This window comes from Paenibacillus sp. MT124, assembly GCF_058792755.1.
In genome coordinates, this window is record NZ_CM179500.1 from 1725518 (window position 1) to 1783188 (window position 57671).

The window sequence follows — 57671 nt, forward strand, 5'->3', positions numbered from 1 at the left end:
GCTGCGTAAACAGATGAAGCTTGATCCTCTTGACGTTATCTTGGTGAGTCCAATGAGGCGTACTATTGAAACAGCACTTCTTCTAACCGCAGAAGAACATCTTACGATATGTCCGCTTGTTGGCCCAAGAATGTATCCTCAGAATCCGGAGTTCACTCCCTTCATCTGTGATCAGATCTATTCCAAGGAGGAGCTTGAGACTCAGTTCCCAGGGCTAAGCGTAATGGATTGTGGATTGGAGTGTTGGGAGGAAGGTATTAACCGGATGGATGAACATCAATTTGAAGTACTTGCTAGGGGGCTTCTCCAATGGTGCAGGGAACAGGATGGCAACATTTATATCATTTCACATGATGGTACGATAACCAACTACAGGATTTTGCTTGGAGAAAAAGGATTATCAAGAAGAGATTTTCTTGGCGAGGCGGGAAAGTACACCATTACGAACTTCTAACGGTAAACAAATTCATAAGACAACCAATTTAAGGAGGAATCCCCAAATGAGGTTATCCGATTATGAGTATTTAGTTTTGGCGCTGGAAGAGGGAGATCAGGCGTTTATTGAAGGGACTTATCCGATCGGTGCAGTAATTGTAGATGAGGATGGGGATGTTGTGAGTAAAGGGAGGAACCGAGTTTTCTCGGAATGTGATCCTACCGCACATGCTGAGGTGGACGCCATTCGCCGAGCGGGGAAGCATTTGCTGGATTTAGACCGGAAGAGGTTCACGAAAAACAACCTGACACTGTACACGACTTGTGAACCTTGTCCTATGTGTTCCTGCACCATATTAATGTCGGGAATCAAAAGAATTGTATGGGCAGCGGACGATGTAGAGTATGGCGGTCTTCGGCGTTTCAAGGAGGGTCCCCATTTCATCCATATGTTTGACACCCTTTCCTGTGTTGCAGCCCCATATCTTGACCTGGAAAATAGACAAAGGGCGATGCTCGCCAAATGGAATATTAGTAGAGGGTTACTTAATACAGAGTGGGAGACTGCAAAGCAATGAAATCCATTCCAGTCTCGATTTTGCTTGCTAGTGTCATCTTAGGCATTTCATTTATGATTGGCTGCTTCTTCCTATCGAATCAAGAGAGCGTAAACCAGCCAACTCAAGTAGCACAGGAGGAAGTTGCTAAGGATAAGGTGTTAATGACGATTCAGGAAACAGCGGAGTATCTAAGTATGACTGAAGAACAGGTGATGAGCATTATTCATGCTGAACAAAGAAGTTTTGCGGCATCGGGCTCCTTTAACGGAGCAATGTTCCCCTTTATTAAGGTTCAAGATGAATTCTTTATAAGCAGGAACGAATTGCTGCTGTGGGCCCAGGATGCTTCTGTTTACCATAGAAGGTACATTAACGGGCAGTTACAATAGTTGTGTTGGTATTATAACTGTAGTCATGAGGAGGATAGAGTGATTTGGAATTGATAGGAAGTAAGGTATCCTTACCATCACTTGCAGAACGGGATCTCGACTATATATGTAAAGGAGGAAGCGCATGGCCAAGTTGGTTTTATTAAGTGATCTACCCTTTCAAACAAATGAAGAATTGAATCAAAGGATATTGGAATTGTTTGGTCGCGACAAGCCTTCAATCGGTTATATCCCTTCTTGTTCCGACCCGGAGCGAAAATATTTTGAGCATACCGTACGTTACTATAATCAACTGGGTATCGAGAACATTCATTATTATGATCTGGACCAGGAATATGACCCAAGCACGTTTGAGCAGATTTTGGAAGCTGATGCAATTCATTTATCCGGTGGAAATACATTTTATTTTCTGCATTTATTACAGAGAAGAAACGTACAGGACTTATTGCGTTCCTATGTGCAGAAAGGCGGTATGCTGATCGGAGTCAGTGCAGGCAGCATTCTAACCACACCAACCATTGAAATAGCTGGATATGGCAAGGATGAAGACGAGAATCATGTGGGTGTTCAGGACAAACGTGCGCTTAGACTCGTTGATTTCGAGTTTGCACCTCATTGGGACGGAGAAGAAGACAATCTCGATTCGCTCGGAAGTTATGCAGATACAATCGGTGCGAAAGTCTATGCCTGCCAAGACGGCGACGGGATCGTAATCGATGGAAAAGTCATTGAGCTATATGGGGATGTGCGTCTTATTGATCCTAGGAGAAGGGGGATTTAAATATGGGTGAGGTTAAGGTATACCATTATGATGCATTTTCAGCAGTTCCGGGCAAAGGTAATCCGGCAGGAGTTGTCTTTGATGCTGATGATCTAAGTGAGACGGTCATGCAGCAGGTTGCGCATAAGGTTGGTTTTAATGAAACGGTGTTTGTGCTTAACTCCAGGACAGCCGATGTGAGATTGCGTTATTTTACGCCGGGCCATGAAATTAATCTGTGCGGTCATGCGACGGTGGCATCGCTGTATGGTTTGAAGACACGTGGACTGCTAGGGGACCAGAAGTCAATCACGATCGAGACCAATGTAGGCCTATTACCAATACGGTTTGAGCAGGATGGCGACACAATCAACATGGAGATGAAACAGGATCAACCGCAGTTTGTACCGTTCAGAGGTGATATTGGTAAGTTGGCAAGCAGTATAAATCTAACCTCGGATGATCTGGATCTATCCATGCCTATCGTGTATGGGAGCACAGGAACCTGGACGTTGTTGATCCCCATTCGTCAACTGGACTCTTTTTCTAAAATGAAACCGGAATCTGCTGAGTTTCCTGAGATTTTGCTTGAAAACCCCAAGGCTTCCTTGCATCCTTTTAGCTTCGAAACGCGTGATTCCGAGGCGATGATGCATGCCAGACACTTTTCTTCTCCTTACTCAGGGACTACGGAAGATCCTGTAACAGGAACGGCCTCCGGGGTGATGGGTGCCTACTATTTAACCTATGTGAACCGTGAAGCAGATCAGGTCCAGTTCGTCGTGGAGCAGGGTCATGAGATCGGAAGAGATGGAAAAGTTGAAGTGAGCGTGACCCGGCAAGGACAGGGCATGGATGTGAGAATTAAAGGGACGGCAGTTTTTGTGCGTGAGATGAACATTGAATTGGATATTTAACAGCGTACCTGAAAGGATGTTTTTCCTTGGATGAACGAATTGTTTTGCAAGACGTTACTCATATTTTAAAAGAAGAATTATCGGATTCGCTCGTGGGAATTTATTTACACGGTTCCATGGCCATGGGGTGCTTCCATCCGAGCCAGAGCGATATTGATATCTTGGTGGTCTGCCGTGACAAACGATCTGCTGATCTATATCGAAGAATTGCACAGAAGCTAATACATATTGAAGACGAGATGCACATGACTAAAGGCTTCGAGCTCAGTATTGTACTTGAGTCCACAATCGCGAACCTGGCATATCCAACTCCGTTCGAATTCCATTACTCCGCTTATCACCGGGAAAAGTATCGAACGGAAGAGCACTATCTCTGCGGAGGGTATGATGATCCGGATCTCGTCGCACACATGGCGGTCATCTATGACAGGGGAATTGTCTTGCATGGCACACCTATTAAGGAGCTCTTCCTTCCTGTGAAACGTGAGCATATGCTTGCATCCATTACGTCAGACGTGGCTTCAGCTTCGCAAGAAATCGTGGATAATCCTGTCTATTATGTATTGAACTTGTCGCGTGTTTTGCTATATGTGAGAGATTCAGTGATCTATTCCAAGCGAGAAGCTGGAGAGTGGGCATTGGAGGGGCTTCCTATGAAGTACAAGAACGTTATCTCGCAATGTCTTGCAAACTATAATGGGGAGCTGGAGAACCTGAATCTCAGTGAGTCTCTGCTGCTGGAATATGCGGAGTTTATGTTGAGAGAGATCCACAGCTATAAGAAATAAATGATTCCATAATTCTACGAATTGTAATACTGATTTGGACATTTCTAGTATAAACAGTTTTTTAAAGGAGAGACATCATGACAATCACGACAGAAGATTTGGAATTACTCCAGGAAGCCAAGAACATCATCAAACGTTTATACTGCGAGGGCAAGCATCACATTGGAGCCGCAGTGCGAACGCAATCTGGAAAGATATATACCGCGGTACATTTGGAAGCCTACATTGGTCGTGTCTCGGTGTGTGCGGAAGCCATTGCGATGGGCAAAGCCATTTCGGAAGGGGAACACGAATTTGCGACCATTGTTGCTGTACGGCATCCGGAGATCAATCCGGATGATCTCACGGAAAATGCTGATCCACAATTGGACGTGGTTTCACCATGCGGTATCTGCCGAGAATTGATCGGTGATTATGGGCAGAGCACACAGGTCATTTTGCAGGGAGAAGAAGGATACACCAAAACAACAATCGGGTAGCTTCTGCCACAGAAATATTCAAGGTCATAAGGAAAGAAAGAAGGTGCAAAGATGTTTGAGATTGTGGATATCCGGCAAAAGCCAGACATGCTTCAGGCAGCTGTTCAATACTTTTGGAAGCAGTGGGGTACAGAAACAAGTTATCAAACTCTATTTGTGCACGGATCTGCAAGGTTATTATGAGAAAAATGATTGGACCTACATTGGCAAAGGATATTTGCTGGATGATGAAGAGACAAGAATTTATGAACTGCAAATTTGACGAAATCATAAGGCACTACTTCAAAAACGCGGAGTATACCTTGGAGGCCGTTCCGTTCGGTTTGACTAATACAACCAAAGTTATTGAAATCAATAAACAGAGGTTTATTGTACGGATTTATAATCGCCACATCAAAACGATTGAAGGGTTAGACCTTGAATCTCAAGTAACAGCATTTCTACATAAGGCACAGGCTTCATTCGAAGTTCCGATCTTCCTTCATACTTGTAATGGTAAGGATTATGTGGTCATGAGAGATGGTTCGCTTGCGGCAATGACTACTTTTTTGGAGGGCAAGCTTCCACAGTTGTCTGACATGGACAAAGCCGAGAAGTTCGGCAGGCTGGTTGGGGAATTTTCGTTTCGAATGAGTGAGTTTCCGATGAAGAAGGTTGCGTATACGGGCATATCATTTCATAAAATGTACAACATTCACCCACTCTCTAATCGTGATTCGGTGAAGTCCTTTTTTGCGGATCTGCCTTTTGAATTAACAGCAGAGCGGTGTACATTTTATCAAGCAATGATTACTGAGATCGACAATTCCCATCTTGATCTAGAAGTGCTGCCGCGACAGCTCGTTCATCATGATGTATTGATTTATAATCTACTGGGTGAATCGGGTGAAATTACAGGGGTATTAGATTTTGATTTTATAGGGATGGACGCTGCTTTCATGGAGCTTACGATTAGCCTGAATCATATTATTCAGGAGTCTAGCGGTTCCCTGGATTTGATTGCGGCATTCCTTCGGGGATATGGAAATGTTCGCAAGCACTCTTCTATTGAATTTTGCTATTTACGGCTGCTAACTCAAATCTATTTTGTTGCTGTGTTGCATTTCTATATCGGTCAGCATTATGCGGGAGCAACGATTGAATCTCCTTTTACGTTTATGATCGATCAGTTTGAGAGGAATATAAGCTGGCTGGCAGAGCATGACGTACAGATTCAACAATTGCTTCATAAGTATGTAATGGAGACAAATGCAACTTGAACGTGTCGGGAGGGGCTGTAATGGATCAACATTTACCTCATAAGAAAGTGGATAACGATGCTCTTACCTCTCACCTAGATTGGGAGATTAATCCATTCCATAGAAGGTTGCATTGCCTGTGATCATTCCAAGTGACTTTGTCCGAAATCCAGAAAGACTGATCAAGTAACCGAGCGGAGGGACTTTTATGGAACAAACCATTCGTTTAGCACAAGAAGTCGCAGAGAGAGTCATACGTGAAGCGGGTCAGATCGCCAGAGTTCATTTTGACCAGATCACCTGTGCAGTGGAAAAGGACAAGTTCGGCGACGTTGTAACTGACGTAGATCATGAAACAGAGCGAATTATATGTGATGCAATCAGCCATACTTTTCCCGAGCATGAGATTCATAGTGAAGAACGGGGACATAACGGACAGAAGAGCGAATGGTTATGGATGATCGATCCGTTAGATGGGACTAATAATTTCGCCATTGGATTTCCCGTATTTTCCGTTTCCATTACATTGATGTACCGTTCAGAACCTGTTCTTGGGATTATTTATGAACCGATGGTAGACCGTTTATTTGTGGCGTCACGGGGGAATGGGGCAAGTTGTAACTTGAATCCGCTGACAGTTAAGAAGAAAGAGAATCTTCTAAAGGGAACGATAGGCTGGATACAGGGCCATCAGGTACAGCATGAGGAGAATGCTGTCCGGCTGCGACAACATCTGGATATACGTTTTAAGAGAGTGATGAGATTATGGGCTCCGACCCTGCAGTGGTGTATGCTGGCCAAGGGAGATATCGATGGTATTGTGCTCTACAATTCAGAGGGGAACGATCTGTACTCAGGAATCCTGATGGTAAAAGAAGCAGGTGCCATGGTTATGGATTTTGATGGGAATTTATTCGTAGGTATGAGTTCAGAGCCTTATCTGATTGCCTGTCATCCGGAGTATCGCGACTATTTCTTGAGTGTAGTTCGGGAGGGATTGGGCGAATGATTAGTGAACTTAATCAACTTGATTTTGATAAGGTGAAGCATCTTATGGACTTATAATGAATTAGGACTACATATGATAGCGGTTGAGGTTTACTGGTATGATCTCATAACATAGAGTTGGTATCGCATTTAAAGGGGGAAATATGATGAGTGAATCACTACAGGATCAGATTCAATTTCTTATCGAGATTGATAAACTGAAAACAATTGAACGGAGAACAAGAATTATCCATGGCGATAGACGTGAAAATGATGCGGAGCATTCATGGCATCTGGCCATGATGGCATTGGTTTTACAGAGTCACGCGAACAAGGATGTGGACATCCTGAAAGTCATTAAGATGCTTCTTATTCATGATCTGGTTGAAATCGATGCAGGAGACACCTTTGCTTACGATACAGCTGGGTACACGGATAAATTCGATCGTGAGATCAAGGCGGCTCATCGGTTATTTGGCATGCTGCCCAAGGAACAGGCTGAAGAAATGCATAATCTCTGGCTAGAGTTTGAGTCAAAGGAAACGAATGAGGCACAATTTGCCTCGGCTCTCGATCGATTACAGCCTCTGATTCACAATTATCAGAATGAAGGAGATACGTGGCTAAAATACAACGTTACAAGTGATCAAGTCATCAACAGAAATCGTGAAATGGCAGAGGCTTCGGATACATTGTGGACGTACGTGCAGCAGTTAATTCAAAACTCCATAGAACAGGGAATCCTGACCAAATCATAGCAACACGGATGGATTGGGCATATTCATTGAGGGAGAAGAGGGAGCACTCATGGGCTACATTATGGAACTTCGAAAACTGGTTGGCTCGCGGCCGCTGATTATGGCAGGTTCTTGTGTATTGGTGTTCAACGAAGAGGGCCATCTGTTGCTGCAAAGACGTACAGACAGTCTCGACTGGGGGACGCTCGGTGGTTCGCTTGAACCTGGTGAGTCGCTGGAAGAGGCGGCAGCACGGGAATTGTATGAGGAAGCGGGTTTAAGGGCAGAGACGTACAAGCTCATTACCGTTTTCTCGGGTCAGGATATGTATTATAAGTATCCCCATGGAGACGAAGTATACAATGTGACGGCTGTTTATGAAGCTACAGGAATCAAGGGTAATCCAGTGGTTATGGACGATGAAGGGTTGGAACTTCGATACTTCGATCTGGCCCAACCGGTCCCGGAGATTAATCCCTTTACAGAGTATGTACTAAAAAAGGCAGGCTATATTAAATCCGACTAAAGAAAGGATCGTTCCATTTGACACAAGATTTTTATTGTGAGGAAGTCCTCAGTGGCAAGACGGAAGTGGAAATTGTTATAGAGACGGATAACGTGTTAGCCTATCACCATACCCCGCCGTTCTATGAACATCATATCGTGGTGATTCCCAAGATGCACATTCAATCCTTCATTTCAGAAGAAGAAACGAATAACGAAGAACTGATCCTTGAAATCATGCAGGTTATTAAAAAGATCGCTGCCGATATGGTGGAGCGTACGGGCGCTTCCAAAATTGTTACGAACCTCGGTAGTTACCAGGATTCCAAGCATATGCATTGGCATGTCATCAGTGGTGAACGAGTGACTTAACTCGTAGAAGGATCAGATGTATTATCCATAAGTTTGAGTAACAAACGTAGTAGGGTGGGATCATGCTTTATTTATTTGTAGTTGTTGTGAACCCTAATAAAATAAGTCTACAGCCGGCTGACTAGTCGATTGTTTGTTTTTGCATTAAGCCATTGGGCAGTTATTCAAAGCAGACCTTTCAAATATATAATTTGATCTCCAGATTTAGAAATTCGAGAAAATTGAAAAAACACTTTACAAACAATTCTTCAACATGATATATTATTTTTCCGGCCGCAAGAGGTATGGGAAACCTCGAAAAATATTTCGAGAAAAGACTTTACAAGTCATAATGAAATGTGATATATTCTAATTCCGGCCTTGAAAGAGTCGGAAACGAAGTTTGATCTTTGAAAACTGAACAACGAGTGAGTAATCATCCTGCTTGCAGGATGAACGTGAAGGTTTTTGGTACATGTCATCTGACTGTATGAAAACTGGAACAACAATGAGATTTTTAATCTCGTCAGATTCAAAATGAGCTAATCGCTCTTCTCAATACCTCAGATGATTTTCATAGCGTCTAACCGCGCTGCTGAAATTCATCTTTATTGGAGAGTTTGATCCTGGCTCAGGACGAACGCTGGCGGCATGCCTAATACATGCAAGTCGAGCGGACTTGATGAGAAGCTTGCTTCTCTGATGGTTAGCGGCGGACGGGTGAGTAACACGTAGGCAACCTGCCCTCAAGCTTGGGACAACTACCGGAAACGGTAGCTAATACCGAATATGTGCTTCCTTCGCCTGAAGGGAGCTGGAAAGACGGAGCAATCTGTCACTTGAGGATGGGCCTGCGGCGCATTAGCTAGTTGGTGAGGTAACGGCTCACCAAGGCGACGATGCGTAGCCGACCTGAGAGGGTGATCGGCCACACTGGGACTGAGACACGGCCCAGACTCCTACGGGAGGCAGCAGTAGGGAATCTTCCGCAATGGGCGAAAGCCTGACGGAGCAATGCCGCGTGAGTGATGAAGGTTTTCGGATCGTAAAGCTCTGTTGCCAGGGAAGAACGTCCTTGAGAGTAACTGCTCAAGGAGTGACGGTACCTGAGAAGAAAGCCCCGGCTAACTACGTGCCAGCAGCCGCGGTAATACGTAGGGGGCAAGCGTTGTCCGGAATTATTGGGCGTAAAGCGCGCGCAGGCGGTCATTTAAGTCTGGTGTTTAATCCCGGGGCTCAACCCCGGATCGCACTGGAAACTGGGTGACTTGAGTGCAGAAGAGGAGAGTGGAATTCCACGTGTAGCGGTGAAATGCGTAGAGATGTGGAGGAACACCAGTGGCGAAGGCGACTCTCTGGGCTGTAACTGACGCTGAGGCGCGAAAGCGTGGGGAGCAAACAGGATTAGATACCCTGGTAGTCCACGCCGTAAACGATGAATGCTAGGTGTTAGGGGTTTCGATACCCTTGGTGCCGAAGTTAACACATTAAGCATTCCGCCTGGGGAGTACGGTCGCAAGACTGAAACTCAAAGGAATTGACGGGGACCCGCACAAGCAGTGGAGTATGTGGTTTAATTCGAAGCAACGCGAAGAACCTTACCAGGTCTTGACATCCCTCTGACCGTCCTAGAGATAGGGCTTTCCTTCGGGACAGAGGAGACAGGTGGTGCATGGTTGTCGTCAGCTCGTGTCGTGAGATGTTGGGTTAAGTCCCGCAACGAGCGCAACCCTTGATCTTAGTTGCCAGCATTTCGGATGGGCACTCTAAGGTGACTGCCGGTGACAAACCGGAGGAAGGTGGGGATGACGTCAAATCATCATGCCCCTTATGACCTGGGCTACACACGTACTACAATGGCCGGTACAACGGGCAGTGAAGCCGCGAGGTGGAACGAATCCTAAAAAGCCGGTCTCAGTTCGGATTGCAGGCTGCAACTCGCCTGCATGAAGTCGGAATTGCTAGTAATCGCGGATCAGCATGCCGCGGTGAATACGTTCCCGGGTCTTGTACACACCGCCCGTCACACCACGAGAGTTTATAACACCCGAAGTCGGTGGGGTAACCGCAAGGAGCCAGCCGCCGAAGGTGGGATAGATGATTGGGGTGAAGTCGTAACAAGGTAGCCGTATCGGAAGGTGCGGCTGGATCACCTCCTTTCTATGGAGAATCGTTTCCCGTAGCGGAAACATTCAAATCTAAAATCTAGCCAGGTCGGCTAGTTACTCACTCGTTGCTCAGTTTTGAGAGCTCAAACTCTCAAACAGCTTGCTTTTGCATGGAGCTTGTTCTTTGAAAACTAGATATCGAAACGAAAATTGCGAATTAGAACATTCCTTTTAGCTGAACTTGTGTAAACAAGTTTAAATAAAACGGTAGATTGCTTTTGCTCATTGAGCATTTGGTTAAGCTACTAAGAGCACACGGAGGATGCCTAGGCGCTAGGAGCCGATGAAGGACGTGGCGAACAACGATACTGCCTCGGGGAGCTGTAAGCAAGCTTTGATCCGGGGATGTCCGAATGGGGAAACCCAGCTGGGGTAATATCCAGTTACTCATAACTGAATACATAGGTTATGCAGAGGCATACCAGGGGAACTGAAACATCTAAGTACCTTGAGGAAGAGAAAACAATAGTGATTCCGTCAGTAGCGGCGAGCGAACGCGGAACAGCCCAAACCAGAGAGCTTGCTCTCTGGGGTTGTGGGACGTCTCACATGGAGTTACAAAGGAACCGGTTAAACGAAGAGGTCTGGAAAGGCCCGCCAAAGAAGGTAAAAGCCCTGTAATTGAAAGTCTGTTCCCTCCGAGACGGATCCCGAGTAGTGCGGGGCACGTGAAACCCCGTATGAATCCGGCAGGACCATCTGCCAAGGCTAAATACTTCCTAGCGACCGATAGTGAAGCAGTACCGTGAGGGAAAGGTGAAAAGCACCCCGGAAGGGGAGTGAAATAGAACCTGAAACCGTGTGCTTACAAGAAGTCAGAGCCCATTTTAGGGGTGATGGCGTGCCTTTTGTAGAATGAACCGGCGAGTTACGTTCCCGTGCAAGGTTAAGGTGAAGAGCCGGAGCCGCAGCGAAAGCGAGTCTGAATAGGGCGAGTTAGTACGTGGACGTAGACCCGAAACCGGGTGATCTACCCCTGTCCAGGGTGAAGGTGCGGTAACACGCACTGGAGGCCCGAACCCACGCACGTTGAAAAGTGCGGGGATGAGGTGGGGGTAGCGGAGAAATTCCAATCGAACTCGGAGATAGCTGGTTCTCCCCGAAATAGCTTTAGGGCTAGCCTCGGAAAACAGAGTCGTGGAGGTAGAGCACTGATTGGGTGCGGGGCCCGCAAGGGTTACCAAGCTCAGTCAAACTCCGAATGCCATAGACTTACTTCCGGGAGTCAGACAGTGAGTGCTAAGATCCATTGTCAAAAGGGAAACAGCCCAGACCATCAGCTAAGGTCCCCAAGTGTGTGTTAAGTGGGAAAGGATGTGGAGTTGCACAGACAACCAGGATGTTGGCTTAGAAGCAGCCACCATTGAAAGAGTGCGTAATAGCTCACTGGTCGAGTGACTCTGCGCCGAAAATGTAACGGGGCTAAACACACCACCGAAGCTATGGCTTGGATCGACTTCACTGCTTCTTTGAGGCGGTGTTTACCACAAGGACATTTTTGTCAGACAAGGTTGTATGATCTTGGATGACCAAATGCTTCCCAGGGGATAAACACAGGGCTTCGAAGCTGGAGTGAAGTCGATCCAGGGGTAGGGGAGCGTTGTATAAGGGTTGAAGGTGTACCGTAAGGAGCGCTGGACATTATACAAGTGAGAATGCCGGTATGAGTAACGAAAAGATCAGTGAGAATCTGATCCGCCGAAAGCCTAAGGGTTCCTGAGGAAGGCTCGTCCGCTCAGGGTAAGTCGGGACCTAAGGCGAGGCCGAAAGGCGTAGTCGAAGGACAACAGGTCGAAATTCCTGTACCACCGTAAATCGTTACGAGCGATGGGGGGACGCAGTAGGGTAGTGACGCAGGCTGATGGATGCCTGTCCAAGCAGTAAGGCTGATGTGTAGGCAAATCCGCACATCATTAAGGCTGAGCTGTGATGGGGAGTGAAAATTACAGTAGCGAAGGTCATGATCTCACACTGCCAAGAAAAGCCTCTAGCCAGATGAAGGTGCCCGTACCGCAAACCGACACAGGTAGGCGAGAAGAGAATTCTAAGGCGCGCGGAAGAACTCTCGTTAAGGAACTCGGCAAAATGACCCCGTAACTTCGGGAGAAGGGGTGCCCCGGTAGTGTGAATAGCACGAGGGGGCCGCAGTGAAAAGGCCCAAGCGACTGTTTAGCAAAAACACAGGTCTGTGCGAAGCCGTAAGGCGAAGTATACGGGCTGACGCCTGCCCGGTGCTGGAAGGTTAAGGGGAGCGGTTAGGGAGTAATCCCGAAGCTGTGAACCGAAGCCCCAGTAAACGGCGGCCGTAACTATAACGGTCCTAAGGTAGCGAAATTCCTTGTCAGGTAAATTCTGACCCGCACGAATGGCGTAACGACTTGGGCGCTGTCTCAACGAGAGATCCGGTGAAATTTTAATACCTGTGAAGATGCAGGTTACCCGCGACAAGACGGAAAGACCCCATGGAGCTTTACTGCAGCTTGATATTGAATTTGGGTACGATCTGTACAGGATAGGTGGGAGCCTTTGAAGCATGAGCGCCAGCTTGTGTGGAGGCACCGTTGGGATACCACCCTGATCGTATCTAGGTTCTAACCTGGTGCCCTTAGCGGGTACGGGGACAGTGTCAGGTGGGCAGTTTGACTGGGGCGGTCGCCTCCTAAAGAGTAACGGAGGCGCCCAAAGGTTCCCTCAGAATGGTTGGAAATCATTCGAAGAGTGCAAAGGCATAAGGGAGCTTGACTGCGAGACCTACAAGTCGAGCAGGGACGAAAGTCGGGCTTAGTGATCCGGTGGTACCGCATGGAAGGGCCATCGCTCAACGGATAAAAGCTACCCTGGGGATAACAGGCTTATCTCCCCCAAGAGTCCACATCGACGGGGAGGTTTGGCACCTCGATGTCGGCTCATCGCATCCTGGGGCTGAAGTAGGTCCCAAGGGTTGGGCTGTTCGCCCATTAAAGCGGTACGCGAGCTGGGTTCAGAACGTCGTGAGACAGTTCGGTCCCTATCTGTCGTGGGCGTAGGAAATTTGAGAGGAGCTGTCCTTAGTACGAGAGGACCGGGATGGACGTACCGCTGGTGTACCAGTTGTTCCGCCAGGAGCACCGCTGGGTAGCTATGTACGGACGGGATAAGCGCTGAAAGCATCTAAGCGTGAAGCCCCCCTCAAGATGAGATTTCCCAGTATGTAAGACCCCTTGAAGACGACGAGGTAGATAGGCTGGGGGTGGAAGTGCAGTAATGCATGGAGCTGACCAGTACTAATCGGTCGAGGGCTTATCCAAATTGCAGGTTCTGATCGCAAGTTTCGTTTCGGATCTAGTTTTCAGAGAATAATCTCTGAAATGAAAATCGGTACAACACTCCAATGTGTGTATGATTTTCAGTTCCACAGACGCTGACCCATTCATCCACACCGATGTGTAGGACCGAATGGAACGCGAACGCATTTGGTAGACAAATGCTCGTTTGGTGGCGATGGCGGAGGGGTTCCACACGTACCCATCCCGAACACGACCGTTAAGCCCTCTAGCGCCGATGGTACTTGGACCGAAGGGTCCTGGGAGAGTAGGACGCTGCCAAGCGAGACCCCACTGGGGTATTTTTTTGGCTCATATAATCCAAAAACCCAGTTGGTAGATTTTACAGCATCTTGTTTGTTGAGAGCTATTAAGGCCCGTTGGTCAAGGGGTTAAGACACCTCCCTTTCACGGAGGTAACAGGGGTTCGAATCCCCTACGGGTCATATATGGAGGCTTAGCTCAGCTGGGAGAGCATCTGCCTTACAAGCAGAGGGTCGGGGGTTCGAGCCCCTCAGCCTCCACCATTTTAGGGGCATAGTTTAAAGGTAGAACAACGGTCTCCAAAACCGTTGGTGTGGGTTCAATTCCTGCTGCCCCTGCCATTTTATTATGAGCCATTAGCTCAGTTGGTAGAGCACCTGACTTTTAATCAGGGTGTCGAAGGTTCGAGCCCTTCATGGCTCATTGTTTTTGTACGTATTGGGGGAGTATTCATCCCGCGTGTAACTTCTATAATCATCAAAATGGACCATAGTTATAAGCTATACTGACGATGGTGCCTACTGAATATCAAAACCCTTGAGTATTCCTCAAGGGTTTTTCGTATTATCTCAAACTCTACGGAGTACTCTAACAAATTAACTGTTCCCTTAGAAAATCGCTATTTTAGCGGCTTTTTAGTTTGTCGGTGCAAGGGTCTAGACCTAATTACAGATTATCTAAAATTAAATGATTAGTGTAGTTAACGACAGCATAAAGATTACAGGGATTATTATTCTTTACTATGCATAATTATACTATTAAACTATTGAAGACTTGCATATTAAGTACAATTATTGAAAGGTTGATAAAATGAATCTAATCTGTGAAACTCAAGTCGTTACGGATTATTTGACCGTGACTGGGGAAGTCAATTATGATCACCCGCTGGTTGCTGGACTTGCTTCGGAAATAGCAGCTTCATCAAAAGATCAAGTAGAATATATCAAACAGTCATATATGTATGTCAGAGATCGAATAGCCCATTCCTGGGATATCAAGAGTTTTAGAGTCACATGTTCCGCTTCAGAAACATTGATTCATAAAGAAGGTATTTGCTATGCCAAAGCAAACCTTCTATGTGCAATATTACGTAGAGAGGGAATACCATCTGGCTTCTGTTATCAACGACTTACGATTGGGGATACTCCAGATACGGGCTATTGTATCCATGCACTAAATGCTGTTTATATTCAACATTTAAATTCATGGATCCGTTTAGATGCACGAGGGAACAAGCCTGGAATCCAAGCAGAGTTTTCATTAGAAGAAGAAAAACTTGCTTTTACAATCCGAAAAGACTACGACGAAGCTGATTATATGACCATATTTAAGTCCCCAAATGTTAAGACTATCGAGGCATTGAAAAATAATACTGACTGCATAAATATGTATTTGTATGGGTTGCCTGCACAACTGTGATTATTGAACTAAGGGGAAACTTAATGTTAGTTTGCTATACATGGGACGGTTGCAGGCGGGCTTGTACTGAGCTTTTTTTCATGGGAGCTGTGGGCAATATCGTACTGTTTAGAACAATGCAACATGGTGATGTATTGAATCCTAAGTCCAATACTTGGAATACTTTGGGTGAAGAACAGATCTTAAATATTAAATAAGTGCTATAAATCTCCCTTCTACTATTATTTAAATGGGAGATTTTATGTTTTATCAGAACCCGTAACTGATAGTGTTACTCATTGGTCTACTCGAAAGTAATTTCAGGAAAAATATGCTAGAATAGGAATGATAACTAAAAAATAACGTACCTGTAGCTTAGACATTTCTGCTTTGATCATGTTGATTAGGAGGGAAAAGTATTGTTTTCAATAGTGTCATCCTTTGCAATTATATTTAACTTGGTATTATACGGGTTGGGCGTATACGCTCTTATCCTGTTTATAAAACTTGCTCAACGTGGAATCCAAACACTGGATATCTATCTAAGTGAAAAACGTGGGGAACGCTTCTGAGTCTCTCATGAATCAATCAACCACAAGATTATCATTTTTCTCTCAGTGTTTTATTTCTACTGGTTTAGTATGATTAACACATCAATTAAGTAAAGAGAGGGCAAATGACATGGTGGATACTTTTTTAGAACAAATTAACGACTTGAACGAGCTTCAAAAAGATTTGGTCAGCATACATCCTTTATTTGCAGAGCATTATCCTGTGGTTGTTGCATTTGATGCCCTATTATATATGTATGATTACTCGGCAGAGAAAGAGCAATATGAATGGGTGAAAACGGTTCCGGATGATCTTAACATCCCTGACGAGTGTCTGGCAGCCATGCCAGTGCACCATATGGACGAACGAATGTGTGCAATTGTGACAGACTCAGCCTTCCAAAATTTTGAGCAGAAAGTGTTTCTGTTTCACGAGTATGTTCATTGTTATGTCCATGAGAAATATGAGGAGATCGGAAATCGTCTTCCAATTAAACATAGGATGGAGAAAATTAAACGTGTGACATGGGAGTTGGATTACGAATTCCCTTATGAGGATGAGAATGTGGTCCAGCGGATCAATTCACTGTTGGTTGCCTTAAAGAGCGGGGATGTAGTCCAGGTACAATCAGCAAGAAAGGCGTTATTCAGCTCTTTAACAGAGGAACAAGGGGAGTACTGGAACTGGTTGGAGTGGAACGAAGGCTATGCGCGATATATTGAGAATCGGATACGAGAAAAATTCGGGCTGGAATTGAATCATTGGGGGGACGCAGCCCCTTATAATCGTCTGGTTTTCTATGAGTGCGGATCGGAGTACATCAGTCTGTTGGTTCGTGAACAGCCGGCTCTTCATACAGATTTGGAACAGTTGTTTAATACAATTCTGTTAGAACGAGTTCAGGGATGAATTTGCTTTTCCTCGGCTAAATGCTGTTAAGTAATGTTTCTTATCGGTTCTATGAGCAGCAGACTCTTGTGTAAAGGAGAATATTCCATGCCACTGCCGATGGTTCACTTACATGTTGCTGTGCTATTTGCTGATGCTAATCCAGAACGTGTTGAACGAGGTTCGTTCTATCTTGGGAATATTGCACCGGATTCCATTCATATGCGTGAAGGTACAACAAGGGAGGACAAGGAATACACTCACTTCAACCCTAAGGGTGATGAGAAATATATCGCACGTTTACAAGAGCTATACTCCGTCTATATTCAACAACGTTCAGATGAGGGCTGGAAGTGGTTTATACGCGGTTATTTCATGCATGTCATGACGGATTATTACTGGTTCCGGAGTGTGTATCCTGAATTCGTGGAACGAGTCACCAGCACAGATGAAACCAACGATGTGAAGCGAACCAAGGATGAACTTGGCCGTTTGTACTACAAGGAGACGGATCAGATTGATTTTAACCTCTACCATTATGCCAGTTGGAGTGGGGACGTGTGGCATATGCTCAAGAGCACGCAGAGTTATGATGTCGAGGGTCGTTTAACCGCAGAAGAGATTCTGCGCTGGAGGGATCGTACAATTTCATTTTTTAACGAGCAGGCCAATGAGCCCGGAATTATGCCCACATATTTGACTGATGATTTGGTACAGGCGTTTGTGACAGATACGGTGCAGCGGTTGAGCTTGTTATTCCAATCTTGGGACCCTGAACTGCGGCATCTGAATGTGAACATGGGAAGCTAGGGAGGGGATTGTCTAATGAAAAAACGAGCAATCCTCTTATGCTTGTTCGCTGTTTTCCTTGCGAGCTGTACACATGCCGATACTTCGGGTTCAGATGAAAATCTTCCTTCGCTCATCAGTTTGACCTGTAACCCCGATTACACATTTGAACCTTGCCAAGATATTCAGTTCGATAAGGCAACCGAAGTTCGGATGATCATGAATGCGATAGAAAATGCAGAACTTTTACCTGGAAATCTTAATTATGCAGCGCAATACAAGATGAGTATAACAAATATGGATCGGTCCGTGACCAAATATGATTTTTCTATAGGAACTGATCCTGAAATGAAGGCCCTGTTGGTAGACGGAATAGACACCACCACGGGATATAGCATATCGCTAGAGGATGCAAATCAACTAAGATCATTAATGCAGAAGCATACCGATTAATCAGACATCATGAAATGGAGAGACCGTTATATATGGATCAACCGACTATTATTCAACCCTTAAATTTAACTGATGTGAAGGGTGCCTACCTGGTTTTTGAACGTTCCATCACGCAGGCGTTTACTCAAGAGGGACTGGGTTCGCTTCAAGATGATATTAAAGATGAAATTGAACACAAAAAGTCCCTGCTTCAATCAACATTGCTTCCGGACAAGTCTAGTGAGTCTACTGATACCGAGTCTTTTTTTCTGCTGGCTAAACGCGGAAATAGAGTAGTTGGAACGATTTCGTATGCACCCTGCGGTGAGGAGATCCGAATTCTCAGTGAGAATCGACTTAATGATGTCGGTGAATTGGGTAGCTTATACATACTGCCGGAAGTTCAAGGTCAGGGACTGGGCTCAATGCTCATTCGGGCGCTCGCAACTGAACTTCAGAAGCGAGGGATTAAGCAATTTTGCCTGGATAGCGGCTACCGGACCGCGCAGAAGAAGTGGAAGCGAAAGTTTGGAGAACCCTATACCGTGGCACGCTATTACTGGGGCGAGGGAACGGACCATATGGTGTGGTTATGCAATGTAAAGGATTTTGCAGCAAATTAGAAGCGCACAAGAGATGACTACCTGGACTCACAGGGGTCATCTCTTTTACGAAGTGGGACATTTCATATTGAGGGGTTATTTTGCTAAGGTATTGTCTATCTCAGTGATTCAATCCAAATTACGCAGAAGAGGGGGAAGAACGTTTGATTCGAATTGTATTCTTCGATGTAGACGGTACATTATTGAGCGAAACAGACCGTGGTTTATCATCAGCTACGGCGGATTCCATTCGCGAATTAATACATAAAGGCATACGGGTGGTGCTTGTTACAGGCAGGCCCTACAGTTTGTGTGAGGAATTCATTGATTTGGGGATCGATACCATTATTTCAGCCAACGGGGCATTGATTAAAATCGGGGAAGAGATTATACATAAGTCCGTGCTCTCTGGACAGACGGTCCGGGAATTAAGTGAATTTGCCGAGCTGAACAATCACTGCATTTCCTATTTTACAGAGTCGTTTGCGATGAATGGTGTACGTGCCACGGATGTTCGTGTCTTAGGTGCCTTGCAGGAAACACTTGGCGTAACGCATTCTCCGCAGAAAATGGATTCTTTGGAGCAGGAAGTGGTTTGCATTTGTTTATATGCGGATGAGACAGAGGCAGAGAAATTTCAAGCCAGATTTTCTTCATTGCGCTTTGTGAGATTTCATCCGTATGTGTCCAATGTGCTGGAAAAAAACGAAGTATCCAAATCTGCAGCTGCAGCAAGAGTCCTTGACTATCTCCATCTGACCAGAGAGGAAGCCATGGCCTTCGGTGATGGGGAGAATGATATTGATCTGCTAGAGTTTGTAAGCCTCGGGATCGCAATGGGAAACGGGGGAGAACGTCTTAAACAAAGCGCAGATTACGTTACTCTAAAAGCGAGTGAGGACGGGGTCACCCATGCATTGAAGAAATTTAAGTTGTTATGAGCAAGAAGGATTTAATGTAAAATATATCCTTAATATGGATTTTAATATAAAATGGTAGATAAAGAGGTGAGGGTGATCGAAGAATTGATTCTTTTGGTGTGTATCTTGATGATGACAGTCACATTACTTAGCATCGAAGTGAAAACCAAAAAAATAATGCAGGAGCAAGCCCGAATAAATCAGAAGCTGGAGCAATTTCTGGAGAAAGACTCCTAACGAGGAACAGATCCACGTAATTTAAGATAAAGTTAAGGGGGCATAAGTAAAATGGAGAAGTTTAAAGCCATTATTTTTGACTTGGATAATACCATTCTGAACAGGACACGAACTTTCGAGGGATTTACTCAAAGTCTGTTGGAGACATACTTCAGTCATTTGGAGACTACCGACGATATTAGCCAACGAATTATTGAACTTGATCAGGATGGTTATAAGGATAAACCGCTTCTATTCAATGAATTGCTGCAGGAACTGCCTTGGTCCGTGTACCCGCCGCATGCAGAGCTTATGGAGTTCTATAACAAGGAGTATGTAAGAAGCGCGGTGCTGATGGAAGAGGCGCGGGAAGTGGTGCAGCAACTCCGAAGCAAATACCAAACGGGATTAATCACCAACGGCAAAACAGACATACAGTATGGCAAAATCGATCAGCTTGGAATTCGGGATGATTTTGACCTGATTATTGTTTCGGAAGAAGCAGGGGTGAAAAAGCCCGATCCGCAGATATTTCGGCTGGCACTCGATCATTTCGGTCTGTCTCCCGAGCAGTGCATTTACATCGGAGATCATCCGACGAACGATGTTGAGGGAGCTGCCAATGTAGGCATGAACACCATCTGGATGAAAGTCAACCAGCCTTGGCAGGATAGCATCACGGCCCGTCCTCTGCATTCCATCACGCATCTGCGTGAATTGCTGCCCTTGCTATAAGGGATGAATAGTTGAAAGAGTGAGGATGTTGGCTGCATCCCCACTTTTTTGTAGTATTACCTAGCTTAACTCAAGCATGTGTCTTTCTAACACGGTTCAGGCAGTTATCATTCGAGACTTCGAGCGTCTGTTGCGGTTTTCAATGGCTTCTTCATAGTCCTTGATCAATCCGTCAAATATATGTTCCCAGGATCGCTGGAGAGCCAGCTTCCTGCCTTCCAGACCCATCATCTGAAGCTGATCCAAGTGATCGCCCCAGAAACATATCTCACGAATCAAGGCTTCGGGATTGCCCGGCTCAAACAAAACACCACTACGGTGATGTACTACCAAATCCTTCACACCTCCAGCATTTGCAGCAAGAACAGGCAATCCGGAAGCCATGGCCTCCAGCACCACATTTCCAAAGGTCTCTGTGCAGGAAGGAAACACAAACCAATCCGACGAAGCATACATAGCAGCAAGCTCTTCGCCATGCACATAACCGGTAAAGGACACATTCGGTGGGCATTGTGAACGCATTTTGGGAAGCAGGGGTCCGTCCCCTACAATGAGCCAATGTACACGGGATTGCATGTGTTCAGGCAGGTTCTGCATGGCAGACGTGAGCGTAGCGATATCCTTTTCTGGGGCAATTCGTCCAACGTAGAGTAAAATAAGAGGGGCTGTTATATTGTAGCGAGTACGAATCGCGTCTCTTCGCTTATCTGGTGAATACAGATCGCAGTCAATTCCGCGTGACCAGAGCTTAAGACGCTGAATACCTTGCGACTGGAGTGTGTTTAGCGTTTCCACGGACGGGGTCAGGGTGGCATCGGCGGATCGATGGAACCATTTGATGTACTTCCAATAGAGAGGAATCATGCTTTTTAATCGGTAATATTCGAGGTAGCGATCGAAGTGGGTATGGTAGGAGACCACATGCGGCAGTCGATGCTTGAGTGCATACTTGAGACCGAGAAGTCCCATATTGAAAGGTGTGGCGATGTGCAGCAGATCTGGCTCAAAGGCTTGCAGCTGTTGATGGATGGAGTTCCGGTTAGGTAAGGCGATCCGACATTCCGGATACAGAAAAAAGGGGATATTGGCGACCGCTCGTACCGAAGCGGAGTCACTGCCATCAATGACAGACATCGGAGTAAACAGCAGATGTTCGATACCTCTGCGGTTCATGTGGTTACTCAGGCGGTGCAGTGTACCGGCAACACCATTGGTTTCGGGAATGTAGGTGTCAGTAAACAAGGCCAGGCGCATCATTACCCCTCCCATGACTCTTGATGTGAAGATCATAACAATGGATCGTTTTCCGCAGGTCAAATGAAGGTTAACTTCAAGACGCTCTATGTAAATTTGAAGATAGCCTGTCCAGGAGAAATGATGAATGTATTCAATTAAAATAGGTTATTCTGCTATGATATAAAAGTTCAAGCGACTGAGAGGTTGTTTTGACCGCAAATGGGTCTAGTGTATATAGGAGGAAATGGATGAATACCTTACAGGAAGAATTACAACAATTATTGCCTTTGGATCAGCTAGAAGCCATGTCTGGGGAAGAAGTGGTGGGGAGTGTGGCCATGGATCTATACCGTGCGGAGTTTGCAACCATTCGTGAATGTGGGCCTGAACTTCCGCAGGTTCTGCGTGACGTGATCCTGATTATTGATCTGGATACAGAGCTGTCCATGAACGGCATGACCGGATTTTTGGAAAATGCAAGCGGAGGATTCCTGCAGGAAACCATAACCGCGATGCAGCGGATCGGGAACGAGGCTGATGCCGAGATCCTGAAGAGTATCCAGCACGAATTATCCGGGAGTGGCGTCACATCCGAGCAACTGAGGCAGAATGTGAATGCATTGTCTGAGCACGACGTAGCCACATCGCTGAAAACACATGGGCCGCGCATTCATGAAGTCCTGCAGCGGGTAGAATTGCAAGCCGGAAGCTTGAGCATGCAGGAAGATAATGAAGAGGTATTCGATCTCTTGTATCAATATGTGGATAATAACAAAGACAGCTTAAGACAGGAAATCGAGCACATCTTGATGGATTAAATTCAGTTCACGGGGAGAGCTACCATGATTGTGATGATTAACGGAGCGTTTGGATCAGGTAAAACATCGGCTGCGCACAAGCTGCAATCATTCTTGCCGGGCAGTATGATTTTCGATCCGGAAGAGGTCGGTTATATGCTGAGAAACGTGATAGTGGACGATGTGAAGCTGGAACATGAGAAAACGGACGATTTTCAGGATCTAGAGCTATGGAAAGTCCTTACCGTGCAAGTCGCCCGTGAAATCAAGCAGAAGTATGGCAAACACCTGATCGTGCCAATGACAATCTATAAAACCGAACCATTCGAGTACATCCATCGTGGCCTGCGAGAGATCGATTCCGAGCTGCTTCACTTTACACTGATGACTTCAATGGACACGTTACACGAGAGATTGCTAAAACGCGGGGATTCGCCCGGCGGTTGGACATTCAGACAAGGGGAGAAGTGTGCTGAAGCTTTTCACGGATCTCGATTTGAAGAATATGTGATGACAGACAGCTTGACCACAGGTGATGTGGTGGATCATATATTATCCAGACTGATTAATGAAAACACCGTGTATAAGGGGGCCAACTGATGAGGATCAATAGGCGTTTGTGCGTTGAATCATTACTGGTTACACTGTTCATGACTTTGGGTATAATCGGTTGGAAGGTAGCTCGAGGAATGTGGATGACAGCGACTTACGTACCTGAAATGACACATAGCTATTCATCTGTTGCTAATTTGCAATCCCAAGTTACATTTGGAGCTGTCGTTCGATGGGATGCCGGGTTGATTTTTCTCTATGGAATTGGTTTTATTCTGTTTGCCGCCGCTTATTATGGAATCCGGTCAGGTCTCATGAAGAGAAAGCAACGTTTTTAGAAATCATGTTACCTCATATTTTTTGTACACCAAAGGGCAGCTCTGCTCGTCAGGTCATGACGGCGCAGGCTGCCCATTTTGCTACACCGGCATTAGCGAGGTCAGATGACTATTCAGTCGCTTCCTCAAGAATGCCGGCTGCTGCCTTCTGCCCGGATAACACGGCACCTTCCATCGTGGTAAACATGGGCTGTTTGGTATAATCACCAGCAAGATAAAGTCCACGGATTGGAGTCACCTGTTCGGGACGCTTGCGTTCATTGCCTGGGGCGATTCGATAAAAGTTTTCATTCCCTCGGACAATACGATACTCGGTTACGGATGAAACCTCTTCATGAAGTCCGATGGCAGCAAGGCCTCTCCGAGCCCGATGCCAGACTTCCTCATCTGGGAGATCAATTAGCTCATCCGGGTTTACCATAATGATAGAAGCTCTGCCAGGTCGTCCACGAAACGTAGTGCGGGATTGTTCTCCGAACGAACCAACATCAGTACCCGGTCCAAATGTTGTCCGATCTTCCGGTAGAAGAGGAAGTGCCGATTCGAATTGTACGGTAACATGCGGCATCGCATCCAGGGTCAGGAAAGGTTGGAACCATTCATGCTCACTGAAATGCTCCTCAAGTAATTGCTGGGAACGACGAATATTGGCCGCAACAACGATACGATTCGCTTTAATTCGTTCTCCATCTTTTAATTCCACACCTTCCAAACCATTCGCTCCGACTAATAATCGCGTTACAGGGGCGTTGGTACGAATGTGTCCTCCTTTTTGCTCGATTGCTGCTGCAAGAGGGGCGCACATCACATCCGTCATGCCCCCGGTGAAGGCACCAATCCGCATTTTATGAATACGCGGTATGCCCGGGAGAAAGAGGCCGAAGAAGGCGTATGCCGAATATTGCTCAAGAGGCATGAAGAAAATGCCGGAAGATAACGGTTCAACGATGCGCTCCAGAGCCTGCTCATTTACTCCGTGCTGCTTAGCATAATCAAGTAGCGATATCTCATCCAGTTCCTCAGGCCTAGAGACACAGTCCTTGAACCCTGCAGCCAGAAACGGGACAAGGGAAGCCTTATCGCCAGGTGTAATAAAATCATTGTTGCCTAGTACGCCTGATAATGTTTTAAGTGGAGCATGGATAATGTCCAGTCCAAATTCGCCGTACTCTTCTGCGTCAGGATGGCGGACTTGCATGGTTGTCTCCCACGCCAGCATCTGATCCAAATCTATGCCTGCCCGTTCAAGTAATTTTGGCAACTCTTTATAATATCCAATGAATTTATGAAATCCCGATTCCACTTCCATCCCGCGCTCTTCCCAATTGCCTGTGCGTCCCCCAACATATGGGGCTGCTTCTAGGATTAGTACAGGCTTTCCGTGGTCCACAAGTTCAAAGGCACAGCTTAAACCAGCCAGGCCTGCGCCAATGATAATCGTTGAATCTTCGTTCTTTTCCTGATTCTTACGTTGTGAACTCAAGTGAAATTCGCCTCCTCTGTTTTATTTAATATACCCATTATTTCCAGCAGCCAAGCTGGTTAAGAAGATCCCGTGAGAGGCTATTAATTAATCAACAAATGAAAAAACAGCCCTCTGACCGCATGAAATGCAGCCTGAGAGCTGTTGATTTACGACAAGAATTGAATTTATAAATGCTTGGAAATGACTTCTTCAAGACCTTGGGCTACAGAGTGAGCTCCTCGCTCCAAATGTCTGTCATACAGATGCAGTCGTACGAAGCTTTCATCCGTACCCATCGCTTCCGCAAAAATGCCGCCAAGACCACGAGCTCTTCGGTCGATCTGCAGCAGCAATTCCATGGAATCGCCCATCGGATAGAACAGCACTTCGAGTTCATCCAGGTATCCTCTGAACTTGTTTGTAGGCACAAACTCGAACTCCTGTACAAATGGCAGATTGCCGCCAAGTTTTGGAGCATAGTCATTGGTCACTTCCCGCAGCCGGAAACCAAGGATGTCGATGGCATCCAGCACGGTACGCATATCCTGAGTAGGCACAACGCGAAGTCTATCCCGATCTGAAGGGTCAACGGCGCTTGAGATATCCAGGCCGGTCTCTACCCAAACCTCTGCGCTATGGAGCGTAATTGGAAGGTTTTCTGGCAGGTCGAACGAGAATTTCTTCTCAAGCTTCGTCCCAGGTTGCAGTGTAAATCCTTCGGTCAGCAAATATTTGGCGACTACAGCTGTTTCCTTTACTTTGCGATCATCATGTTCCCTTATGTAATGCGTGTTGATGGTCAGATAGATCCGGTCCACATTTTGTTCCACATCTCCAGCTTGAATATAGACGGTTCCCGAAAGGACTCCTCCTGGCTCGACCTCTGGTGTATCGAGTTCCGTGTTGACCTTAGCTGCCCCCACACCTACGCTGGCTAACATTTTCTTGAAAAAAGACATCCGCTCAACCTCCAGATCATAATGGTTTATACATGGAAAAAAATATGACTTCGACCTTAATACGGAATCGATGAGATAGTCGTTTCAAATTTGTTGTAAATGGTTGTTGAGAACGAACATAGCCTGTGCTTAGCCAAAAAAGATGGGGAAAAAGACAGGAGAAATAAACTCCAGTTGTCGAATATTGTTTAATTAGGAATTTCCTTCTGGAAGGAGATGTAACGATGGGAATGGATTGGTACAATATGATCGCCCTGCGAAACGGAGGATATAAGGGGAGATCTACATATACCTGGGAAGGTCAATCGGCGGAGGACATTTTCGAAGAACGATTGATCCGGTTGCTCTCTCAGCATCAATCCGTGCTCGATGCGGGCTGTGGTGATGGTGATTTTACACTGAGAATGTCTGCACATACCCGTCATATTACGGGTTTTGATAATTCTAAGGAGCTGCTGCGTATCGCGCAAGCTGCACTTGAAGCGGCAAGCGAAGTGAACAATGTTGAGTTTGTGTATGCCACAACGAAGACCGAAGTCCCTTTTGAAAATGAACAGTTTGATCTGATCTATGACCGCAGAGGGCCTACTTCCATCATTGAACATGGAAGAGTGCTGCGAAGTGGTGGCATGATTTTCGGCATACATACAGACATAAGGAAGGTGAAGGAACGATTGCTTCGCAACCGATATGAGCAGATCGAGATTGAGGAGTTCAATGAGGCGTTCATGATTTTCCCGAATGAACAGGAATTTGCACTTTTTCTCTCCGATGTTCCAGGCAATCCAGATTACACACTGCCTGAGTATCGGGAACAATTACAGGTGAAAATCCAGGAGCATCACATGAACGGGAAAATTGCTGTGCGAGAGCACAAGTACATCTGGAAGGCGGTAAAAACCGCCATATAACAACAATTTATCAGTTTGAGGTGCAACGATATGCAAAGAGGCAGCAGGGGGTTGGACCAATGCGAAAACGAACCATATTTTGGATCACGGGGATCGCTATTGTAGTTGTTGTGGTGCTGCTTACCTACAATAACTTGGTCCCCAGTCTGAAGGAGCAGGATGTCAGCATGAAAGGCACCATTCGTCAGGTCGATACGGATAAGTATGAGGTGGATATGCAGATCACCCGTAGCAAGGAAGACAATGGTATTCACATGGTATACCCTTTGATTTTCGGTTGGGGCAATCTGTCATTCAATGAGGAACTGGACGATTCATATTTAAGGCCTTCTTCTGTGGGTACATCAGGCGAATTGGAACAGCTCGTTCATCAAGCGTTGCAGGATGAGGATATTAATACGACTAACGAAAATGGGGATTTCACGGGATTCTCCATACCTAATGAAGCAGGTACATATAGAGTGCGCTTCACGATCTCTCCATTGAGTGAGAATGTTCATTCAATAAATGATCCCCAGATCTATTATGTGCATCAAGAGAAGGTACTCGGAAAAACTCTAAATTGGGTCAAGAAAGAGCACATGGTGATGATTAAGGAGAGTGTGGAGTGAAGTCAATATACCGATCCAATGAGATGACTGTACGATTGTTGGAAAAAGCAGACGAACTTCATCTGGTTCAGTGGCTGTCTGACCCGGCAGTACTGCAATATTACGAGGGACGAGATCAGCCGCATGATCTGGAGCGGGTAAGAGAACATTTTTACAGACAGGAGGATGCCACGAGTCGTTGCCTGATTGAGGTGGATGGTAAGCCTATAGGCTATATTCAATTCTATGAGCTTGAGGAAGATGAACGAAAGGAATATGGCTATGGAGATACGGATGAGATAATCTATGGAACAGATCAATTCATAGGCGATGTAGCGTACTGGAATAAAGGTATGGGCACAAAACTTGTGCAATCTATGGTAGCCTATTTAACAGATGAGAAGCAGGCTGAGAAAGTGGTCATGGATCCCCAGACATGGAACGTACGGGCCATCGCTTGTTATGAGAAATGTGGGTTCAGAAAAATCAAGCTGTTGAGGGAACATGAGCTGCACGAGGGCCAGATGAGAGACTGCTGGTTGATGGAATATGACAAGGAGGAATGGAGAATGGATTTGCGTTACCCGATAGGCACATTTGAACATACCGGCGAGATTACAGCCGCACAGAGGGGACAGTGGATTCGGGATATTGCCGAGCTTCCAGGGCAAGCGAGAGAAGCTGTAAAAGGATTGAACGACGAGCAATTGAGCCTGCCCTACCGGGAAGGTGGATGGATGATCAAGCAGGTTATACACCATATGGCAGACAGTCACATGAACAGTATGATCCGTTTCAAATTGGCTCTCACCGAGGATACACCAACGATAAGACCTTATTATGAAGAGCGATGGGCAGAGCTAAACGATTCAAGGGATTTGGATATTGAGTTCTCCCTGCAAATACTGGATGCGCTTCATCGACGCTGGGTTGCACTGCTGCATACATTATCCGATGAGGATTATGCTAAACAATTCTATCATCCGGGTTCGCAGGAAACGACAAGCCTGGATTACAACCTGGGGGTTTACTCCTGGCATGGCAGACACCATGTTGCCCATATCACTTCGCTCAGAAAAAGGCTGGGGATCTAACAGAGAGGTGCAGCTATTGTGAAAGAGCCGAAATGGTTTTATTTGAATGAAATGGAGCAGCCTGAACGAGGAATTGCATTCGTGATTATGGTTACACAGTTTCAGGAGAAATACGTCGTTGTTTACAACAATAAACGCAAAGGATGGGAGTTTCCGGGGGGCACTTGTGAACCAGGTGAAACTCCGCTGAACGCTGCAGGCAGGGAACTCTACGAAGAGACAGGAGCAATAAGGTTCAATCTTGAGCCTTTTGGTATTTACAAAATGAATGGGAATCTCGGCATGGTTTATTATGCCTCTGTTGACGAGTTCAACTCTATGTCATTTGAGCTTCCGAATCATGAAATTGGAGGGCTTAAATTGGTAGATGCCTTGCCTTCGGGCATGAGCTTTGGAGAAATGTTCTATATTTTTTTGGAGCAATGGACAGCGTATCCCTCTAAGGGAACTATCCAGTATGATATGGATTTAACGGGTTTTACTAAAATCTAAACGATGTTGTAAGGGAGAGACAAGATGAACATACATATTCGAACGTTGAATGAGCATGATCCAGCCTTAATCTCTCGGGTATTTCAGGAACAAGGCTGGGTCAAACCTGTGGAACAGTACCTTCACTACCTGGCAGAACAGGAAAAGGGTGAACGCGTCACATTGGTCGCCGAGCTGGACGGAGCATTTGCGGGATACGTCAACATTCTATGGAGTTCACCCTACCCATCGTTCAAGGAGCAGGGAATCCCTGAAATTAATGATTTCAATGTGCTGATCCAATATCAGCGTCAAGGCACAGGTTCACGATTAATGGATCGCGCGGAGGAATTGATTCAAGAACGCACGGATACTGCAGGGATTGGGGTTGGCGTATACAGCGATTATGGCAAAGCCCAGATTCTGTATGCACGCCGCGGATATATCCCGGATGGCAAGGGAATTCACAAGCATGATCGCTACCTTATGCCAGGGGATGAAACCATCATTGATGATGACGTCGTACTTTATTTAACGAAGAAATTGAGGACGGTTTAAAATTAATAATATACATTTGAGCGTGGCAGTAAAACAGGGCTTGAGCAGAGGTTAATCTCCTGCGATAAGTCCTTTTTTTGATCCTTATTGAACTAGGTTTTATCTATGGAAACGTACAAGAAAAATAGAGATATATTCGGCAAAAATGGTATAATATAGTGTGGGTTTTTGAAGCAATATGGCGAGCTAAAACGGCTAGATATCAAGGAGTTTGCAGGGATAACTAACGATTAGTTTCATACATAAGAGAGATTAGGCAGGAGCACCTTTTTGGCGGAATTTAAGGAGGGGTATTGCGTTGGAGAAGACGATTAAAAATGTACAGGATCTGTATGATATGCTGGATGCAGAGTTTAGATCAGCGAAGCAATTCTGGGAGCCATTCTATGAAGATCGGGATCGTCCGATTCCCTTTTTCCCTAACAAGCCTGATGAGAATCTGGTTGAGCAAGTGAATTCGGGTTTACTTACGGGCGGAAAAGCAATGGAGCTTGGGTGTGGACCCGGGCGGAATGCACTCTATTTGACACAAGCAGGGTACAGCGTGGATGCGTATGACCTTTCCGAAACAGCGATTGCATGGGCCAAGGAACGAGCTGCCGAAATGCAGCTGGATGTGAACTTTGAATGCCGATCCGTATTTGAACTTGAACCGGAGCAGGCGTATGACTTTGTCTATGATTCCGGCTGCTTGCACCACTTGCTGCCACATCAGCGTATCCCGTATATTCAGATGATTACCAATGCACTCAAGCCTGGGGGTTATTTTGGCATGACGTGTTTTGCTCCCGGTTTTGGAGGGTTGGGCGGACCAGAGACTGTGATGAACGACTGGGAAGTGTATCAAGAGAGATCCATGAAGGGCGGACTGGCTTTTACAGAGGAGAAGCTTCGTTATTTGCTGGAAGATCCGTTTGAATGCGTGGAGCTGCGCCCGATGCAGGCGATGGGTAAGGAAGATCATCGATTCGGCCTTCCGATCCTGTGGGTGACGCTATGGAGAAAACCGCTTACTGATAAAAAAGGGGGGGCTAAGCATGGGGAATAGGGGGTTTATTATTACTGGTACGTCCAAGGGGATTGGCTTGCAACTGGCTCAGTTGCTACTGGAACAGGGAGACCGGGTCTATGGCGTTTCACGGGAGACTGCTGAGCTTCTGCATGGCCATGACCTATATAAGCATTTTAAGTATGATCTGAGTGATCTGATGGGTATAGAAATGTTGGTGACACGAATACTGGAGCATATTCCTTTGCAGGAAACGGAGTTCATAGGACTTATTAATAATGCAGCAATGCTGGAACCCTTGAAGCCGATAGATCAGTGCAGCACAGAAGAGATAAGCAAAAATTTGAATATTAGTTTAGGAGCCCCAATGATGTTGAGTTCTTCTTTTATACGGCAAACTAATCATCTTGCTGCACGTCGAAAAATTGTGAATATGACCTCGGGTTCAGGTAGTTATCCGGCACCCTCGATGGCCGCATACTGTACCTCAAAAGCTGGAATTAACATGTTTTCGGCGTGTGTGGCGATGGAACAGTCTGAGAGGATGAACCCTGTAGAGGTCATAGCGTTTGATCCTGGCATGGTAGATACAGAACTGCAGGCTGTGGCAAGAGGCAAGAGTACAGATGAATTTGTGCTATCTGGTCTATTTAATCAAGTATATGAAGCCAAGCAATTAAGATCGCCACGGGAGGTAGCCAAGCAGCTCATTGAACGGATCGAAGAGATCAGTGTTACAAACAAAGTCATACATACCATGGAGAGCTAACATTATTCATTACGATTTCTCGATTTTACTGCTCCATGTTAAGTTCCCTTTGATCTAACTTCAACTTCGCTGTAAACTGACAACATACTGAGATGGGATTAGTTCATTTGTAATTTAACGTATTCCAGCCTTAGAAGAACGGAAATGTGGTGAAGGACCTTGTTTAAAATTATGCTTATTGAAGACGATGAATCCTTATTCAGCGAAATTAAGGAAAGGCTGTCCCAATGGTCTTATGACATATATGGCATACAGGATTTCGGGAAAGTCATGCAGGAGTATAGTGACGTTCAGCCGCAGCTGGTCATCATTGATATACAATTGCCCAAGTATGACGGTTTCCACTGGTGCCGGATGATTCGAGCTCACTCGAACGTGCCCATTATCTTTTTGTCCTCACGGGATCATCCTACGGATATGGTCATGTCCATGCACCTGGGAGCGGATGATTTTATCCAGAAGCCCTTCCATTTCGACGTCTTGATCGCGAAAATCCAGGCCACATTGCGGAGGGTGTATAACTACAACACGGAACGCATCGAACTTCGAACCTGGCGCGGGGCAGCGATAGAATATGTGAAAAATACACTGACGCTGGGTTCAGAAGCAGTTCTTTTGACCAAAAACGAAATGTTTATTCTCAAAGTGCTGATAGAGCACAAAAATCAGATTGTCACCCGTGAGGAAATGATTCGAAGCTTGTGGGATCATGAACACTTTGTGAGTGATAACACGCTGACGGTCAACGTCAACCGGCTTCGCAAGAAGCTTGAGCCACTTGGACTGGATGCGTATATTGAAACCAAAGTGGGACAAGGATATATGGCAACGGAAGAGGCCGAAGCATGATCGGTAAATACATCAGAGAAAAGCTCAGCTGGATCTTGCTGCTGGTAGCCATGCAGCTCATCATTTTGTTTGTTGCCTATATGGACTCTTCCATACCCCTTCAATCCTTGGCATACGTTGTTATCCTGAATGTGATGATTTGCATGGTGTTTATCTGGGCGAGATATCCAAGGGAAACCCGTTTTTATAAAAAACTAACGACCTGGGACCATACCTATGATTTGGCAGATCTGGATACAGCCGAAAGTCCCTACGAGCTTATCGTGCAGGATGCCGTAACCTCACAGACCGAGCGCTATCGGAAGGAATCCTCAACTAGTCTGATTCTGCTCGAGCAGGAGAAGGACCAGATGTTATCCTGGATCCATGAGGTGAAGACACCGCTCACAGCGCTGCAGTTAATGATCGAACGTACCCCGGATGAGAAACTGCGGAATCAGATGACGTACGAATGGCTGCGAATTCATCAACTGCTCGATCAGCAGCTGCATCAGAAGCGAATTCCATTTATGCATAACGATCTGTTTATCGAAGAGACGGAGCTTGAACCGATTTTGAATGCGGAGATTCGAGCCTTGAAATCCTGGTGCATTTCCAAAGGCATCGGTTTCGATGTGTCTCTAGGTGTCACGCGTGTTTTGACCGACAGCAAATGGCTGAGTTTTATGATCCGGCAGCTGCTGAGCAATGCGGTGAAATACAGTGAATCCTCGGATATTATCATCGGAAGCTGGGAGCAGGAAGGACATCACGTTCTCTCAATTCAGGATCATGGGCGAGGAATTGAAGCGCAGGATTTACCCCGTATCTTCGATAAAGGCTTCACGTCAACCCGAGGCAGGCTGGAAGGTGCAGCAACCGGAATGGGGCTGTACCTGACCCGGCAGGTGGCACAGACGCTTCATATGGACATTCACGTCGAGTCTGCTCCCGGCGAAGGCACAACCGTCAAACTAACCTTCCCCCGGAAAAACGACATGGTGCATCTTGCGGGCGTGTGACAACAATGTCACATGCTTTTTCGTTTTGTTCGGTGAATCGCACGATAAGTTGGCAGATCCCGCCTATGATAGAGACATACCAAAGGAGAGTGTGTGGGATATGTGGATACTGGAAGCCAAAAAAATTAGCAAAGTATATGGCAATAAACTCAATAAGCAGGAAGTGCTGAAAGGGATAGATCTCGGGGTTGGCAGAGGAGAATTTGTAGGCATCATGGGACCGTCGGGTTCAGGAAAAACAACATTACTTAATGTGCTCTCTTCGATAGACCGGGTAAGTCAGGGGTCCATTGAGATCGAAGGCAAGGAGTTCACCGGGATGAAGGAGAAGCAGCTTGCTGAATTTCGCAAACATCATCTTGGTTTTATTTTTCAGGAATATAATTTGCTTGATACGCTTACCGTGAAGGAAAATGTGCTGCTGCCGCTTTCCATCACGAGCGTGCCGAAGCAGGAAGCACATCGGAAGTTCGAACAAATTGCCCGTGAACTGGGCATCTATGAACTAAAAGACAAATACCCATCCGAAATTTCGGGTGGTCAGAAACAGCGGACCTCGGCTGCGAGAGCCTTTGTTCATGATCCGAGCATCATATTTGCCGATGAGCCGACAGGCGCACTGGACTCCAAATCAGCTTCGGATCTGCTCGGCAAATTAAGCGAAATGAATGTCAAGCATCAGGCTACCATTGTAATGGTCACTCACGATCCGGTTGCCGCGAGTTATTGCAGCAGGGTGATTTTCATCCGGGACGGGCAGATCTATACTCAATTGAATAAAGGAGACGAGTCCCGTCAGTCCTTCTTCAACGACATTATCAAAACCCAAGGCGTGTTGGGTGGTGTGCAGCAATGAGCTTGCGTTACATCATCTTCCGCAATCTGAGAAAGAACCTGAAAAGCTATTATTTATATGTATTTGCGCTTATTTTTAGCGTAGCCTTATATTTTTCATTTGTGACGCTGCAGTATGATCCTTCCATGGATGAAGTGGCGGCCTCGACCAAAGGAGCAGCGGCGATCGGTACGTCTTCCGTATTATTGATCGTCATTGTGGGCATTTTCCTGCTCTACGCCAACACCATCTTTATTAAGAGACGCAGCAAGGAGATTGGTTCATTTCAGTTAATTGGGCTGACGAAAGGGAAAATTTTTGGCATTCTGAGTACGGAAAATTTCGTTCTCTATTTTGGCTCCATGGCGGTAGGTGTTCTGATCGGTTTCCTTGGTTCCAAGCTGGTGCTGATGATTTTGTTCAAGATCCTTGGCATTGATGCGATGACGAAACTGTATTTCTCTGCGATGGCCTTGGTCCAGACCCTGATTGTGTTTGCGGTGCTGTATTTGCTTATCATGCTGATGAATTATACCTTTATCAAGGCACAGAGTATTCTCTCGCTTTTCCGGGTAACGGCTAAGGCTGAGCAGCAGGTGCAGAAGATGTCTATCGCACAGATTATCATCGGCATCCTGGGTATTGTCCTGATTGTGTTCGGATACGTATTATCCGCAAGGATGTTCAGCGGCCAAGCACTGGATATGCAGCAGCTGATGTATATGATGCTCCTGATCCTATTTTCGGTCATCCTGGGGACGTATCTGTTCTACAAGGGTTCAGTCAGTTTTATATTTAATCTGATTCGCAAAAGCAAAAACGGCTATCTTTCCATCCATGAAGTCTTGTCGCTATCCTCCATCATGTTCCGTATGAAGTCGAATGCTCTGCTGCTTACGATTATTACGACGGTGTCCGCACTTGCCATCGGCATGCTGTCACTGAGTTACATTTCATACTATTCGGCTGAAGCCCAAGCCAAAGAAAGCTTGCCGGAAGATTTCTCTTTTGCTCAGGCAAGTGTAAAAAATCGGTTTGTAGCGGAGCTTGAAGAGAAACAGATTCCGTATGAGGTGAAGCACAGACAGCCCATTTATATTGAAATCGATGCCAGCGAAGTAATGGACGATTCATTGAACGGAGAGCTTCTATTCAGCAGCGTGGTCAGTGACAGCATGGTCGATGATATGGATCTGAAGCCTGGTGAAGTGATCTTTATGGGTTATGGAAATGTTGTTAAGCAGATGATTTCCATTCAGGAAAAGGGTTCAATCGTTCTGCATGGCTTGAAGCAAACCATCGATCAACAGTTGGTCGGTACAACCAAACAGGGAGTTCTTCCCGTATACTATACCAAGGGTACACCCGTAGCTGTGGTGGATGAAACGGTCTATCAGCAGCTTCAGAAGGATCTTGATCCTTCATTGCAAGAAGGCGAGCCGACGGACTATTATGGTGTGCGCATTGTGAACGATAAACAAGCAGAAGAGGCTTATGGCGTTTTCCAAGAAGAACAGCTTACCGCCCCAAGCTTCTCGCAGATCGAGTTCAAAAATAACCAGCGCACCAGTATGGGACTAATTATGTTCATTGTCGGTTTCCTTGGTCTGACCTTCCTGATTACTTCTGGATGTATCTTATACTTTAAACAAATGAATGAAAGTGAAGAAGAAAAACCGAGCTATACCATCCTGCGCAAACTCGGATTCACACAGGGCAATCTGCTGCACGGCATTCAACTCAAGCAGGTCTTCAATTTCGGAATTCCGCTGGTGGTGGGATTGAGTCATAGCTATTTTGCGGTGAAATCCGGGTGGTTCTTCTTCGGTACGGAACTGGTGACACCAACAATCATTGTCATGATTCTGTATACACTGCTGTATTCCATCTTTGGACTGTTATCGGTGTGGTATTACAAGCGGGTTATCAAGGAAGCGTTGTAAATCGTAATGAATGATATGGAAAAATATCACGTAAAAAGGTCAGGCTGTCTCTCTGCAGCCTGGCCTTTTTGTCATCACGATCAAGGAATTGATTCTGCCTTTATCCAGCAGTTGCTCCACTCCATCAACCATGAAAATCCGGCTCTGTTCTGAACATGACAATATAAACATGTTTTGCAGGTTCAAATCGCCTGCTGGCTAGTCTTTATGTGTAGGTTTAGATATCACGTTCAAAAAATACCTCTTGGAAAAACAGGTGATAAATGGATGATGGACGAAATGATTAGAAGTGAGAGTACTTTCCAATGAGTTATCATGAAAGGGGGAATATGATGAATTGGGCTAATCGAATCACGCTCGCTAGGATGGCTTTTCTCCGGGATGAATTACATACGGATGAACTATAAGATGCTTCAATTAGGAAAATAAATTAGGGGAATACAGTTTACCAATCAGATGAAGGAGGTTGAGAGCACTGATTGAAGCTAAAGTTTTGCTTGTCAAACCAGGTTCATTAATAGAGGAGGAAACGGGGATAGATAACTGGCTGATGGCTGTGATACAACAGCCCGAAGTCCAGTATGCCGATGTAAATGATTGTAATCAGATAAATCGATTGATGAGGAGTAGAAAGTTCGGACTTGACGCTCTTCAGATGGCTATTCACGTATTCGATGCTAGCGGACAACCTTTAATTGGATATGAAGTCCCAAGTGGCTTGAATATTTGGCACGATTATCTGAAAGCGATTCGTATGTTGATGGAGCAGGGCAAAGTCTGTGTGAGTTACGGCATTGATCCGCTCTTGCTTGAAATGGAGCAGTATGCAAATGGACAAATAAGGTTTGCTATACGTTTGGAGCTAGTTCCCCAGCATATACTCACACAGTTCACCATACATGCCCGCACGTTTCTGCTGGAAATTTTGAGATCTATTGAATTCCTATGGATCAAAATGTTGCATGAGTACCATAAACCAAGTGGTCTTGATATATCAAGACCGAAAGATGACGGTAAAGACCTATTTATAGAAATTAATGCATTGCGTAAATGGGTATTAGAGTTACCCGAATAGTTTACACCATAGAACGGAGCAGGCATGAAAAATGCAGGTTCCGTTTTTTCTATGACACAACAGCAATCAAAAAAGTATAGGGCCTTAGCGGCGTTCCCGAGTATACTTGTAGTACAGCTGAAACCACATGATACATATCGGAAAATGGCACAAGTGTGCTGATTCAGGAGGATTTTAATGCACCAAGAGCATACCGTGGGTCTAGAGGAAAATTGGATTCAATTCATGATATTAAAGACCAAACTGGAACTGCCTCCCTTGCCTCCAAATACGTTGGATCGTCCAAGGCTCAGTTCAACCAGAGAACAATTATACAACTTTAAAGTCACGCTGCTTACTGCTCCGGCGGGCTCAGGGAAATCCACATTGTTAGGCAGCTGGGTGCAGCACGAGCAAGCAGCCTGTGTTTGTCTGGATGAGAAAGATCAGGACCCGCTTCAATTTTGGTTGTATGTTATTCACGCGCTTGATCGGGTTAAGCCGGATTTTTGCCGTGAAATCTTAGGGCATTTTTTGCGAGGCTACAGCATGGATCCGCGATCAGCACTGGTGTTGTTAATGAATCACCTTACCTTGGCAGAGCAACCGGTGTTACTTATTTTGGATGATTACCATGCTGTAACCCAAGCAGAGATTCATGAACAAATGGAGTATTTTGTTGAGAATATGCCTCCGTCCGTTCATCTCGTATTATCGAGTCGGACATCTCCGCCGCTCAAGCTGGAGAAGCTGAAGCTTCGAGGGGAACTCAGGCAGGTTATGCTTCAGGATCTGGCGTTTACTCCCGAAGAAGGAGTAAAGTTCTGTCAGGATGCCCTGAAGCTCAACGTTACCAGTTCAGATGTCCATGACTGGGTGCGGCAGACGGAAGGGTGGGTGGCCGGACTTAAGCTGCTGGCACTGTCCTATACCGATAGCACAGAACAAGTAAGATCGCGCAGTGCCAATCGACGGGCTCCAACTTCTCAGGATGATCACCATCACTACGGCGATCGGTCAGTTTCCGAATATTTACTGGAGGAAGTGTTTCATCGGCAATCCCCGGAAATGCAGCATTTCTTGCTCGGCACCTCTGTCGTACAGCGGATGAATGGAGATCTATGCAGAGCACTGACCGAAATAAGTGAAGCTCCGCAATTGCTCAGACATCTGGAGAAGGAGCATCTGTTTCTAATTACAATGGATCGGGGAGCGTACTGGTTCCGTTATCATCATATGTTCTCATCCTTTTTGCGGCGTGAGCTTGCTCGTTCCGGAACGGAACAGGTGAACGCACTTCATGCGAAGGCTGCACGGTGGTACGAACAGCAAGGATATGCAGCTGAAGCACTGGATCATTATATTCACGGACAGCATGTGCAGGATGCGGCCCGGCTGCTGGAGGAGTTATTTGCACATTTTATTATGGGTGAATGGTGGACACTTCGAAGGTACTTCGATGTTCTGCCACAGGAGGTGGTGAAGGCTCGTCCCAAATTGTATATGTCCTATTTATTTCTTATTGCTCGTGAACGGCCATATGGTGAGATGATGAAAGAGCTTGATGGACTGGAGCATATGATTCAGGTCCATTTACAGGACCAATTGCCACCTGAGATAAGCAGTTACTTGCTGCAGGTCGTTTGTGTGATGAGGGCTTATATGGCTTATCTAAACAGGGATTTACAAGGGCTGTCTGACCATCTGATATTCTATATCGATCAAGGTTATCCGGATGATATTGCGTTTCAGTATATGGATTATGACCGGAGGGAAAGCATGCGTCTGCGCAGCTTCCACGGTGTGAACGGTTCCCTGCAACGAAGCGAACAATGCTTCGGTGCAATCACGAATCGCTGGTTTGCAGAGAGTTCTTATGTGACCTCCTATTATGGTACTGGCTATGCTGAAATAAAGCTGGAGCAAAATCGCTTGTCCGAAGCGATTCATTATGCGGATCGTGCTCTTGAAATTGCACTCCAGATCAAAGTCGCTGCACTTCTAGTACCAGCCTACGTTCTCAAAGCAAGAATAGAAATGGCTCAAGGTAGACCGAATGAAGGGGTGAAGCTGCTGCAGCAGCTCTGCGTTCTGTTATCTGTCAAGGATCTGGAGTACTGGCAGCCGATCATTCAGGCACATCAATACCGATTGCAACTCGAAATTCAACCTACAGTAACAGCACAGCTCATGGTTGATGACTCTATTATCGAAATGGTGAACCCTGAGATCAGCTGTGATCAGGTATTCAGCTCGCTTGTACGTGTGCGGGCTAAATTCTTGTTAGGGGATGATGAAGAGTCCTTGAATGAGCTGAAACGCATACGTGCACTTGCTGAAGAACGGAACTGGTTAACGGAACAAGTCGAATGTGGACTGCTTGAGGCTCAGATTCTTCAACGCCAAGGGCGTCAGGAGGAGTGTATGGCTCCGCTGCTGCGCGCTATAGCGATTGGCAGTTCCGAGGGCTACATTCGTTCTTTTATAAACGAAGGCCAACCCGTCAAGAGCCTTTTGCAGCACTACCTGCATTTGCGTCGTACGCATTCCATACCAGATTCGGGCATTAAACTGGCCTATGTAAAGGAACTGCTATCTGCATTTGCAAAAGAAAACCGGGATGGTATTCCCTCCGTGCGGCTTAGTCCCATGGAGCAAAGAGTATTTGGCTACATTGCTGAGGGGTTAACCAGCAAACAAATCGCAGCTGAGTTTGGAATTTCAGCAGGAACGGTTAATACGCATATCAGGCGGGTGTTTGCGAAGCTAGGCGCGAGTAGTCGTGCGCATGCCGTACAGATTGCTGAACAGCAGGGCTGGCTGTGAATGTGCAGCAAGCTGTCTATCGTTTTGTAGACTATTTTCTCATGGAAGTCTCTCCTACAATAAAGACAATTAATAACTTTGCTGTTTAAGAAAAAGCACGGTTAGAGTCATGTGGGAGGTAAAGCTTAACCATGTCAACACGTCTATCCAAAGGGAAAACACGAAACAAAAACAACAGAATCTTACCTTATCTGGCAGTTCTATTGTCCGTCTCATCACTTACTGTTCCTGGTAACGTCGGGGCCGCTGCGGGAACCGGGAGCGCAAATGACTTACAGCAAGCCTCGCCTTGGGCGAGACAGGCCATTGAGATCGTAACAGAACAACAGATGTTCCCAGGTACGCAGGATGGATTGTTTCATCCGAGAGGGAGTCTTACACGCGGTGATCTGGCGTATACCTTGGTTCGCATTGCGGGTTTGAATCAGGACTCTGAAGTTCAGAATTCATCCGAAGCTTTCAAGGATCTGAATTCAGGCACGGATAACATTGCTTTTATTAAATTGATAAGCACTGCAGGAATCATGAAAGGCTATCCTGATGGCACATTTCGTCCGGATGGATTGGTCACCAGGGAACAACTCGCAGTGACTTTGATGCGTTTGATTCATTTTAGAGGATTTACAGAAGCAACAGGTACGAACTCAATGTTATCTTTCAAGGATGCTTCCAGTATCAGTCCATGGGCTGCAGACAGCGTGAAGCAGGCAGTTGAACTGGGCTTGTTAAAGGGCGAGAATGGCCAGTTTGCTCCGAAACGTGCTACAACAAGACAAGAAATGGCTGTGATTGCTTTGCGTGGAAGCGACGCGATCAAGGCGCTTGAACAATCATCGGAATTGGATAATGCTGCTTCAGATTCTGATTCGGATAAGCCAGATCAAGTGACGGAAGTTGAGGGGACGACTACAGGTAGTGGAGTTACAGGGAATACCGGTGGAAACGCAACGAATGGGAGTGGAAACAATTCCGGCAGTGGAAGTGGAAATGCAGGAGGAGGCAGCGGATCAACGCCAACGAATCCAACCAACCCAACCAACCCAACCAACCCAACCAACCCAACCAATCCAACCAATCCAACCAATCCAGAAACTCCTTCCAACCCTGAACCTGAAAATCAAGCCCCAGTGGTGATTAACGATGGGTTGCCCGATCAGGAACTTGTTCTGGATCATGCGTCTCTGGAGTTTCAGGCTTCCTCTTACTTCAGTGATCCGGATGGAGAAGTCCTGCAATTTAGTATTATAGATGGAGATGAAACGGTTGTTTCTACTGCGGTAGATGGTCAGACAATCAAGCTCACAGCAGTGGCAGAAGGAGAAGCTGTACTTACAGTCAAGGCTGTCGATAACCAGGGTGCCAGTGTTACTGCACAGTTCAAGATCACGGTCCTTGCGAATACGATCAGCAGGCAATTCCCTGATCCTAATTTAGCGCGAGCTGTTGCCTATTGGCTTGAGAAGGATGTGGATGATCCGTTAACCAAGCAGGAACTGGTGGATGCACTGGTACAGACGGACGGAGGACTGTATGCGCGAGATGCGGGCATCTCTGACCTGACAGGATACGAAATTTTCAAAGGCATGAACGTTACGGAAATTGACCTATCCGGGAATAACATCAGCCTTGTGAATGCTGAAGGTTTTACGCATTTGAAGAAGCTGGATTTATTCAGCAATCAACTTACAGAGGTCCATGTGTCAGGACTTTCAAACCTTGAGGAGCTGGTATTGTCCTACAATCAGTTGACATCACTTGATGTAAGTGGCCTGAGTTCCCTTCAAGTGTTGGACGTTGGCGATAACCAACTGAATCATATCCCTACCGGAGTTGCTGACCTGCCTTTACTGCAAAACTTAAATATCCGTTACAATTCCATTATGCTCAGAGACGAGCCTGACTTTACTTTGCATATGGGGCTGATTGAACGTTTACCGATGTACGATTTCGATGATGCTGCACCAGTTCTGGTGGAGGCCCCCGCTGGGAATACCGTTTATGTTGGTGACGAAGAGACCGAGATCGATCTGGCATACATGTTTGAAGATGAAGATGATGACCGTTCAACACTGATTCTCACAGCAGAGTCACCGGACCCGCAGCTAGCTGAAGTCAGAATGGAAGGGCAGAAGCTCTACATCAGAGCTCTTGCATCAAGTGAAACCCCGATTCAAATCCACGTGCAGGCTAGAGACGTGCTGGGCAGAATGGACGCAGGATACGTAGAGGTCATGCTTAAAACGAGAGAAGAATTGCTCTAAAATTAGTCGCTTTTCAATTCAAGCAATCGAATAATATCAGGTGCTGCGCATCTCCTCTGGAGGTGCGTTTTTTATGCTGCATGCAGTCCAATAATGTTAGAATATTCAAGGAATGTATACGAATGATTCCGTTTATAACAGCGAGAGTGACAGGGAGGAGAATGAAAAATGTCTGAAGGTACGTTGAATCCAAGTAATGCGGAAGAATCAGCCTATGTGCGTAATCAACTGATTGCATTTAATGCGGCTCATCTGAGCGAAGATCTGAAGCATCGGTATGAGGAATTGAATTTTAATATCAAAAATGAGGCAGGGGATATCGTTGCCGGCGTCCTCAGCACGCTGTGCTGGAACTGGTTGGAACTCGATATCCTATGGGTAGATGAGAAGCAGCGGCACCAGGGTTTTGGTTCCCAATTGCTGCTCGAGATTGAACGTATTGCACGTGAGAAAAGCTGTGATTTTATTATGCTGAATACATTTTCGTTCCAGGCACCGGGCTTCTACAAGAAGCATGGATACCAATTGATGACAACCCTTGAGAACGCGCCAACAGGACATTCTCATTATTACTTTAAGAAGGATCTAACGTAGGGTAAGATATAGAGTACGGAACAACATGATGGGAATTTAGGAGGATCGATCTATGGTTACAATCAGAGACATTGAACTTCAGGATTTGCCGGCCTTAAGCAAATTGTACAATGAGTTGATGGGGACCCCCACCAATGAGGAGCAGATGCAGAAAATGTTTAAGTACATACAACAAAATGGTCATTATCATGTGCTTGGTGCATTTTACAATGGTGAACTGGCCGGATCTGTTATGGGGATCGAATGCATGGATCTCGTGGGACAATGCAAGCCTTTCATGGTTGTAGAGAATGTGATCGTATCCGATCAGGTACGAAGACAGGGAATCGGTCAGAAGCTGATGCTCCAGATTGAACGGATTGCGAGAGACCTCGGGTGCGAGTACATGATTCTGGTATCTGGAGATCAGCGCAAGGAAGCACATCTTTTCTATGAAAAGCTTGGATTCAAGGATGAGAAGGTCCAAGGGTACCGGAAGCATTTGAAATGAGTATTTTCCATTTGTAATTGTGCCGGGGGGAAAATAATAGTGAATCCTCTCGGGCAGTTAATGCTTCCTTTACAGGAGTGTGTCTTTGTTGCACGAGAGGGGAAATCTGATGTGTTACAATCATGGGCTTGCTTTGTGTTCCTGTTTTCTCTTTCGCAAGCGTCCGACGATATATAGTGTGGATGGAAAAATGAGGAAGTTAATTGGCAGCACAAAGCGGATCCAGATCACTTCCAGCAGGGTTTTGGAGGATGGATCGAGCCTGACTATCGTCATGGCCAAAGCCCCAATGATAAACGCAGCAGCCCACAACCACTTTTTCCACCCAGGGGTGCGACCAATCCATTGGGCTGACCCATAACTGGCGATAAACAGGTAGACGGATTGCTTAATGAAGACACTGATCACCCAAATGGAAACCATGATAATTTCCAGACTCTGAATAAATTCCATCAGATAGACAAGCTTGACCATTTCAAAAAAAGGATAATGGATTCGCGCGGCCAATTCTGCTCCAAAGGTCATGATGACCCACACAGCACCCAAAATCAGAAACGTTGTCGATAAGAAGACCGCGCTCAGGATACTTTTGGATAGCTGCCGCTGTTTATCTGTCTTGTTGGAAAAGGAGGTAAAAGAGATCAGCATCATGACTAGAGAGACTTCGCCTAACAGAGAGGTTGGTGTCAGGGCTCCTCTCATAATCGGAAGCATGCCTGAATCGGAATAGATAGGCAGCAGGGCATGAATCCTTAGATTGTGAGAAGTCAAAATGATGGTGAACACGAGAATAAGCAGGAGAATGGGGCCCCACAGTTCACTTAAGCGTCCAATGGTCTCAATTCCACCTTTGTAGACAGCATAGACCACAACAGCAAGCATTGTCAGGACGATCAGATAGTCCGGTGTTTTGGGCAACAGGCTGAGCCGGACAAAAGTATACTCCTCCCTGAGCATAACTGCGACCACCCAATACCACTGGGCAAGATAGAAAAGACCTACAACTTTTCCTAATCCTTTGCCAAGGATGGTGGTGGTGAATTCCATCAGTGTTTGATCCGGATATAGCAGGCTGACCTTGATACATATCCACCCAATGAACAGGCTTACCAGACCGGCCAGGATCATTGACATCCAGACATCCTGCTTGCTACTCTGGATTGCGAAGTTAATGGAGAGCAGCAGGTTCATGCCGATCTCGATAGACATGATAAGCCAGAACAATTGACGGTTACTGATCTGCATGTTGTTCTTCTCCTTTGTATACATCCGGCAGCAATGATTTTCCCGTCAATCCCGCTCCATCCACTTTGACATTCACTTTAACGGAAATATCTGAAGCACGGAAAAGCGTATTCCAATCTCCGGCCATCTTTTTCCACTGCTGAGGATACTTACGATGGATGATATCTCCAAGATCAAAAATATCTGTCTGAAACTCATCCTGAACCTTAGTCACGATATGTTCGATTTGCCGTTGAAGCTGCAAATTCAAGCGTGTCTCCACTTTTTTGATATTCTCGGGAATCGACAGATCTAAACCGGTATTGTTCTCGGGTATCTGCCCTTGAGCAGAGAGCACGACGTTCAGCCGAATGGGATGAGTGTTAATCACCGGCGTGACTTTGGATTTGAAATTCCTGGCTCGCACTGCGACTGTGCTCTCTGGTCCGTCCATCTGCGCGATCAAATCCCGGTTACGAAGTTTGTTGACAATCCACAATCTTGCCCAGTATTCGTTGTAGCCCAGGTACCCGGTCAGTTTCAAGGAACGGTCGAAGATCGCGGAACCAGCAGCCTCCAGTGTCGGCGTAGGGGGGCTATCATTCTCATTCTTTTTTTGGGACTCGCCAGGCGGTGAAACAATTTGCAGCACAGGCATGACCGATCCGCCGTAAGCATTACTCATGATAAAAAAATCAAGTAGAGAACGGCCTACCGGTGCACCGATTTTTTCCTGAATTTTGAGTACGGCGACTGAGGGATTCTTCTCCAACTGATTGGATAACGACATAGCCTGCTGGGCTGTTCCGCCTTTGACCACGAATATATTGGTCCTTAGCCGCAACTCCGGGTTTCTAGCATATTCATCGACAATATGGCCGATACCTCTCTTGGCCAAAGACTCCCCAAGGAAAATATTGCGACGATGGCTGGCAAACAAAACACGTGACATTTTCTTTTGAATGTTTTGTGCAGCGTCAATGACACTTCTGCCTCTCGCAGTCTGCAACATATATTCATTATTTCCTCCTTGAGCACCACCTGATTTGGTATTCATGGGCACCACAATGTTAGCTGTTGCCGTGTAGCTCCCATCTTCGTTAAGGTCCATGCCCCAGCCAAGGATGATCGCCCTGTCATTCATTTCTTGCCGGTCCCAGCAGCCCGTAGTGATCACCAAAAGTACGAAAAGCAGCGGCATCATGGTATAAAATCGTACGCTGTTCATTTGGATCTACTCCTGCTCTCTTGGGTTTGGTCTGACTCCATATCGGGTGGAATGCTGGCAAGCAGCTGTTTTTTATTTTTCTTTTTCCATACCGGACCTCGGAATAGAACATCATTCAGATGGCGGGAAGATGATGGTGCAACAGGCGTCATGTAAGGGACTCCAAATGGCTTCAGCGAAACAAGGTGGACACTCAGCGCAATCAGAAACAAAACAATCCCATAGAAACCCATAAAACCAGCGCATACAAGCAGTGGAAAACGGAGCATCCGAAATGCAAATCCCAGATTGTATCTGGGAAAAGCAAAGGAGGCAATACCGGTCGTAGCGACAATAATCACCATGGGTGCCGAAATAATACCCGCCTCTACTGCAGCCTGACCGATTACCAACGCACCTGCAATGCTGACTGCAGGACCGACTTGCTGGGGCAGTCTGATTCCTGCTTCACGCAGCCCTTCAAACACAAATTCCATGATGATCGCTTCAAATACAGCCGGTAAAGGAACTCCTTCGCGGGCAGAGGCAACGCTAATCAATAGGGATGTTGGAATGACCTGTGGATGAAAGGTGGTTAGTGCGACATACAGAGACGGAAGCAGCAGGGATATATGTACAAAAGTATAGCGAATCCAGCGTACAAACGTCATGTATTGAAAACGTTCATGGTAGTCTTCGGCAGACTGGAGACCGGTCCAATAATTCATTGGAGCAATCAGTACAAAAGGGGTGTTGTCCACAAGGATGGCAACCTTGCCTTCCAGCAGACTCGCCGCTGTGACATCCGGGCGTTCAGTGTTCTGCAGTTGGGGAAATGGGGAATAGGGATTATCCTCAATTAGTTCCTCAATATTAGCTGACCCTCCCAAAGCCTGAATATGGATCTGCTGCAGCCTCTTCCGAACGAGATGAAGCAGCTCATCCTGAACGATACCCTCGATATAACAAAGGACGACTTCCGTTCTGGTCAGTTCACCCATGCTCATGGATTCCATCTTCAGCCGGCTGCTGTGAATTCTTTTGCGCAGTAGTGAAGTGTTAACACGCAGAGTTTCCGTAAAGCCATCCCGCGGACCGCGTACGACCTTTTCTGAGGTAGGTTCTTCAATGCCTCGTTGTGCGGATTTGGAGAAATCCGCGAGAAGGCCTTGGCTCTCTCCCTCAATCAGGATCCCTGTTTGTCCAATCAGGATGCCATCCATCAGGTTGGTCAATGTTTGAGCCTGCTGAACCTTGCCTGCTGCTGCCAGTTTATCTCGTGTTAAAGTGCCCAAGTTCTTTTCTGCTGCAGCCTGAGCAAGTTCTCCCCCTGGAAGAAAAGGCTGGAGCAGCAGCTGATCGAGAAGTTCGGTGTCACACAAACCATCAATATAGATCAGGCAAGCGGCTAGAGAGTTTTCAACAGTGATCGTGCGGAAAACGACATCAGAACAGTTTGTGAACGAATGTTGTAATTCCTGAAGGTTAGACTCCAGATTTGGTTGGATGAAATCAGGAGTAGGACTCCCTTGATCAGCTGTCTTCGTTTGAGGGCCTGTTGGTACAGGAAGGGACTCTGATTTTTGTTTTTTTCTAAAAATAAATTGGAACATATGGTCAACACCTCTAAGTTAGGTATTTGCTGCTAATGGAGAAGCTATGCACAAGTGCAGTGAAAATTTGTGTTCAGTGGCAAACACTAGAGCATAAGAATCCCCTTGATGACCAGAAGGATTACTTAAGGAGCAAGGCGAATAAGGCATAGTCAACATTGAAAAATTCATGGATCTGAGGGAGGCACTCTCGTGTTCAAAAAATGGGCTAATGTCTTGATGATGATGAGTTTGATCTTCGCCGTATGTTCCCCAACATCTTACGCCGCTGCCAAAACGCTTAAGGTAACGGTGACGCTGATGAGCGCCGAGCTGGCAGAGAACAATTCCGTCGGCAACGAATGGGCAATAGGTGCAAGCGTGAACGGCAAAAACCTGAAGGAAGGTTCATCGGTTACATTAAATCTGAAATCAACTGATACGCTAAAATTAAAAGCGGAAGCCGAAGAACAGGATAAGATTCCGGATATCGGAAGCAAGAGCGCGAATGTCAAGGTATCTTCATTCTCCAAATCAACGAATAAGACTCTTTCCGTTGTTGTAAAAGAAAACAGGGGCCGATATTCGGGTAACACGGCAACATGGGAGTTCAAGTTCAAAATCAGCAAAAAGTGAGACCTGATAAAATGGCAAGAAAAAAGAGAGCTGTCAGCTCTCTTTTTTGTATTTATTCCTTATTATGTCCTTATGAATCTGATGAGGAGGAGCGGATATATTGCGGTGGATGAACATCATTAATCATTAAAATACCGTCATACTGATCACGGGGGACGAGGCTCTCAGGGATCATGCCCCAGCTGTATGCAAATCGTGGTTCGAACATCCAGGAGTTCCCGGTCTCTCTGTTCTGGTACCGAAGATCCAGGAAGCTATAAGGTGTATTTGTGGCAGACATAATACCTTCAATGGAACCAGGTGCAGCTGGTTCAACAGCATGAATTCCTCCGGTGTTATCGGCTGTTTGGCCGCTTGATGCATACAATCCCAAAACATAACTGTATTTTTTCATTTCTTCCGAAAGTTTCTCCCCCATCATGGTTATGGGATAGGGCGAGCCCATGACTTCGCTCTGCGCCTTTCTGATGTGATCATTATGTCCCCATACTATAAATTTTTCGTTTGGATAAACTTCGGTCGCAAGCCACATGAGATTGTCATGCATCGCCTGATCGCGCCATTCCATGGAATCTAGAAATGTCTCATATTTGCCCTCATTCATTTCACTTGTAGCCCGGATGGAAAGATCGACATATTCCCTCGCGACGCGAATTCGATCACTGAGGCTTCGCTCTAGCAGCATGGAAAGCTTGGGCTGATCCGGGTATTCTTTTTGCAGATAGGCCTGGTTCGGTTCGGACCTCAGGGATTGAAGAACGTCTTGGTATACCTTGATGATTTTATTTTTCTCAGCTCGATAGGCTTTCAGATCCGTACCGGCAGAGTAACTGGACAGTTTTTGTTCCGTGTGTGCTAGACGATTGGCAAGTTCTTTATCCTTCAGCCACTTACCATCCAATAACGGGAACTGCAGCTGCATGTCGAAACCGGTTAGAATGAGGGGCTGTTCAGTTTTTGTACTTGTTTTGAGGTAATCGAATAAGGGCATCATTTCCTTGGACCACCAGACGCCGAAAATGGCGTTTTTCATCGTTTGCTCTGGATGCTGCTGGTTGGCCGTGGCATTAGCCAGTGACGTGTTGGAAAGACCGCTCTCAAATGCAAGAACGTTGTATCCCATTTCCTGATGCAAAAACTGGATCAGCCGGGTCTTCGCCAGATTAAACTCGGCAACCCCATGAGAGCTTTCACCAAGGAATACCATTCGCTTGTCATGGAGCAGGGGTTTCAACATCTCGAGATCCGAGAAGGAATCGGTCTCCTGACCTGTCTTCGCAGGCTGGATGCTCTCCAGTCGATATGCGTGATCTCCAGCCCACTTGTTCCATTCTGTAATTTTCTCATCCGATGTTTTCGCAGTTTCCACCTGGGTTACCTGTCCATGAATGGTCTCCATAGCGGTTGATGAAGCTGCATCTGCATGTCTGATTGGATAGAGCAGATTCACCAGTATGACTGTAGACAGTGCAAGTACTGCACCCGTTTTTTGCTTTCTGAAATAGCTCAAAATAACGCCTCCTTCAACTATGAATTAACTATGAATTAACATAATGCTTCCGTATTGGACGTTCCGGCTTATGTCTGCTCATCGTCCCAGAACAGATCATTCAGTGTTCTTGAGAGTGCCTTGCATATGGCGATACATAAGCTGAGAGACGGATTATACTTGCCCAGTTCTATGAGACCAATGGTCTGCCTCGATACACCGACGATCCGTGCCAGATCATCCTGTGATAGATCCTTTTCTACCCTGGCGACTTTCAATCGTATATTTTTCATGCCCATTCACCCTTGTATCCTTTCTATGAATCACACTGATCTTTACTTGCGGCCTTTTGACTCGCCTTGTTTGCGAAGTGATGAACGATGATATTAAATCCCGCAAAGAGCGGAATGTATAGCAGCAGTGAAAATATGAACACGAGGAAGAAATACCACCACTTCTCATTCGCCGTATCGGCAAACAAAACAGAGCTTCTTATGCCTAGGAACAAGGCCATCGAAATACCGATAATGAGGCCCGTAATTACATTTCGCTGGCTGTACGACATTTTGCTTGTCTGGTCGTGGACCTCAACTTCATCCGAATAAATGCCCAGCATGACGGATCGAACTCCGAAATAAATACTTCCTGCGAGAATGACGATCAATTCCGTCAACATGGAATACGTTTCCCATTGGAAAAAACTTTTGACCAAGATGGAGACGCCGCATAGATACATAATTAATATGTAAGCTTCCTTGTACACCTTGTTTTTCAGATTGACGATACGCTCATCCTGATTGCCCTTTTTGTTGAACCATTTCATGATTGACCTCTCCTTTGTAGGAATTGAAAATGTGGGGAATATTTCCTATTGGTCTTATGATAATATTATTCGAGTCTTTTTGCAATATATATATGTCATTTTGTTTGATATAGGATGCATGAGGTGGAAATAGAAACTTGAAATTGTTCCGATTACATACAGCGATCATTAGAAGTTGCTGCCATCAGAGCAGCAATTTGTTCATCCAATGGGGAATGATGTACTGCCCATTTGGTATGGTTTTTGGTAATATATACAAAGTGTTTGATAAGACTGGAGGTCATACCTAACATGAGAATCGTGGAAAACATCAAAGTATGGGGGGAGCCGCTGGAGAATGCAGTGAGTCAGGCAGTGACGTGTTCACAGCATGGAGATGTGCTTGGCGTTGCACTGATGGCTGACCATCACAAAGGATATTCGCAACCGATCGGAGGTGTTGTCGCTTACCGTAACATGATCAGTCCTTCGGGCGTTGGATACGATATTGCCTGCGGAAACAAGGCGGTTCGTACAAATCTCATGTGGGAGGATATCAAGGAACAGATTGCCGTTATTATGGATGATATCAATGCAAACGTATCGTTCGGCGTGGGTCGCAATAATCCAACTCCGGTTGATCACGAGCTGTTTGATGATGCGAATTGGAAGCTGTTCGATTCGATTGAACCTGGGCTGCAGCACAAATTAAAAACGCTCGCACGCAACCAGCTTGGTACGGTAGGCAGCGGCAATCACTTTGTGGATATTTTCGTAGAGGAATCAACGGGTAAAGTATGGGTTGCGAATCATTTCGGCAGTCGGGGGTTTGGTCATAAAGTCGCGAGCGGTTTCCTCAATCTGGCTGCAGGTCGTGAGTTCAGCGGGAAGGCGCCCGGTGAATCCATGGATCAGCCACCAACGTTGTTTGACTTAAACAGCGAAATAGGCGAGATGTATTGGGACGGAATGACACTCGCAGGCCGGTATGCCTATGCAGGACGAGATTATGTTATAGAACAGGTCCTTGGTATTCTTGGAGCGAGTGCGGAGTACTCGGTGCATAACCATCATAACTTTGCCTGGAAAGAACAGCATATGGGCGAAGACGTGGTCGTCGTCCGCAAGGGAGCCACCCCACTGGCACCCGGACAGCTTGGTTTTGTCGGAGGCAGCATGGGAGATATCTCAGTGATTGTGGAGGGCATCCACAGCGAGGAGAACGCGGAATCCTACCGCAGCACGGTGCATGGGGCTGGACGGATCATGAGTCGTACCCAGGCTGCCGGGAAAATGAACTACAAGCTGCGAACTCGCATGGGCGGCGAGATCAGTGAAGAACAGATGCATGCGGCCATACGTGCGTATGGCGTGGAACTGAGGGGTGCAGGCACGGACGAAAGCCCATTTGTGTATAAAAAGCTGCAGGATGTTCTGAATGCTCATGCAAACACTCTAAAAATCAATCATGTGCTGCGCCCTGTTGGCGTTGCCATGGCTGGTGGCAATGAATTTGATCCATATAAGGACTAGTGAGCTAGGTTCTGTCCGGGAGTCCTTGTTTAATTATGAATGATATGAACTTAATAGAAGAAGGTGAGCACCATGAGAAACTGCGCATTATACAGCTCCCAGTTTGACCTGGATCAGCTGTTTGAACTTATTCAATCCATCTATCCACAGGATAAGATCATACGCAAGGAAGACAAGACACATATTCAGGTTATCCGCAAAAAGTGGCTCAGCAAGAAAACCAAGGGCTTCAATATCATGACCAGTCAGACACATCCTGAAGAATTCGCTTCGATGATGAACGGCATGATGGGGTTCATGAGTCAGATTGAAGGACGTAACCCGGCAGTGCAGGAAAAAGTGCTGATCAAATGCTCGACCCTGAACATGGTCGTTGGTATTGAGACCGAAGAGGATATAACGGAGGAGTTCTTCCAGGAGTTATTGAAGCTTGCTCAAGGGCTGGATGCGGTTATTTTTTGGGGAGGCGGCTCCCTGCTGAATGCACAAGGACAGCTGCTGCTTGACGTGAACGGGGAATCCGAGGTAGAGGATTACCACGTGACAGCAGACACCAGTCTTTTGGACGATGTCAGACCACCGTCCGAGTCAGGCACTCGCCGCAAGGAAAATTCGGAGTCCATTATGGCAGCGCAGGGGATTCCATTCAATGTGCATTTACCCGCAAGGGCTGGAGATGAGCATACAACGATCCGAAGCGTTGAAGAAGTGGCACAACGAGCGGTAGCCTTATGTATCGCAGCACTCAAGGGTGAATGCCTCGGTGCAGGAGAGAGTGCAGAGGACACCACAGCACTTGTTCAGGAGGTCATCGACAAGTACGATGCAGCCTCATTTTTCTCCCCAGCGGAGAAAAGATTTATCGAGCAGCATGGAGCGCAGCAGCAGGAAGTCATCACCTTTTCGTGGGGATACGAGGCTTACCATGTCATGCTGTGGGCGCTTGGTTATGTCGATGAGCTGGGAGCTCCAGTAGATCTATGTAACGTGGGACAAGCCGTAGGTTATTTGCAGCAAAAGGACAGCTTCGAGGACTTCCTCGCGGGTGCATCCCTGCGGAGCAAAAGTGAAATTCTCGATGCGGCCGATCTGATCTACCGTTACAACTGGGTATGTGTGAACAGCCGGATTAATGAGCAAACACCTCCCGCGGGATTGAATGGAGGCGTGGCTTACGAACGCCACCGGGCATTGAATTGGCTGATCTGTTATATGGATCAGGAATGGGACGACGTGCGGACAGATACGTAATAGGCATAGCGGACTTTGATATGTAGGCATGACTTTAAAATCCCCCAGCCAGTAAGAACACTGGCGTGGGGGATTTTTTGTCGTTAGCGTGGTTTATCCGCTATGCCGGCCATATTGCTCCCGAATGAGGACATCAGCCATGATCAGCTTTTTCTCCACATTACTTTCCGGGTTTATAATGCGCCACAACATCTGGTCCACTGCACGTGCACCGATTAATTCCTTGTTCACATTAACCGTGGCAAGCACGGGAATATTGTCGTATGTGTTATCAAAACCGGTGACAACACATTGTTCAGGTACGCTAATCCCCATGCTCTCCAGTGCTTCAATGGTGTAGAGGGCGAAGAAGTCATTGGCACATACAAACACCTCTGGCAAGTTCGCTTCATGGATCACAGAGGTAAATGTTTGCCGGAAATCATCAACCGCAGGACTGCACAATTCAGGTATCTGATTCATTTCTATCCCGTTACCCATAAGCACAGAACTGTAAGCAATCCAACGTTCATAAAAGCTGTGGGCGTCACTGGTGTTTCCAACAAATTGAAAGCTTTTGAAGCCCTTACGAAGGAGATATAGCATAATTTCACGCATGGAAGCAAAGTTATCCGTAAAAATGCTGTCACTGTGGAAGACTGGATCGAGATGATCCACCATAACAACAGGTATTCCCAGACGTTTGATTTCTAGCAAAATGGGTGTCGTTATTGAACCGACTGTAATAATGCCCCGAATGGCATCGGGATTCAGCAGCGTAAATAATTGATCTGTAGAAGGCTCCGTCAGAGTGAGGATGTTAAACCCTTTCTGGTTCAGTCTGGATGATATCCCGTTAAAGATAGGACCCCAATAGACGGATTCCTGGTTCTGATAACGGACATTGGGAAACAGAATGAGAATCGTTCCGCTCCACCGTATGTTTTGAGGGTCGTGAAGTTCATTGCTGTTGTTCATATCGCCAGATAACAGGCTGTTATCTTTGAAATATCCAAGTTTGCCAGCGGCCTTGAGGATGATATCACGTGTCTGGTCGCTCACACCGGATTTACCCGAGAGCGCACGTGAAACCGCAAATTTTGACAGACCCGTAAAATGTGCAATTTCCTGAATTGTTACCTTCGTCTTCATCATACCATCCTTACATTCTTAGTTCTGCCGTATTCTTGACCATGTAGCATGAAACTGATTCCAGTATATCATGATATATTTCCTCTAATCTAATAACGGATACAGAATGAAAAATGTTAGTGGTTCTATCGTTCTAAGTTGGACAAGAAACTGGAATGATGAAGTTTGGTGAGAGAAAAGATCGGAATATGTCACTCGTTATTATCTATTTGTTATTTTTATAAAATAACAAAATTTTAACGATATGGAGATGGTGAAGAAAAGATTAGGGCAGGAAAAACTTTCTAACATGCATGTATCAGCGTTATTATAGGTTATATCAGCATAATATCAGATAAACTAGAAAATGTTAACAATAAAATGTTGACGCTTACATTTTGCTATGTTAAATTTTGTTTGTTCAAACCAAACATTAAAATAACAAATGGTGGTGGTGTGCTGATTTCATTAGGTGAGTGAGTGCTAGCGATTTGACATGACCATTTCAGGCATACACATTCGGGGAGGTTGTAAAAAACATGATTAGAAAATGGAACGTTCTGCCGTTGATGTTACTGGCTGTGATCCTTTTTGTATCCGCTTGCAGTGGAGGTGGTACAGTGCAAAATGGCACAGAGCCAGAGGGGACCGCCAATTCGGGCACGACAACCGAAACCGCCGGAACAGAGACAGAAGGCGGGACAGAAGAGGTGGCAGCAAATGTACCGGATCTCGGTGGACGTGTCATCAAGGTTGCTGCCTGGTGGGATCTGACGCCAGCGGGGGAGACAGCATCGGATAAGGCCCGTCTCGATAAGATTGCTGAAGTCGAAAAAAAATATAACGTGAAAATCGAGTTTGTCAATGTCCCATTCGAAGAATACATGAATAAATTCACCACGACTGCGCTGGCTGGCGAGCCATTCGCAGACATCGTCCAGATGGAATACAAGTCCGCTCTTCCCGCCATCCTCAAAGGGCAGCTGCTGCCGATCTCCGAATTCACCACAGCCGAGAACAACATCAATCAGGAAGCTAACCTGATTACCAAATATCCGGCCATCGCCGGTGATTACTACTCATTCGATAATCCAATCAGCATTGGTCTGGGACTTCACTATAACCGTGACCTGTTCAAAAAAATGTCGCTGCCTGATCCACAGGAGCTCTATAACCAGGGTGAGTGGAATTGGGACAAATTCATGGAACTGGCCAAACAGGCAACGAAAGATACGGATAACGACGGCAAAATTGACGTATACGGATTCTCCGGCTGGCCGATTGACGTGCTTCGTCACTTTACCGCTGCCAATGGCGGCACGATCGTAGATGACGAAAATGCAAAAGAAGGATTGTCCGATCCCAAAACCATTGAGGCAGCCGAATTCGTTAAACGCCTGTATAACGTGGAGAATGTCGTGAAGGTTAAGACGGGCGACAAAACCAACTGGGAGGAAAGCAATACATTCAAGGATGGAGACGTTGCCTTATTTACTGCCGCTGAATGGCAGCTGGGCGATATCACCTTTGCCGCTGGTGTAGTTCCCATTCCGAACGGACCTCAGGGCAGCAAGGATATAACCTACGCCAATAACGCAGCCTCAGCGAAATTCATTCCTAAAGGTGTAGAGGATCCTAAGATTGTCTACCAGATTTATGAAGAGACCTATGATATCCCGCAGATTGAAGAGTATCCGGGTCAGGATTACCTGGAGAGCCGGTATACCGACGAGAAGGATATTGCCATGATTCGTGAGCATATTGCCGGTACGGGACGTATCCTGCTTGATGATGCCTACGCAGGGTATCCCATCGGAGATTATGTGAACGACATCATCAAAAACAACGCGTCCGTTACAGCGACAGCTGAGAAATATAAGGCTCAGGCACAAGCTGCAGTTGATAAACTTGGCAAGCAATAACACCAGCAAGTGATTCAGAGTGGGGTTTCCGGTGCCTGTAATCATGCACGAAACCCCGTTTTTCTGAATTCCAACCAGGGTGTTGCTGGCATCAGCCTTGATGAGGAGGACTCGTAGAATGGCTGGAATTCTACAACGAAACCGATGGATCCTGCCTACTGTACTCGTAGCGGCTGCAGCCGGCATTTTGCTGTATTTCACTTCCGGTACGGATGTGGAGAGTGCAGATGTCCCGCCTGGCAGTCTGCCAGCTATTGAGGTCGATGCAATCTTGCAGCAGACCAGGCAGAAGAAGGGATACGAACAATATGTAATCCAAGCAGGTGAAGCATTGCGGCCAGAGGTGGATATCACCATTGAAGTGGGGGACTACATACGAGCTGAGGGTGAAGAGGTCCGCAAACTGATCGATTATGAAGGCAAGGAAGGGGTGTCCTTGTATACCGGTGAGACAGGAGAGGTTGATTGGATTGTCGATGTGCCGGAAACCGGAATGTACAATCTCTCGGCAGTTTATTTTCCTGTAGAAGGTAAAAGTTCCGCTATTGAGCGTGCACTCTATATTGACGGTGAACTTCCATTTTCGGAAGCGGCCTATTTGCAATTTGACCGGGTATGGGGCAGTGAGAAAGAAACCGCTGAGCAGGATAATCAGGGAAATGATCTTCGTCCGAAACAAGTGGAGAAACCACGCTGGATGGAAGAGACGTTCCAGGATTCAGATGGATACGAGCAGGCACCATTCAAGTTTTTTCTCGAAAAAGGGGAACACACCCTAACGCTGAAATCCACGCGTGAACCGATGGTCATACGATCCTTGCGGCTCTTCAACGAGAAGAATGTCCTTCCTTATGCGGAAACCGCAGGGGCACAGCAGACGGATTCTTCCGGACAGCCAAAAGATGTACTCATTCGGATTGAAGGAGAAGCGGCGATTGCCAAATCCTCACCAACGTTGTACCCGACCAGCGAAAGATCAAGTTCAGCGGTATCCCCGTATAGTGCTTCCCAGGTGCGCGTCAATACGATTGGTGGCTACAACTGGCGTCTTCCGGGACAGTGGATTGAGTGGGAGGTCGATGTGCCGGAGAGTGGACTTTATCATATCGGCTTGACTGCACAGCAGAATTTCGTCAAAGGCATCTATTCCACGCGCAAACTGACCATTGATGGTGAGGTCCCCTTTGCCGAGATGGCAAAAGCACCTTTCCGCTACCAAAGCGACTATCGCGTGGATGTGATGGGCGGGAAGGAACCGTACAAGTTTCAGCTGGAAAAAGGCAAACATGTCATACGGCTGGAGAACAGCCTGGGTGACTTCGCACCGCTCATCCGCAATGTAGAGGATAGTCTGTATAACCTGAACTCTATGTACCGGCGAATTCTGATGATCACAGGCACCAAGCCGGATGAATTCCGGGATTACCGGGTGGAGAAGCAAATTCCGAACCTGCTGGAGGTATTTGCCGGGGAGAGTAAACGACTCAAGGACGTGGCAGCGCAGCTTCGACTTCTATCTGGCCAGTCCAGTGATCAGGAAGCGTTGATCAAGACGATGGCACAGCAGCTGGACGAGATGATTGACAAGCCGGATACCATACCAAGACGGCTTGCAGCTTACAAAACGAATACGGGTGGTCTCGGAACATGGGTGCAGCAGGCACGGGAGCAGCCGCTTGAAATTGATGCCCTGTATGTCGCGTCCATCGACAGCAGTATCCCTCATAAAGGGATGGGAGCGCTGGCGAAGGTCGGTCATGAAGCGAAGACATTCTATCATTCATTCTTTATTGACTATAACCAAATCGGCAATGTTGCCACTTCGGAAGACCAGCGTACGGTAACGGTTTGGATCGGCAGTGGACGTGACCAGGCCAATACGATGAAGGCAA

Annotated in this window: 55 protein-coding genes, 4 tRNA genes, 3 rRNA genes and 1 pseudogene (2 of these 63 running past the window's edge); 53 read left to right on the top strand and 10 right to left on the bottom strand. The window is 46.3% G+C overall.

Annotated elements, in window-relative coordinates; all coding sequences use genetic code 11:
- From AC3RCI_RS08065 to AC3RCI_RS08200, 28 genes are all read left to right on the top strand, one after another.
- Positions 1 to 454 carry the 3' portion of a histidine phosphatase family protein gene (locus tag AC3RCI_RS08065; protein ID WP_492473885.1) on the top strand. It extends 113 nt beyond the left edge of the window, so the window shows 454 of its 567 coding nt (coding positions 114-567); its start codon lies off the left edge, out of view; it ends in the stop codon at positions 452 to 454.
- 46 nt (positions 455 to 500) lie between these two features.
- The gene (locus tag AC3RCI_RS08070; protein ID WP_492528506.1) at positions 501 to 1013 is read left to right on the top strand and encodes a nucleoside deaminase; all 513 of its coding nucleotides are present in this window, start codon (positions 501 to 503) and stop codon (positions 1011 to 1013) included.
- Entirely contained in the window at positions 1010 to 1384 is a 375-nt protein-coding gene (locus AC3RCI_RS08075; protein ID WP_492528508.1) for a hypothetical protein, read from the top strand. The genes AC3RCI_RS08070 and AC3RCI_RS08075 overlap by 4 nt, the downstream gene beginning before the upstream one ends.
- A 124-nt stretch (positions 1385 to 1508) precedes the next feature.
- The gene (locus AC3RCI_RS08080; protein WP_492528510.1) at positions 1509 to 2165 is read left to right on the top strand and encodes a Type 1 glutamine amidotransferase-like domain-containing protein; all 657 of its coding nucleotides are present in this window, start codon (positions 1509 to 1511) and stop codon (positions 2163 to 2165) included.
- 2 nt (positions 2166 to 2167) lie between these two features.
- Entirely contained in the window at positions 2168 to 3061 is an 894-nt protein-coding gene (locus AC3RCI_RS08085; protein ID WP_492528512.1) for a PhzF family phenazine biosynthesis isomerase, read from the top strand.
- Between the two features lie 26 nt (positions 3062 to 3087).
- Positions 3088 to 3849 (top strand): aminoglycoside adenylyltransferase domain-containing protein, encoded by a 762-nt coding sequence (locus tag AC3RCI_RS08090; protein ID WP_492528514.1) that lies wholly within the window; start codon positions 3088 to 3090, stop codon positions 3847 to 3849.
- Positions 3850 to 3926: 77 nt separating this feature from the next.
- Positions 3927 to 4328, top strand: coding sequence for a cytidine deaminase (locus AC3RCI_RS08095; protein ID WP_492528516.1), 402 nt, complete (start codon positions 3927 to 3929; stop codon positions 4326 to 4328).
- 55 nt (positions 4329 to 4383) lie between these two features.
- Positions 4384 to 4590, top strand: coding sequence for a hypothetical protein (locus AC3RCI_RS08100; protein WP_492473879.1), 207 nt, complete (start codon positions 4384 to 4386; stop codon positions 4588 to 4590).
- The gene (locus AC3RCI_RS08105) at positions 4574 to 5587 is read left to right on the top strand and encodes a phosphotransferase enzyme family protein (RefSeq protein ID WP_492528518.1); all 1014 of its coding nucleotides are present in this window, start codon (positions 4574 to 4576) and stop codon (positions 5585 to 5587) included. The genes AC3RCI_RS08100 and AC3RCI_RS08105 overlap by 17 nt, the downstream gene beginning before the upstream one ends.
- Before the next feature lie 187 nt (positions 5588 to 5774).
- Complete coding sequence (locus tag AC3RCI_RS08110) at positions 5775 to 6575, top strand: inositol monophosphatase family protein (RefSeq protein WP_492528520.1); 801 nt, start codon at positions 5775 to 5777, stop codon at positions 6573 to 6575.
- Positions 6576 to 6720: 145 nt separating this feature from the next.
- Positions 6721 to 7311, top strand: a complete 591-nt coding sequence (locus tag AC3RCI_RS08115; RefSeq protein WP_492528522.1) for an HD domain-containing protein — start codon at positions 6721 to 6723, stop codon at positions 7309 to 7311.
- Between the two features lie 49 nt (positions 7312 to 7360).
- Positions 7361 to 7816: an NUDIX hydrolase gene (locus tag AC3RCI_RS08120; RefSeq protein ID WP_492528524.1), complete on the top strand. Its 456-nt coding sequence runs from the start codon at positions 7361 to 7363 to the stop codon at positions 7814 to 7816.
- A gap of 17 nt (positions 7817 to 7833) precedes the next feature.
- Complete coding sequence (locus tag AC3RCI_RS08125) at positions 7834 to 8166, top strand: HIT family protein (protein ID WP_492528526.1); 333 nt, start codon at positions 7834 to 7836, stop codon at positions 8164 to 8166.
- A 587-nt stretch (positions 8167 to 8753) separates the two neighbouring features.
- Positions 8754 to 10305 (top strand): 16S ribosomal RNA (locus AC3RCI_RS08130).
- Positions 10306 to 10548: 243 nt separating this feature from the next.
- A 23S ribosomal RNA gene (locus tag AC3RCI_RS08135) occupies positions 10549 to 13600 on the top strand.
- A 183-nt stretch (positions 13601 to 13783) separates the two neighbouring features.
- A 5S ribosomal RNA gene (rrf, locus tag AC3RCI_RS08140) occupies positions 13784 to 13900 on the top strand.
- The 16S, 23S and 5S rRNA genes sit together here with 4 tRNA genes alongside, the layout of an rRNA operon.
- An 89-nt stretch (positions 13901 to 13989) precedes the next feature.
- Positions 13990 to 14061, top strand: a tRNA-Glu gene (locus AC3RCI_RS08145).
- Positions 14062 to 14066: 5 nt separating this feature from the next.
- Positions 14067 to 14142: transfer RNA gene (locus AC3RCI_RS08150), tRNA-Val, on the top strand.
- Between the two features lie 4 nt (positions 14143 to 14146).
- A tRNA-Trp gene (locus AC3RCI_RS08155) sits at positions 14147 to 14220 on the top strand.
- Between the two features lie 9 nt (positions 14221 to 14229).
- Positions 14230 to 14302, top strand: a tRNA-Lys gene (locus AC3RCI_RS08160).
- A 387-nt stretch (positions 14303 to 14689) separates the two neighbouring features.
- Complete coding sequence (locus AC3RCI_RS08165; RefSeq protein WP_492528528.1) at positions 14690 to 15298, top strand: transglutaminase-like domain-containing protein; 609 nt, start codon at positions 14690 to 14692, stop codon at positions 15296 to 15298.
- A gap of 660 nt (positions 15299 to 15958) precedes the next feature.
- Positions 15959 to 16738: a hypothetical protein gene (locus tag AC3RCI_RS08170; RefSeq protein ID WP_492528530.1), complete on the top strand. Its 780-nt coding sequence runs from the start codon at positions 15959 to 15961 to the stop codon at positions 16736 to 16738.
- A gap of 87 nt (positions 16739 to 16825) precedes the next feature.
- Positions 16826 to 17527 carry a hypothetical protein gene (locus tag AC3RCI_RS08175; protein WP_492528532.1) on the top strand — a complete coding sequence of 234 codons (702 nt, stop codon included), beginning with the start codon at positions 16826 to 16828 and terminating at the stop codon, positions 17525 to 17527.
- 15 nt (positions 17528 to 17542) lie between these two features.
- On the top strand, positions 17543 to 17959 hold the full coding sequence (locus AC3RCI_RS08180; protein ID WP_492528534.1) for a YhfM domain-containing protein: 417 nt from the start codon (positions 17543 to 17545) through the stop codon (positions 17957 to 17959).
- 32 nt (positions 17960 to 17991) lie between these two features.
- Complete coding sequence (locus AC3RCI_RS08185; RefSeq protein ID WP_492528536.1) at positions 17992 to 18561, top strand: GNAT family N-acetyltransferase; 570 nt, start codon at positions 17992 to 17994, stop codon at positions 18559 to 18561.
- 143 nt (positions 18562 to 18704) lie between these two features.
- Positions 18705 to 19481, top strand: coding sequence for a Cof-type HAD-IIB family hydrolase (locus tag AC3RCI_RS08190; RefSeq protein ID WP_492528538.1), 777 nt, complete (start codon positions 18705 to 18707; stop codon positions 19479 to 19481).
- Between the two features lie 72 nt (positions 19482 to 19553).
- Positions 19554 to 19697 carry a hypothetical protein gene (locus AC3RCI_RS08195; RefSeq protein ID WP_492528540.1) on the top strand — a complete coding sequence of 48 codons (144 nt, stop codon included), beginning with the start codon at positions 19554 to 19556 and terminating at the stop codon, positions 19695 to 19697.
- A gap of 51 nt (positions 19698 to 19748) precedes the next feature.
- Positions 19749 to 20411: an HAD family hydrolase gene (locus tag AC3RCI_RS08200; protein ID WP_492528542.1), complete on the top strand. Its 663-nt coding sequence runs from the start codon at positions 19749 to 19751 to the stop codon at positions 20409 to 20411.
- Between the two features lie 96 nt (positions 20412 to 20507).
- On the opposite strand, the gene AC3RCI_RS08205 is transcribed toward AC3RCI_RS08200, so the two are convergent.
- On the bottom strand, positions 20508 to 21668 hold the full coding sequence (locus AC3RCI_RS08205) for a glycosyltransferase family 4 protein (protein WP_336779270.1): 1161 nt from the start codon (positions 21666 to 21668) through the stop codon (positions 20508 to 20510).
- Positions 21669 to 21895: 227 nt separating this feature from the next.
- Here AC3RCI_RS08205 and AC3RCI_RS08210 point away from each other — a divergent pair, with 227 nt between their 5' ends.
- From AC3RCI_RS08210 to AC3RCI_RS08220, 3 genes are read left to right on the top strand one after another with little or no spacing between them, the layout of a single operon-like run.
- Entirely contained in the window at positions 21896 to 22465 is a 570-nt protein-coding gene (locus tag AC3RCI_RS08210) for a DMP19 family protein (RefSeq protein WP_492528544.1), read from the top strand.
- 24 nt (positions 22466 to 22489) lie between these two features.
- Positions 22490 to 23044: an AAA family ATPase gene (locus AC3RCI_RS08215; protein ID WP_127539267.1), complete on the top strand. Its 555-nt coding sequence runs from the start codon at positions 22490 to 22492 to the stop codon at positions 23042 to 23044.
- Positions 23044 to 23334 carry a hypothetical protein gene (locus tag AC3RCI_RS08220; RefSeq protein ID WP_492528546.1) on the top strand — a complete coding sequence of 97 codons (291 nt, stop codon included), beginning with the start codon at positions 23044 to 23046 and terminating at the stop codon, positions 23332 to 23334. The genes AC3RCI_RS08215 and AC3RCI_RS08220 overlap by 1 nt, the downstream gene beginning before the upstream one ends.
- 109 nt (positions 23335 to 23443) lie before the next feature.
- Here AC3RCI_RS08220 and AC3RCI_RS08225 read toward each other — a convergent pair whose 3' ends face one another.
- Together AC3RCI_RS08225 and AC3RCI_RS08230 are read right to left on the bottom strand one after the other, a co-directional pair.
- Positions 23444 to 24817 carry a hydroxysqualene dehydroxylase gene (locus tag AC3RCI_RS08225; RefSeq protein ID WP_492528548.1) on the bottom strand — a complete coding sequence of 458 codons (1374 nt, stop codon included), beginning with the start codon at positions 24815 to 24817 and terminating at the stop codon, positions 23444 to 23446.
- Positions 24818 to 24984: 167 nt separating this feature from the next.
- Positions 24985 to 25758, bottom strand: a complete 774-nt coding sequence (locus AC3RCI_RS08230; RefSeq protein ID WP_239302758.1) for a sporulation protein — start codon at positions 25756 to 25758, stop codon at positions 24985 to 24987.
- 224 nt (positions 25759 to 25982) lie between these two features.
- Here AC3RCI_RS08230 and AC3RCI_RS08235 point away from each other — a divergent pair, with 224 nt between their 5' ends.
- From AC3RCI_RS08235 to AC3RCI_RS08315, 17 genes and pseudogenes are all read left to right on the top strand, one after another.
- On the top strand, positions 25983 to 26669 hold the full coding sequence (locus tag AC3RCI_RS08235) for a class I SAM-dependent methyltransferase (RefSeq protein WP_492528550.1): 687 nt from the start codon (positions 25983 to 25985) through the stop codon (positions 26667 to 26669).
- Between the two features lie 59 nt (positions 26670 to 26728).
- Positions 26729 to 27280, top strand: coding sequence for a hypothetical protein (locus AC3RCI_RS08240; protein ID WP_492528552.1), 552 nt, complete (start codon positions 26729 to 26731; stop codon positions 27278 to 27280).
- 23 nt (positions 27281 to 27303) lie between these two features.
- Positions 27304 to 27738 (top strand): annotated as a pseudogene (locus AC3RCI_RS08245) (GNAT family N-acetyltransferase); the annotation flags it as partial.
- Positions 27739 to 27828: 90 nt separating this feature from the next.
- Positions 27829 to 28353, top strand: a complete 525-nt coding sequence (locus tag AC3RCI_RS08250; protein WP_492529846.1) for a YfiT family bacillithiol transferase — start codon at positions 27829 to 27831, stop codon at positions 28351 to 28353.
- 81 nt (positions 28354 to 28434) lie between these two features.
- Positions 28435 to 28845, top strand: a complete 411-nt coding sequence (locus AC3RCI_RS08255; protein ID WP_492528554.1) for an NUDIX domain-containing protein — start codon at positions 28435 to 28437, stop codon at positions 28843 to 28845.
- Positions 28846 to 28869: 24 nt separating this feature from the next.
- Positions 28870 to 29382: a GNAT family N-acetyltransferase gene (locus tag AC3RCI_RS08260; protein ID WP_492528556.1), complete on the top strand. Its 513-nt coding sequence runs from the start codon at positions 28870 to 28872 to the stop codon at positions 29380 to 29382.
- Positions 29383 to 29680: 298 nt separating this feature from the next.
- Positions 29681 to 30430: a class I SAM-dependent methyltransferase gene (locus AC3RCI_RS08265; RefSeq protein ID WP_492528558.1), complete on the top strand. Its 750-nt coding sequence runs from the start codon at positions 29681 to 29683 to the stop codon at positions 30428 to 30430.
- On the top strand, positions 30420 to 31160 hold the full coding sequence (locus AC3RCI_RS08270; RefSeq protein WP_336779280.1) for an SDR family NAD(P)-dependent oxidoreductase: 741 nt from the start codon (positions 30420 to 30422) through the stop codon (positions 31158 to 31160). Before AC3RCI_RS08265 ends, AC3RCI_RS08270 begins: the two co-directional genes overlap by 11 nt.
- Positions 31161 to 31319: 159 nt before the next feature.
- On the top strand, positions 31320 to 32009 hold the full coding sequence (locus AC3RCI_RS08275; protein ID WP_336779281.1) for a response regulator transcription factor: 690 nt from the start codon (positions 31320 to 31322) through the stop codon (positions 32007 to 32009).
- Positions 32006 to 33010 carry a sensor histidine kinase gene (locus AC3RCI_RS08280; RefSeq protein ID WP_336779283.1) on the top strand — a complete coding sequence of 335 codons (1005 nt, stop codon included), beginning with the start codon at positions 32006 to 32008 and terminating at the stop codon, positions 33008 to 33010. The genes AC3RCI_RS08275 and AC3RCI_RS08280 overlap by 4 nt, the downstream gene beginning before the upstream one ends.
- A gap of 100 nt (positions 33011 to 33110) precedes the next feature.
- On the top strand, positions 33111 to 33866 hold the full coding sequence (locus AC3RCI_RS08285) for an ABC transporter ATP-binding protein (protein ID WP_221806349.1): 756 nt from the start codon (positions 33111 to 33113) through the stop codon (positions 33864 to 33866).
- On the top strand, positions 33863 to 35788 hold the full coding sequence (locus AC3RCI_RS08290) for an FtsX-like permease family protein (protein WP_492528560.1): 1926 nt from the start codon (positions 33863 to 33865) through the stop codon (positions 35786 to 35788). The genes AC3RCI_RS08285 and AC3RCI_RS08290 overlap by 4 nt, the downstream gene beginning before the upstream one ends.
- Before the next feature lie 466 nt (positions 35789 to 36254).
- Positions 36255 to 36863 carry a hypothetical protein gene (locus AC3RCI_RS08295; protein ID WP_492528562.1) on the top strand — a complete coding sequence of 203 codons (609 nt, stop codon included), beginning with the start codon at positions 36255 to 36257 and terminating at the stop codon, positions 36861 to 36863.
- 177 nt (positions 36864 to 37040) lie between these two features.
- Positions 37041 to 39668: a winged helix-turn-helix domain-containing protein gene (locus tag AC3RCI_RS08300; RefSeq protein ID WP_492528564.1), complete on the top strand. Its 2628-nt coding sequence runs from the start codon at positions 37041 to 37043 to the stop codon at positions 39666 to 39668.
- A gap of 131 nt (positions 39669 to 39799) precedes the next feature.
- Entirely contained in the window at positions 39800 to 41929 is a 2130-nt protein-coding gene (locus AC3RCI_RS08305; RefSeq protein ID WP_492528566.1) for an S-layer homology domain-containing protein, read from the top strand.
- Between the two features lie 168 nt (positions 41930 to 42097).
- Positions 42098 to 42523 carry a GNAT family N-acetyltransferase gene (locus tag AC3RCI_RS08310; RefSeq protein WP_492528568.1) on the top strand — a complete coding sequence of 142 codons (426 nt, stop codon included), beginning with the start codon at positions 42098 to 42100 and terminating at the stop codon, positions 42521 to 42523.
- A gap of 52 nt (positions 42524 to 42575) precedes the next feature.
- Positions 42576 to 43013, top strand: coding sequence for a GNAT family N-acetyltransferase (locus tag AC3RCI_RS08315; protein WP_492528570.1), 438 nt, complete (start codon positions 42576 to 42578; stop codon positions 43011 to 43013).
- Between the two features lie 120 nt (positions 43014 to 43133).
- On the opposite strand, the gene AC3RCI_RS08320 is transcribed toward AC3RCI_RS08315, so the two are convergent.
- From AC3RCI_RS08320 to AC3RCI_RS08330, 3 genes are read right to left on the bottom strand one after another with little or no spacing between them, the layout of a single operon-like run.
- Positions 43134 to 44258, bottom strand: coding sequence for a GerAB/ArcD/ProY family transporter (locus AC3RCI_RS08320; RefSeq protein ID WP_492528572.1), 1125 nt, complete (start codon positions 44256 to 44258; stop codon positions 43134 to 43136).
- Positions 44245 to 45465: a Ger(x)C family spore germination protein gene (locus tag AC3RCI_RS08325; protein WP_492528573.1), complete on the bottom strand. Its 1221-nt coding sequence runs from the start codon at positions 45463 to 45465 to the stop codon at positions 44245 to 44247. Before AC3RCI_RS08325 ends, AC3RCI_RS08320 begins: the two co-directional genes overlap by 14 nt.
- Positions 45462 to 47057 carry a spore germination protein gene (locus tag AC3RCI_RS08330; RefSeq protein WP_492528575.1) on the bottom strand — a complete coding sequence of 532 codons (1596 nt, stop codon included), beginning with the start codon at positions 47055 to 47057 and terminating at the stop codon, positions 45462 to 45464. Before AC3RCI_RS08330 ends, AC3RCI_RS08325 begins: the two co-directional genes overlap by 4 nt.
- Positions 47058 to 47249: 192 nt before the next feature.
- Here AC3RCI_RS08330 and AC3RCI_RS08335 point away from each other — a divergent pair, with 192 nt between their 5' ends.
- A complete protein-coding gene (locus tag AC3RCI_RS08335; protein ID WP_492528577.1) occupies positions 47250 to 47672 on the top strand; it encodes a hypothetical protein in 423 nt (140 codons plus the stop codon).
- Between the two features lie 70 nt (positions 47673 to 47742).
- On the opposite strand, the gene AC3RCI_RS08340 is transcribed toward AC3RCI_RS08335, so the two are convergent.
- The 3 genes from AC3RCI_RS08340 to AC3RCI_RS08350 form a co-directional block, all read right to left on the bottom strand.
- Positions 47743 to 49182, bottom strand: coding sequence for an erythromycin esterase family protein (locus AC3RCI_RS08340; RefSeq protein ID WP_492528579.1), 1440 nt, complete (start codon positions 49180 to 49182; stop codon positions 47743 to 47745).
- A 68-nt stretch (positions 49183 to 49250) separates the two neighbouring features.
- Positions 49251 to 49454, bottom strand: coding sequence for a helix-turn-helix transcriptional regulator (locus AC3RCI_RS08345; protein WP_095288443.1), 204 nt, complete (start codon positions 49452 to 49454; stop codon positions 49251 to 49253).
- Positions 49455 to 49477: 23 nt separating this feature from the next.
- Positions 49478 to 49984 (bottom strand): DUF6773 family protein, encoded by a 507-nt coding sequence (locus tag AC3RCI_RS08350; protein ID WP_492528581.1) that lies wholly within the window; start codon positions 49982 to 49984, stop codon positions 49478 to 49480.
- 291 nt (positions 49985 to 50275) lie between these two features.
- Between AC3RCI_RS08350 and AC3RCI_RS08355 the strand changes: the two genes are divergently transcribed.
- Positions 50276 to 51496 (top strand): RtcB family protein, encoded by a 1221-nt coding sequence (locus tag AC3RCI_RS08355; RefSeq protein ID WP_492528583.1) that lies wholly within the window; start codon positions 50276 to 50278, stop codon positions 51494 to 51496.
- Between the two features lie 72 nt (positions 51497 to 51568).
- Positions 51569 to 52747, top strand: a complete 1179-nt coding sequence (locus AC3RCI_RS08360) for a DUF4272 domain-containing protein (protein ID WP_492528585.1) — start codon at positions 51569 to 51571, stop codon at positions 52745 to 52747.
- A 93-nt stretch (positions 52748 to 52840) separates the two neighbouring features.
- Here AC3RCI_RS08360 and AC3RCI_RS08365 read toward each other — a convergent pair whose 3' ends face one another.
- Positions 52841 to 53881 carry a LacI family DNA-binding transcriptional regulator gene (locus AC3RCI_RS08365; RefSeq protein WP_416297902.1) on the bottom strand — a complete coding sequence of 347 codons (1041 nt, stop codon included), beginning with the start codon at positions 53879 to 53881 and terminating at the stop codon, positions 52841 to 52843.
- Positions 53882 to 54396: 515 nt separating this feature from the next.
- Between AC3RCI_RS08365 and AC3RCI_RS08370 the strand changes: the two genes are divergently transcribed.
- Together AC3RCI_RS08370 and AC3RCI_RS08375 are read left to right on the top strand one after the other, a co-directional pair.
- The gene (locus AC3RCI_RS08370; protein WP_492528587.1) at positions 54397 to 55779 is read left to right on the top strand and encodes an ABC transporter substrate-binding protein; all 1383 of its coding nucleotides are present in this window, start codon (positions 54397 to 54399) and stop codon (positions 55777 to 55779) included.
- 118 nt (positions 55780 to 55897) lie between these two features.
- Positions 55898 to 57671, top strand: partial view of an extracellular solute-binding protein gene (locus tag AC3RCI_RS08375; RefSeq protein WP_492528589.1) — the 5' portion only. Its footprint extends 1154 nt past the window's final position; 1774 of the gene's 2928 nt are visible here — the first part of the coding sequence; the start codon lies at positions 55898 to 55900; its stop codon lies off the right edge, out of view.

Excerpts from the sequence above, each read along its gene's own strand:
- AC3RCI_RS08110 (WP_492528520.1), top strand. The coding sequence starts at position 5,775 with ATGGAACAAACCATTCGTTTAGCACAAGAAGTCGCAGAGAGAGTCATA.
- AC3RCI_RS08080 (WP_492528510.1), top strand. The coding sequence starts at position 1,509 with ATGGCCAAGTTGGTTTTATTAAGTGATCTACCCTTTCAAACAAATGAA.
- AC3RCI_RS08075 (WP_492528508.1), top strand. The coding sequence starts at position 1,010 with ATGAAATCCATTCCAGTCTCGATTTTGCTTGCTAGTGTCATCTTAGGC.
- AC3RCI_RS08165 (WP_492528528.1), top strand. The coding sequence starts at position 14,690 with ATGAATCTAATCTGTGAAACTCAAGTCGTTACGGATTATTTGACCGTG.
- AC3RCI_RS08370 (WP_492528587.1), top strand. The coding sequence starts at position 54,397 with ATGATTAGAAAATGGAACGTTCTGCCGTTGATGTTACTGGCTGTGATC.
- AC3RCI_RS08205 (WP_336779270.1), bottom strand. The coding sequence starts at position 21,668 with ATGATGCGCCTGGCCTTGTTTACTGACACCTACATTCCCGAAACCAAT.
- AC3RCI_RS08305 (WP_492528566.1), top strand. The coding sequence starts at position 39,800 with ATGTCAACACGTCTATCCAAAGGGAAAACACGAAACAAAAACAACAGA.
- AC3RCI_RS08235 (WP_492528550.1), top strand. The coding sequence starts at position 25,983 with ATGGGAATGGATTGGTACAATATGATCGCCCTGCGAAACGGAGGATAT.
- AC3RCI_RS08290 (WP_492528560.1), top strand. The coding sequence starts at position 33,863 with ATGAGCTTGCGTTACATCATCTTCCGCAATCTGAGAAAGAACCTGAAA.
- AC3RCI_RS08315 (WP_492528570.1), top strand. The coding sequence starts at position 42,576 with ATGGTTACAATCAGAGACATTGAACTTCAGGATTTGCCGGCCTTAAGC.
- AC3RCI_RS08105 (WP_492528518.1), top strand. The coding sequence starts at position 4,574 with ATGAACTGCAAATTTGACGAAATCATAAGGCACTACTTCAAAAACGCG.
- AC3RCI_RS08355 (WP_492528583.1), top strand. The coding sequence starts at position 50,276 with ATGAGAATCGTGGAAAACATCAAAGTATGGGGGGAGCCGCTGGAGAAT.
- AC3RCI_RS08215 (WP_127539267.1), top strand. The coding sequence starts at position 22,490 with ATGATTGTGATGATTAACGGAGCGTTTGGATCAGGTAAAACATCGGCT.
- AC3RCI_RS08170 (WP_492528530.1), top strand. The coding sequence starts at position 15,959 with ATGGTGGATACTTTTTTAGAACAAATTAACGACTTGAACGAGCTTCAA.
- AC3RCI_RS08115 (WP_492528522.1), top strand. The coding sequence starts at position 6,721 with ATGAGTGAATCACTACAGGATCAGATTCAATTTCTTATCGAGATTGAT.
- AC3RCI_RS08320 (WP_492528572.1), bottom strand. The coding sequence starts at position 44,258 with ATGCAGATCAGTAACCGTCAATTGTTCTGGCTTATCATGTCTATCGAG.
- AC3RCI_RS08310 (WP_492528568.1), top strand. The coding sequence starts at position 42,098 with ATGTCTGAAGGTACGTTGAATCCAAGTAATGCGGAAGAATCAGCCTAT.
- AC3RCI_RS08280 (WP_336779283.1), top strand. The coding sequence starts at position 32,006 with ATGATCGGTAAATACATCAGAGAAAAGCTCAGCTGGATCTTGCTGCTG.
- AC3RCI_RS08200 (WP_492528542.1), top strand. The coding sequence starts at position 19,749 with ATGGAGAAGTTTAAAGCCATTATTTTTGACTTGGATAATACCATTCTG.
- AC3RCI_RS08285 (WP_221806349.1), top strand. The coding sequence starts at position 33,111 with ATGTGGATACTGGAAGCCAAAAAAATTAGCAAAGTATATGGCAATAAA.
- AC3RCI_RS08185 (WP_492528536.1), top strand. The coding sequence starts at position 17,992 with ATGGATCAACCGACTATTATTCAACCCTTAAATTTAACTGATGTGAAG.
- AC3RCI_RS08095 (WP_492528516.1), top strand. The coding sequence starts at position 3,927 with ATGACAATCACGACAGAAGATTTGGAATTACTCCAGGAAGCCAAGAAC.
- AC3RCI_RS08240 (WP_492528552.1), top strand. The coding sequence starts at position 26,729 with ATGCGAAAACGAACCATATTTTGGATCACGGGGATCGCTATTGTAGTT.
- AC3RCI_RS08085 (WP_492528512.1), top strand. The coding sequence starts at position 2,168 with ATGGGTGAGGTTAAGGTATACCATTATGATGCATTTTCAGCAGTTCCG.
- AC3RCI_RS08120 (WP_492528524.1), top strand. The coding sequence starts at position 7,361 with ATGGGCTACATTATGGAACTTCGAAAACTGGTTGGCTCGCGGCCGCTG.
- AC3RCI_RS08250 (WP_492529846.1), top strand. The coding sequence starts at position 27,829 with ATGGATTTGCGTTACCCGATAGGCACATTTGAACATACCGGCGAGATT.
- AC3RCI_RS08345 (WP_095288443.1), bottom strand. The coding sequence starts at position 49,454 with ATGAAAAATATACGATTGAAAGTCGCCAGGGTAGAAAAGGATCTATCA.
- AC3RCI_RS08330 (WP_492528575.1), bottom strand. The coding sequence starts at position 47,057 with ATGTTCCAATTTATTTTTAGAAAAAAACAAAAATCAGAGTCCCTTCCT.
- AC3RCI_RS08175 (WP_492528532.1), top strand. The coding sequence starts at position 16,826 with ATGCCACTGCCGATGGTTCACTTACATGTTGCTGTGCTATTTGCTGAT.
- AC3RCI_RS08180 (WP_492528534.1), top strand. The coding sequence starts at position 17,543 with ATGAAAAAACGAGCAATCCTCTTATGCTTGTTCGCTGTTTTCCTTGCG.
- AC3RCI_RS08230 (WP_239302758.1), bottom strand. The coding sequence starts at position 25,758 with ATGTCTTTTTTCAAGAAAATGTTAGCCAGCGTAGGTGTGGGGGCAGCT.
- AC3RCI_RS08325 (WP_492528573.1), bottom strand. The coding sequence starts at position 45,465 with ATGAACAGCGTACGATTTTATACCATGATGCCGCTGCTTTTCGTACTT.
- AC3RCI_RS08070 (WP_492528506.1), top strand. The coding sequence starts at position 501 with ATGAGGTTATCCGATTATGAGTATTTAGTTTTGGCGCTGGAAGAGGGA.
- AC3RCI_RS08270 (WP_336779280.1), top strand. The coding sequence starts at position 30,420 with ATGGGGAATAGGGGGTTTATTATTACTGGTACGTCCAAGGGGATTGGC.
- AC3RCI_RS08210 (WP_492528544.1), top strand. The coding sequence starts at position 21,896 with ATGAATACCTTACAGGAAGAATTACAACAATTATTGCCTTTGGATCAG.
- AC3RCI_RS08360 (WP_492528585.1), top strand. The coding sequence starts at position 51,569 with ATGAGAAACTGCGCATTATACAGCTCCCAGTTTGACCTGGATCAGCTG.
- AC3RCI_RS08220 (WP_492528546.1), top strand. The coding sequence starts at position 23,044 with ATGAGGATCAATAGGCGTTTGTGCGTTGAATCATTACTGGTTACACTG.
- AC3RCI_RS08260 (WP_492528556.1), top strand. The coding sequence starts at position 28,870 with ATGAACATACATATTCGAACGTTGAATGAGCATGATCCAGCCTTAATC.
- AC3RCI_RS08350 (WP_492528581.1), bottom strand. The coding sequence starts at position 49,984 with ATGAAATGGTTCAACAAAAAGGGCAATCAGGATGAGCGTATCGTCAAT.
- AC3RCI_RS08365 (WP_416297902.1), bottom strand. The coding sequence starts at position 53,881 with ATGATGAAGACGAAGGTAACAATTCAGGAAATTGCACATTTTACGGGT.
- AC3RCI_RS08300 (WP_492528564.1), top strand. The coding sequence starts at position 37,041 with ATGCACCAAGAGCATACCGTGGGTCTAGAGGAAAATTGGATTCAATTC.